A 57,671-nucleotide genomic window follows, 5' to 3' on the forward strand; every position below is an offset into this window, starting at 1 on the left:
AATTTACTGATTATCAGTAAGATGAACAACTTTTTTCTTTTAAATCATAATGCACAACGGGTATTTATATACTAAAACTTAATCTGCGATTAGTTATAGTATTGGATAATACTTATTTGTATTTTAATTCTCGTAATTAAGTACTTTGTTTCTGTTTAGAATGTCTCTTGAATCCATTGTAGTTTTAAGCAATTGCATCAATTGTATTTCTTCTTTGGAACGACAAAGTTTTAGATAAGGCTTTTTATGGGTTCCGATACCGTGCTCAGCAGAGACAGAACCACCAAGAGCTGTTAATGGGTTGTAAATAATAGAATTAATTTTATCTGTAAGTTCTATTGTATTGTTGTCCTTACTTATTAAAAAATGAATATTGCCATCGGCTACATGGCCATGGGCGAAAAAGTTGTCGACTTCAGGTATTTCATTTAAAGTCTTAAAAATAGTATCAACATAAGTTCCTATTTCTGAAACAGGAAGGCTTATGTCAAAGTTCTGTACATTATTGCATTGGGAAACTAAAATATCTACATCTTCTCGAATTCTCCAAAACAGCTCTATGTGCTGCATTGATTGCGCTAAAGCAGCATCTAAAATAACTTCATCCATTAAAGCTACTTCTAGCAATGATTCTAATCTTTGTTGGTCTTTTTCATAATCACTGCCCAAACTTTCTATAAGTACATAGTATTTATAGCCATAGGATAAAGGTTTTGAAATATTTGTAGAAGGATCGGTCATGGCTTTGTAATTGCGTTCCCATAATAATTCATAACCACTTAGGGTTCCTGCTACGCCTTCATCTATAAATTTTAAAAATGCTACTACATTTTCAAAATCGTCCATGGCTACAAATGCACTATTTCTACTTTTTGGTTTTTGATGAAGCCTTAATACCGCTTTAGTGATTACTCCTAATGTGCCTTCGGAGCCAATAAATAATTGTTTTAAATCATAACCTGAATTATCTTTTATGATTTTTTTCATAGATGAAATAATAGTTCCATCAGCCAGTACTATTTCCAGTCCTAAAACTAAATTTCTGGTCATTCCATACCGAAAAACACGAAGTCCACCAGCATTTGTTGCAATTACTCCTCCAATTTGAGCGGAACCTTGAGCACCAAAACTCATAGGAAATAATAAGTTTTCTTTTTCTACTTCATGGTGTATCGTTTCTAAGATAACTCCAGATTGTACAGTTATTGTACGGCTGGATAAATCGAATTCTTCAATGTCATTCATTTTTTCCATGCAAATGACTAATTCATCGGCACTAGTTTCTGTACTCCCTGTAAGGTTTGTTAACCCTCCATGTACTACGATGGGTTGGTGGTATTCATGACAAATCTTTAAGATATCTGATACGTCTTGAGTTGTAGATGGAAAAACAACAGCTTTAGCTCTTAAAGGTTCGTCCATTTTCCATATATGCTCATATCTTTCTTTGACACCTTCTCCCAAAAGAACTTTATCTGCTCCAAGTTTCTGTTTAATTTGTTTAATATGTTCTTCAATCATAACCTTAAACTAACTTCTGAATTATTTAGAACCTGCATTTATAGTGTTTTCACCTAAGCCTTCAGGCCCTATTGATAGGTAACCTCCATCTACAGCTAGATGGGTGCCAGTAATAAAAGAAGCGTCATTACTAAGCAAAAATAGTACTGGTCGTGCAACTTCTATGGCTTTGCCCATACGCCTTAACATATGAAAACGTCCCCAAATAGGATCCCATTTTTCTCGACCGCCTCCATCTAAATTTGCAGCTTTGTCTGTTTCGTGGGTCCATATCCAACCTGGGTCTACACTATTTACTCTTATATTATGAGGCGCTAAATCTAGAGCTTGACATTTGGTTAATTGGTTTACGGCACCTTTTGAAGCATTATAAGTCCACCTGTCTTTTTGTGCGATATGAGCAGAAATACTTGATATATTTACAATAGCACCTCCACCAGATTTTTTCATATGGGGATAAACCTCTTGTGTCATTCTTGCATAGGCTAACGGCCCTACTTCAAAACTTCGCATCCAATCTTTAGTTTCAGCATTGATCCCTGTTGCTGTAAAAGAAAAGGCATTATTGATTAAATAATCAATTTTGCCATATTTTTTTATGGTTTCTGCTATAGTAGTTTTGCAAAATGCTTCATCTCCCATATCTCCCATTAAAAACGTGGTGTCGTAGTTGTTTTCAATGTCATTCTCTTGTTTTATTTTACCTAAATCGTCTATGTCAGTAAATAAAACTTTACCGCCTTCTTTACATAATTCTTCTGTAATAGCTCTTCCTAAACCAGAAGCGCCACCAGTAACAATGGCAACTTTACCTTCAAACCTTTGCGGAACAAATTCATGATTGCTTTTATATAATGTATTGCTCATAGCTGTTTTTATTTATATGTTATAAAACTGAATTGCATTTGTTCTAAAAACTTTAGTACGTTTTTCTTCGCTTAATCCTTCTGTTAAAGACACTGCAGTTTTAAACCATTTGGACCAAGAAGATGCACGAAGTGAATGAGGCCAATCACTACCCCATATTAATTTTTCTGGACCAAAAACATCAATCACTGTATCCGCATACGGTCTTAAATCATCTATATCCCAGTGCTCTAAATCGGCATTGCAGACTAGATTTGAAAATTTACAATAGTGGGGTCCAGAATCAGCAAATGCTTTTAGATGTTTCTTCCAGGGTTGTAGTTGTTTATTAACTATACTTGGGTTGCCTATATGGTTTAAAATGAATTTTGTGTCTGGACACTTTTCTACAAGTTTTAGAACAGCAGGAAAGTGTTTTGGATCTATTGTTAACTCAAAGTGTAGATTATTTTTTCCTAAGAGCTTAACGGCTTCAACAAAATCGCGATGAATACAAAAATTTACATCTTCTTGAGGTTGAATTAATTGTCTAACGCCTTTTATTTTGGGGTTTTCTGCAAATTTTTCTAATACTTCTGCTACTGCGTTTCCTGTATGTAAAGGTGCCCAAGGTATTATTGCAGAGAGCCTCTCGTCCTTTTCTGAAAGTGCTTGAACCCATTCCACTTCTTTTAGAAATTGAGAAGGTTTACATTCAGCTTGAACAAAAATCATTTTTTCAATAGATTGTTCTGCCGTAGCCTTATTATAATCTGATAAGGAAAAAGTTCTATTTATTTTAGGAAATTGACTTAACCAAGGATAATCTAAATGCTTTATATCCCATAAATGAATATGCGCGTCAATTATTGATGAATTTTTCATAGTTCTATTTTCATATTAAACTTTTATCCATTCATCACATAAGTTGAATATCCCAGTAGGGAAAAGGCTAAACACAATACTAAAATTCCTGTTATCATAATTCGGCGAGGTGCTACTCCAGAGTTTTTCCATTCGCCACCTAAAGCGCCTGCTAAATTCCCTGCTAGAATGGATGCTAATATCATCATTGGAAAACCAGCATAAGCGCCATAAGGGCCCATAGCATTTGCACCAATGCCATAAATAATAATACCTCCAGGCCATGCTAAACCCATAAAAATTGCACCTATCCACTCTCTAGTGAAACTGCCTTTAGATAAGTTTTTTAATGTGTCGTTTTTTAGCATCATATAAAAACCATAAATAACATTGATTGAAAAATTAGCTGTAAAAACGAGACTCCAAATAGCAAAACTAGTAGCATAATCTTGTACCTGCATCTTTGAAGCTTCCTCTGTTATTGGGGTACCAATAATAAATGCAAAATTGACTGCTGAAGAAAGAATACCGGAGATTAAGCAAAAGATTAAACCCAAACGAAATGTTCCTGTTTTCTTGTTTTCTCGTTTTCCTAAAGCCTGCTCTTTCTTTTTACCAGCAATTGATATTATAATTATCCCTACAATCATTATAAGAACAGCTAATATTAAAATACCACCACCTAGAGTAAATATTTTGTTAGGCTCAAAAACAGACAGAGGTACAATTGAACCGAAAACATTAATGAGTCCCATAAGTATAGAAACACCCAGAGCCATCCCCAATGTTGCAATTACACGCCCCCAATAGATACCTCCTATTCCCCAAGCAAAACCGCATAACACAACGCTTATTAAAATTGAATTAGGTACAGATGTGTATAACTGAGACAAGTCTTCTACAAAAAAATAAGATAATGGCCATGGTAATAATAGAAGTGCTAGGAGCGATCCAACACCCCATATATTCTCAAACTCCCATGTTTTTACTTTAGTAACTGGTATTGAAAAAAGACCTTCTAAAATTCCTCCCAATGCTACGAGTAATACACCTACTAAAAATGCCATGTCCATATACTTAGTTATTTGTGGTATTTATACTGCAAAGTGGTTTTGACGGCGCGTATAAATTCATCACTATTCATTAATCATTCTATAAATCTTCCCGTCTGCTTTGGTAAACATATACATGTTTCCATCACAATCTTGACCAAGTCTGAGATCTATACGACGTTTATTGGTAAGCTGTCTAAAATCTGTTTGCTTACCTTTAAAAACTATATTCAACTTTTTAATATTTCTTTTATCAGTGTTGGTTTCTGAAGGGTCTGCTATATAAACAGTACCCTCTGGAATATCTCCAAAAATGTATTTCCCTTTAAAGGGTGCAGTATAAGAAAAGAACCCTCCGCTAATAGCTGAACCATCATCATGATCATATTGAATTACAGGATATGTAACGCCAAAATCTGTATCGTTTTCTGGTAAAGGATACGCTAAACTTTGATTTCCATAAGGGTCTACTACAAATTTACCTTCTCTAATAGGCCAGCCATAAAACTTACCTGGTTCTATAATGTTTACTTCCTCCACTATATTATGCCCTATATCACTGGCATACATTTGCCCTTCTGTATTCCAACAAATTCTATTAGGGTTTCGTAATCCATAAGCCCAAATTTCCTTGTTCTTTTTATTTGCATTTACAAACGGATTATCTTTTGGAATGCCATATTTACCATTATCACTATTACTACCACTAGGGTCTATTCTCAAAATTGTTCCCCAAACTTGAGCCCCACCATGCAACGCTATTTTTGGAAAACCATAAGCAACACTACCTCCATCTCCAACACCAATGTATAGCATCCCATAGTCTGAATCATTTTTAGAGCTATGTGGATTAAAAGTAATTTCCTGAATACCATGCATTATAGTAACAAAATCAATACGCAAAAGCTCTCGAATTGAACCTTCAAAGACTGTTCTTTTGGGGTCTTTACTTTTCCATTCTTTAATAACCCATTGTAATTTTACGGGAATACTGTCTGGAAGTGAAAAATCAGCCTTCGTTTTATGCAATTTTTCAGAATGTGCAGTATAAAATAATCCGTTTTCTGAAAAATCTGGATGAAAAGCAAAACTCCCAAACCCAGTACCTAGTCCTGGTTCAGACATAAAGCTATCGTGATATTTAGAGATTGAAACATATAACTTCGGCTTATTATCTTTCAATTCATAAAGCATTCCTCTTAAATCGTTGATAAAAACCCGCCCAGAATTAGTAGTACATGCCATCTTATTTATTCGAGCTAAGGGACCGTTTTTCGAAGAAGCAGGTACTTGGGCTGCAAACTCTATATGAGCGTTATCTTCAGAATACACAAGTGTGTCTTTAATTGGATTATCTATAACGTCTTCTAAATTTTTATTACCAGACGCTTCCTTCTTTAAATAAGAATTCATGTAACTTAGAAGTTCGTCAAATTCCTTTTCGGATAAATATGAAAACTCCGGCATAAATGTTTTATATTTTTGATGTAAGGCTTTTGCTCTGGGGTCTTTTTGAGATATCATCTTAAATGGATTCTTAATAAATTCTTTTATCCACGCTTCACTAACTTCTTTTGTAATCCCACTAAGGTTAGGCCCAATCGCGTCCTTTTTAAAATTATGGCAGTGACTGCATTTTTGCTCAAAAATTAATTTTCCATTTTGTATATCTTCGGTGTTAATACTTATTGTAGTTCCATATTCATGTTTTGGCTCCGATTTGCAGTTGCAAAACACTACTGCTAATAGCAAAAAGTAGAAGAATTTTGTTTTAAAAACTGTCTTAATACTGTTCAACCTCTTAGAAATAAAAATTATATTTCAGATTGAAACTTGTAGCTTCCTGACCCAATTTCATAAATCTTATAGTCTCCTTCTTGTTTTATGAACTTTATAAGTTTTGAATCGATTTCACTACCAGATTCAGATACAAGTCCTCCTTCTTTAAAAGGAATGTAGACTGAAGCTTTCGTATTTACAGGTATTTGTACTTCTAAATTAAAAATGGAACCGTCAATCGACCAAGAAGAAACAATATCTCCATTAATAGAAGTATATTTAGCATTAACATCAGTCAATGCCTTATTACCTAATTTTGGTTTAATTACTATATTGTTAAAACCAGCATCCTTAGTTTTAATGCCTGCTATATCACTAAATAGGAATTGAGAAAATGCGCCAAAGGCATAGTGATTAAAAGAATTCATTTTGGCATTCATTTCTCCATTAAAACCATCTTCCGGTGTGTAACTATTCCATCGTTCCCAAATTGTTGTAGCCCCGTTTTTTACTTGGAAGCCCCAACTAGGATAATCCTTTTTTAATAGAATTTCGTAAGCTAAATCAGAGCGTTCTATATCTGATAAAGCTGGCAATAACTGCCTAATACCTAAAATACCTGAAGATGGTAAATTATTGTTTTCAGCTAATAAATCTACAAGATGTTTTCCTGCTTTTTGTTTTAAATCTGGAGGTAATAAATCAAAATATATAGCTGTTGCATACGCTGATTGAGTATGACCTGTAAAGCCTCTTTCGCCTTCAAAATAGCCTTTCGCTTTTCCGTAAACAGCTTCATCTATCTGAAACTTGCCATCTTCATCTATATAGTGTTTTATAAATGCGCTAACCGATTCGTTATATAATGCCTTATAATAGTCTGCCTTTTCTTGTTTGCCAATAGCACCACTCATTTCAGACATAATCTTTAATGCATATTGATAATGCATAGATGCAAGTATATCATGTGAAAGATGCTTTTCAGTCATAGAGAGCCAATCTCCAAAACCTCCTTCAGGTTTTGCATCTGCCCAAGAATGCTCTGGGTAAAACTTATGTACTTTACTTTTTTCTATATGATAATCCATGAATCGGGTCATAGATTCATAATGGTTTTCTATAACTTTTGTGTCGTTGTAAAATTTATAAGTATTATACGGCACCATTACACCTGCTTCCATCCATCCTGGAGAATACCAAACTAATTTAGGGTATGGTCGAGGCGCAAAAACGGCATAAGGCCCGTTATCATACTGCGCATCACGAACATCTGCAAACCATTTTGCATTAAATGCACCTATGTTAGCATTATAAAGTGCAGACCTAGAGAAAATCTGTACATCTCCGAGCCATCCTAAACGCTCATCGCGTTGTGGACTATCTGTAGGTACTTCCATGAAGTTAGAATGTTGAGTCCATAGTACATTTTCATACATTTTATTTAAAACCTCATCAGAAGAAGTAAATGAACTTTCAAAAGGAATTGACGACCCAAAAGGAATACCCGTAATTGTCTTTCTATTAGGTTTTGTTTTAAGGCCTGTAACCTCAACATATTGAAAGCCATGATATGTGAATTTAGGTTCCCAAATTTCTGTGCCTTCGCCTTTTAAAATATAAGTATCTGTAGCACGTGCAAATCTTAAATTTTCGGTCATTAATCTACCATCATCATGTAGCCTTTCCCCAAAACGGATAACAATGGTGTCGTTTTTATCTCCTGTAACTTGAAGTCTTGCGTGTCCAGCAAAGTTTTGACCTAAGTTAAAAATGTACGTATCTTTTTTAGGCTCGGTAATTTCAACAGGTTCAATTTCATCATATACTTGTATACTATTCCCGGGATATGCCTGAATAACGCCTTCTGTTCCTTTATGAATAAACACAGGTTTCCAATCTGTATCATCATAATTAGTGGTGTTCCAATTTGGGAGTTCCAAATTAGCGTTATAGGCTACTCCCATAAGTAAATCAGCATAAATAAAAGGCCCTTCATTCGCCTTCCAAGTTTCATCAGAAGTTATAATATCTTTTTCGCCATTATCGTATTCAATTTCTAGTTGAGAAAGTAACCCAGGATGCAAACCATACAACTCTCTGTTTCTAGGTTTTGATAACACTTTTGGCCCAACATAACCAGCATACCAAGCATCTCCTAATATGGCACCTATTGTATTATCGCCTTCATTTAAATGAGAAGTTACGTTGTAGGTTTTATAATAAATACGCTTATTGTAGTCGCTCCAACCAGGCGCTAATAAATCTTTTCCTATTTTTTTACCATTCAAAGACATTTCAAAAGCACCAAGTGCAGTTACGTAAAGCGTTGCATTTTTTATTTTGGCTTTGGTGGTAAATGATTTTCTTAAATACGGCGGAGGCGGTAGATGTAGCGTGTCTTTTTTATTTTTATCAGTTGTTTTATAACCAATCCATTTTGCTTTCCAGTCAGGCTTTTTAAGTAAACCCATAGTCCACATGTTTACTTCGCTCCAAGCTGAAGCAACATCGTTTTCATCCCAAACTCTCACTTTAAAATAACAATGTTGTCCAGATTCCAATGCTTTACCTGCATAGCGTACTTGTGAGTTATGCGCTGATACTAATTTTCCAGAATCCCAGAGTATGTTATCATCTGTGTTAAGTGATTCTTTTAAGCTAGCTACTTTAATTTGGTAAGCAGTTTGTTTTTTGTTTCTTCCGTTTGACGACATTGTCCAACTTATACTAGGATTTACATCATCAATACCTAATGGACTCTCAAAATAATTAACAGTTGTTCTGTTTATTGATATATTATTCTCTGCTTTTTTTGAACAAGAATGAAGCAAAATTATAGACAGAAATATGAGTGCTATTTTTTTCATTTATCTTTTTTAATTTGAATACTAAAGCGTCACTAAGAAGTAATTGTAGTGCAACAAACTTATTACTAAAAATAGATTTTTGCATCCTGTCGTTTCTGTTGAGAGTTTATGCAAACAGGTGCTTTTTGACACTTAGAGAAAGAGGAAAACTGCTATAAAGCTTGAAGTAAATCAACAAATTACAAACTATGCATTAACCATGAAATGGAATGTTTCAATTGAGCAAATTCAACAGATGTTTTTTTAAAATATTTTGTGAAACATTTAAATTTTGATGTCAGGAACATTAAAGATTTGAAGCTTTCAGGATTAAATTTTTATCTAAATTGAAAAGCAAAAATCATGTTTTTCTAACAGAAGCAACAGGATGCTTTTTCATTAGATTTACATTAATATTGTTACAGTTAAATTACCTAAATCAATAAGTGGATTTAGTTTTTATTTTAAAAAAAACCATAATGAAATACTTGTTTTTTTTACTTTTCATATTGCTCTTAACTGTTAATTCTTATGCACAAAATAAACCAAATATTGTGTTTATTTTGGCCGATGATTTGGGGTGGAGCGATGTTACATTATACGGAAAAACTAAACTCTACGAAACGCCAAATTTAGAACGATTAGCGTCACGAGGTATAACATATACCAATGCCTATTCTGCAAGCCCTTTGTGCTCTCCAACAAGGTCTAGTATTTTAACAGGGCAAACACCTTTGCGCACAGGTATTACTGCGCCAACAGCACACCTAAAAAAAGTAGTACTAAAGGCATCACTTGAAGAAAACCCAAATAGCGGGAATAAAGCAGTAAATTGTGTTTCAGTATCCCGATTAGACAATAAACTACCCACTCTGGTAAAGCAATTTAAAAAAGCAGGCTATTCTACGGCACATTTTGGAAAATGGCATTTAGGAAGCGAACCATATTCTCCTTTACAACATGGCTTTGATGTAGATATCCCACATTGGCCAGGTCCCGGGCCTGCAGGAAGTTTTGTGGCGCCTTGGAAATATCCAAATTTTAAAGAAAAATATCCCAAAGAACACATAGAGGATAGAATGGCTGATGAAGCTGTTTCTTGGTTAAGACATGTAGATAAGTCTAAGCCGTTTTTTATGAATTACTGGCAATTTTCTGTACATGCGCCTTTTGATGCTAAGGAAAGTTTGAAGAAATATTACAGTTCTAAAGTAGACCTAACAGATTTGCAACATTCTTCTACATACGCCGCTATGGTACATTCTTTAGACCAAGCAGTAGGACGATTGCTGGATGAGATTGACAGATTAGGTATTGCAGATAATACCATTATTGTTTTTACAAGTGATAACGGAGGAAACATGTACAACGGCATTACAGATGTATTGCCTTCTGGAGAAAAATATATTACTCCGCCAACAAGTAATAGACCTCTGCGAGGTGGAAAAGCAACCATTTACGAAGGCGGTATTAGAGTGCCAACTATCATTTCTTGTCCAGGGGTAACAACTCCTAAAACTAAATCGGATCAAATAATCCAATCTACAGATTTTTATCCAACACTTTTAAATTTAGCAAATATCCCTCTTCCCAAAAATCATATTATTGATGGTATGGATATAACGCCTACATTAAAAGGGGAAACCATTGAAAGAGATGGGATTGTTACATTTTTCCCTCATCAACCAAAGGTGCCGGATTGGTTGCCAGCTTCAATTTCGGTTCGTTCTGGAGATTGGAAGTTAATTCGAATTTTTCATTTGGATAAAGATTTTAAACATGCGTATCGACTCTACAACTTAAAATGGGATATTGGAGAACATAATGATCTCTCAAAGGTATACCCTGAAAAAATAATAGAACTGGATAAAATAATTGAAAATAGTATAGCTGATTCTAATGCTATAATACCTATCCCGAATACGTCATTTGACTCTACTAAATTCGCTCCTGAAACTATAGGTATACAAGCTGGAGGCTATAAAGGTGTAAAAAGGATAGAAGTGAATTAACCAATTTTTTTACTTGTTCTGTTTCATAGTATATGTAGTGAATAAAAACTAATAACCTCTTAACTATTATGAATAGTTGTAATAGTTAATTTCTACTCAAAAAAGACTCCTATTCAATTTAACTTTTTGCTTATAAGGGAGTACTGTATATATACATTTACCCCCTAAATTAAAAACATTTACCCCTGTAAAAGGAGCCATTTATCCCCCTATCAAAAACATATCTCCTTAAAGAAAAAGCAAGAACATTATAATATTGTAGTATAAGGTGTTTACTGGCATCTAACACGTTTACCAACTATATATACTAATACTCTAACTTTTAAACTTTACTAAAATGGAAATAACAAATCTTATCAACATCGATGACTATTCAAGAGAGTCTAAATATGAGCAAATTGTTAAATCTATAATTCATAATATTTCCGTTGGAAATTTAGTTATGGATCAAAAAATTCCATCAATCAACAGTTTTAGCGAAAACTTATTTGTGTCTCGTGACACGGTTGAAAAAGCATATAACATTTTAAAAGAGCGCAATGTAATTTCTTCTATAAGAGGTAAAGGCTTTTATATTGCCAGAACAGAACTTATATCTAAGGTTAATATTTTGTTTTTAATTAATAAGCTAAGTGATTATAAAATGAAAATTTATAATGCCTTTGCAGATTCAATTGGAGAAAATGCTCATGCAGACCTTCAAATTTATAATGGGGATGAAACACTATTTTTAAATCTACTAGACAAGCACAAACTATCTTATGACTATTATGTAATTATGCCTCATTTTAAAACTGAGAATTTGGAACACACTAGTATGACTCCAAAAATTTCTAACGCTTTAAAAAAGATACCAGAAAACAAACTTATTTTAATGGATAATGCATTAGAATCAAATCAAAATCAAATTATAACAGTATATCAAGATTTTGAGAAGGATATTTATGGTGCGTTATCTGAAGGACTTCACATATTAAGTAAATACCAAAAAATAATATTGGTTTATCCCCAGGAATCAATTTACCCATATCCTAGAAGGATTTTTCATGGCTTTAGAAAATTTTGTGATACACATCAATTTGATTTTGAGGTCATAGATAAAGTATCTGATGACATGACCGTTAATAAAGGAGATTTATTCATTATTATCGAAGAGTCGGAGTTAGTCACTTTTGTAGAACAAGCAAGAGAAAAAGAATTTAAACTTGGAGAAGATATTGGCGTTATTTCTTATAACGACACACCTCTTAAAAATCTTTTTGGAATTTCAGTTGTAACTACAGATTATAATGTTATGGGAGACATGGCGGCCAAAATGATTTTAAATAAGGAAAGAGGGAAGTATAAAGTACCGTTCAATTTTATTCAGAGAGCGTCTGCTTAAAATAATAGTTTCAGACTTTTATTTAACTGTAAAACTTAATTATTTGGTTTAAATTAGGATTGTCTTCCACAAAATAATCTTAATTCGCCATTAGTTGAGTTTTTTGTTTTTTAACAACTGATCATTGAGTTAAAGGGATTGTTTTTAATCTTATATTATTTCAATAATTCAACTCACTAAAATCATTAGAATCTAAAAATAGTCTAATAGTATTTGCATTTTGAGGTTAATTTAGAAATGCTTTATACTTATATTTAACAAGGCTTTGTAAGTTATTTAGTAAATATGATTAAAACTATAAGAAAGTTTTATTTAGTTGGCTTTTTCTTAATAGTCTACACCTCCATGTTTTCGCAATGGCGATTACATCAAACTGGTGCAGATGAGGGTTTATCTCACAACAGGGTTACCAGTATTATTCAAGACAAGAACGGTTACTTGTGGTTTGCCACTTTAAATGGGGTTAACAAGTATGACGGCTATTCCATGAAGCATTATAATTACGGCGCAGGTAATAAAGGCTTAAGCAGTAGTGTTATATTTAAATTATTTGAAGATAAAGATGGTTTTATTTGGGTAGGCACAATATCTGGACTTAATAGGATAAACCCTGACACAGGAAAAATTGACACTTATTTTAAGTCAGGCAACACACCAGTATTTACAGGTAAAAACAGGATATACCAGTCTGAATCTGGGATTTTCCTTATTAGTTCTTTAGATGGTATAAAGTTTTTCGAAATTGATGATAAAGGAAAACTAAAATATGAGTTTTTTTTGAATAAATATGGTGGTGTTAAATTGAATATTGAAAATATTAAGCCTTCTGCAAATGGTAAATTTTGGTTATTAACACCTTCCAAAACTGTTAAGCTACATCAAATCGATGTTATACGAGACGGGACAACTCCCAAGTTGTCTATTAAAGCTACAGATTATACGGACTCGTTGTTTGATAGTGAAAGCACCGTACTTGATATATTAGAATACCCAAAAAATATGTTTTGGGCTATAAATGAAGATCTTGAGTTGCTCAATATAAAATTAAATGCCGATTTAAAAGTTGTTGAGTCTAAAAAAATTGAACTCAAAGCGAGTATGAATCCTAGTCAATTAAAAGAGCAACGCTTAATTAATATGTCTGGAGATAAAGAAGGAAGAATATGGATTGCTGGGAATAGGTTGCTTCTAAACTATAACGTCGAATCTGGGGAAATTAAAAATTTATCAAACGATAAACAATTAAAAAATGTTATTGATAATCAAGATTTTCAGAAAATTTTTATTGACAACTCCAATGTGTTGTGGTTATGTGCTTTAACTAATGGTTTGTTTAAAATGGATTTAGAAAGTCATTCTTTTTCCAATTCAACCGAATATTTGAATAGTAAATATTCATCGCAGTTGTTTAAATCACAAATAGTTACAATCTGTGAAGATAAAAAGGGGAACTTTTGGTTTGGAACTGAAGATGGGATTATTACCGCACTAGATAAGGATGTATTTAAAAACAACCAATCCAATACAACGGGGTCTCCCATAATTTATTTAGATTCAGTTAAAGGCATAAAAGCAGATAAAGCTACAATGTTTCCTGAAGTAAAACGCTTAATAAGCGATAGTGAAGGGGCTATATGGGTTGGAGCTTTAAACGGTCTGTTTAAAATTCAGTACAACGAAATATCTGAAACCTATAATATCAAAGAAATTGATGATATAAAGGATGATTTTGGGAATATTATTGATAATCGTGTTTTTGCAATTAAAGAAGATAGGCAAGGAAATATTTGGTTTGGTTCATGGGGAAAGGGTGTTATAAAAATGAGCTTTAACAAGCAAACCAACTCTTATTATGCGGTTAATTATAAGGCGTCCAGTAAAGATTCTACAAGTTTATCTAGTAACAACGTTAGGGATATTATAGAAGACGACCAAGGAGTTATGTGGGTAGCTACGGTTAATGGTTTAAACAAATTAAATCGTTCCTCAACAGGTGAAATAACTTTTGAAAAGTTTTATAATAATCCTGAAGATTCAAATTCTTTAAGTAGTAGCCATATAGTGGATATTCATCAAGCTAAAAATGGAGATCTTTATATTGGAACTTATGGAGGAGGGTTAAACCGTTTAAGTTACTCTAATAAAGATGATTATAAATTTACTCATTATACGGTTGAGGATGGTTTGCCTAGTGATGTTGTTTCTCAATTAAAAGAGGATTTCAAGGGAAATATTTGGTCTATTCACACAAGGCAAATTTCTAAATTAAACCCTAGTACGGGTAAAATAATATATTTTGAAAAAGAAGATGGCTTTAATGTCGATCAGTTTGTCGATAACGCCATGGAATTTACATCATCTGGAATGATGTTGTGTGGAGGTGTTGGTGGATTTACTTTTTTTCATCCTAATAACCTAACAGTTAATACTCAAAAGCCACAAGTTACCCTCACAGATTTTAAATTATTTAATGAATCTATTGAGGTTAATGAAAAGATAGATGGTAAAATAATATTAAATAAAGGGCTAAATGAAACTGAAAAAATCGTGTTACCATATGATTTAAATTCTTTTGAATTTGAGTTTTCAAGCATGCACTTTTCTAACCCTAAAAAAAACAGGTGTAAGTTTGTTTTAGAAGGGTTTGAAGAAAAGTCCCATAGTACGACGGGTCAAGAGCGCAAATTTGCATCTTATACAAACGTGCCTCCTGGAGATTATGTTTTCAAAGTATACGGTTCTAATAGCTCATCGATTTGGAGTGATGTGCCCAAGGAAATAATGATAACGATTACACCACCTTGGTATCTAACAACTACTGCAATTCTATTTTTTATTTTCCTTTTAGGAGTCATTGGTTTTATCGTAAATAGAGTAAGATGGAATCAGATAAAACTAAAAAATCAAATAAAACTGGAGAGTGCTTTACATGAAAAGTCCGAAGAGATGAATCAAATGAAATTAAGATTTTTTACGAATATTTCTCATGAATTAAGAACACCGCTAACACTTATAATAGGACCTCTACAGCAAATTATGGAGGGAAGTAATGATGCTAAATATTTACAGCGTTTAAATGCTATAATGTATAAAAATTCAACACGACTGTTAAAGCTAATTAATCAATTATTAGACTTTAGAAGTGCAGAATCTGGCAATGTAAATTTAATAGTGGAGGAAGGAGATTTTGTAAGTTTTCTAACTGAAATTTATAAGGCTTTTGAAGAAATTGCAATAGAAAGACAAGTGGACTTTAAGTTTAAATCTAATAAAAAATCAATTGAGGGTTGGTTTGATAATGACAAAATTGAAAAAGTGGTGTATAATTTATTATCCAATGCTTTTAAGTTTACACCTTCAGGTAAAAGCATTACAATAAATATAGATAAAAAAAATATTGGCGGTAAAGATTGTGCCATTATAAAAGTTGTTGATGAAGGCGTTGGAATATCTAGCGAAGATTTATCAAGTGTTTTTGAAAGGTTTTATCAAGTTAAAAAAGAAAGCAACAGCATACAAACAGGCTCTGGTCTGGGCTTAGCATATACAAAGCGATTGGTGGAAATCCATAAGGGTACCATTTCTATGGATAGCACTGTAAATAAAGGCACAGCCTGTACAGTTTCAATTCCCATATCAAAAGAAGAATATGAAGATGATTCCATGCTCGAAATTCAACCTAAGCAATATGATTTTAGTTTTGTAAAAAATGAAGTTAAAGATTTCAAAAGCGACTTGATAACGCCTCCAAGAGCCACTAAAAAAGTTGAGCATACAAAGGACACTCCAACATTACTAATAGTTGAGGATAATGCAGATTTAAGAGAATATTTATCTAATTACTTTGAAAACTATTACAAAGTAATAAATGCTAAAAACGGACAAGAAGGATTAGATATCGCATTAAAAATGGGGCCAGACATAATAATTTCAGATTTAATGATGCCCATAATGAATGGTGTTGAAATGTGTAAAACAATTAAGAATGATATAAACACAAGTCATATTCCAGTAATAATTCTTACGGCAAAATTAGGGTTAGAAAATGAAAAAGAAGGTTTAGAGGCAGGTGCCGATGAATTCGTATTAAAACCTTTTAATATGGAGATTTTGCGACTTAGGGTTAATAATATTTTAAAAACCAAACAGCAATGGGCTGAAAAATTCAAGACAAAATCTACGCCCTCCAGTTGGAAAGAACTGTCCAGTAAACTAGATAAAGATTTCTTAAAAAAATCCTTTAAGTTTATTGATAAAAATATAGACAATTCAGATTATTCCGTAGAAAAATTTTCGTTAGACATTGGTATGAGTCGCTCTGCACTTCACAAAAAAATAAAGTCTATTACAGGACAGTCCACTTCAGAATTCATAAGAACTATTCGAATAAAACGTGCGGCAACACTAATGCTTTCTGGTCAATATTCCATTACGGAAATTATTTTTATGGTAGGCTTTTCGGATGCTAAGTATTTTAGAACATGTTTTAAAAAGCAATTTGGACAAACACCAAGCAAGTACATTAAGGATTTTAAGGGAAAACAGAGGACAAAAAATAATTAATTCAAGTTTTATTTTATGTCTTTTTTGGGCGTTACCCTCCTTAGGTCGGGTCGGGCTTTCCGCTATATCTTTTTAAAAAATACGTTGCGAGGAGGTACGACGTGGCAATCTCAAAAATTTTAATCCCTAGCAAGTTTTATAGTTTCTAAGTTTTAAAAAGGATGCCGCTTCAATCCCTAACGCGGGCTTGCTTGCTTAGGTTTGGTAAAAATTTAAAAGTTGGGAATTTTTGTAGGGGGTTCTTAATTTTTTGGGATTCGTTTACCAAGATAAGCTCGCGTTTTAATGAAGTTTATCGGCTGTTAAACGAAGTTCGTTATTTTTTCTGACAAAGTCAAGCTTTTTAAATCAAAACCAAGCGTTAATTTTATAGAAATTTCAACATTTCAAATTACTTTTGAGGTATAAGCCAGTAACAAATTTGACCCACTTTCAAAATACATTACAAAATCCCGTTTGGCATTCCCTAAACGAGACGCATCAAAAGTTTGCCGTTTCATACGATGAGGTTGTATTTTATGCCCCGGAGATTTGTCCCTTTGGCGCATTTACAGATGCCACGAAAACCGCAGAAGCATTGACGGCCTATTCCAAACTGACGGATAGTTTTTTCCTGGTTTCTGAAAAAGACGTTCCGTCCTATGATGAAACTTTTGTGGTGTTAAACCAAAAAATGGAGGGATGCCAAATGGTTTTAAAAGATTTGATTGAGGTGGAAATGACAGAAGCCATTGTCCCATTAACCGAAGCACATATGCAGGCCATTTATGATTTAATCTGGCTGGTGATGCCGGGGTATTATCAAAGACGAACCTTCGATATGGGGGAGTACTATGGCATTTTCAAAGACGGAAAATTAGTAGCCACCAGTGGCCAACGTATGCAAACGGATGGTTTTATTGAAGTGAGCGGTGTGGTGACCCACCCTGAGTATACCCGGCGTGGTTTTGCAAAACAGCTTACGGTACATGCGACCAAGGAAATTTTAAAAACGGGCAAGCATCCTATTCTGCACACTACCAAAGGCAATCCTGCCATTGGCCTTTACGAAAGATTGGGTTTTGAATTGACCCGGGAGATGAATTGGTGGTATTTTAATAGGAAGTAAATCGATTAAGGCTATTTTCAAAGAATCTTGTCAGTTCCAGTGATTTCGAAGCATGAGAAATCGTATCGAGAACCACTTTATATAAGACATCAATGTTCTCGATACAAATTTCACTCATTCCAATCGTGAAATTCACTCGAACTGACATTGTGTTATTCATTTATAATACTTTCCAAATGTTGTTTCGCCTCCTCAAAATGCCCTTCCAATTTCGGAATTGGGTTGTCGCCATAGCCCCGTTTTAAACGTTGGGCAGAAACATTTAACAATCTCAAAAGGGTGGTCGCTGAAGCTTTGGCTACTTCAACATCCGTACTCCCAACCGAATTAAACCAAACCGGACTGCTTTCCGCAAAAGGGTAACTGTCCATCGAGGGCCAATCCACTTCGCCACCCGAAACACGGGCCGTTACCCAACCACCTTTTGGTACATCAATACTGCCTTTATACGTTTTTGACCCTGCCTTGGTATTCCCTTTTTTGGACCAAACCACTGCACCGTTCACAAAAATTTCTACCAGATCAAAAGGCGCAGGGGAATGCACATCCAGAGTCCATTTTACTGTTTTGCTTTTGGTGTTGATGACTTCGCCAACTTCTTTACCATCTGCCTCAAATAGGATTTGTGGGCCATTCGTTACAAAACTGCGTCCATTTTTTAGGGCTTCTAAATAACTAGGAATGGAGAGATCCCCATCAGGTTTTACATAAACTCGAGTGACGCCTATAGCCATCGTTCGGTATAAATCGTTCATCACATCACTTCCCCCGGAAATGGCCAAAGGTTGCCCGATATTTAAAATTTCATGCCACAGGCTGGCGGTTCCAATTTCATCACTCCATAAACAGCCCACTTCAATTAAATCGCTTTTCCCCAAAACGCAATCGGCAATCAGCTCAATTGGGATGCGCCTAGCACCACTTTCAGTAAATGGGTCGCGCACACTTACAGGGTGGACGTAGCCACCCAAAGCGTTTTGGTCTCTGGCAAATTCCAAGGGTTCGGCATTTAATCTGTCATCTCGACCGTACACATCGTAATAAGGCCCCCAGACCCATGGCCAGTAAATATCTTTTGTTCCAAGGAGACCCAAATGCCCCAGGAAATGCGAACGGACTTCCTGCCCAAATTGAATCAATGGGAGTTCGGTGCGTTTCCAATCCCAAATAGATGGTTGTAAAAAACGGTTGCCCAAATTGGCCAATAGCGGAAAAGCCACATCCATGTTTTCGGCTTTTAAGTCCAAAACAATATCGGAAGGATCCAATTGATTGGTGCCTCCATAGTTTAAATGAAAATGATTATCGCCCGAGTACCAGCCGTTGGCTTGGGCATTCCAAATGGTTTTCAAATTGATTTCTGTGGAGTGGGATCCAGTGCCCACCGTAGTTTTGACTACTGTTTTTTTAGTGGATAATCCGTGGACAGCTGCTATGGTGAGTTCGCCATGTGGTGCTTGTAATTCTATTTCTCCATCAGAATAAAAGAATACCATGCCGTTTTGCCCTTCGGAATGAATAATCCCCGTATTGGGTACAACGGGATGCCCATTAGCATCCACAACACTCATGCGGACGGGTGTGATTTTGCCATCCACCTTACTTGTAATTTTAAGTGTTCCTGTTGGGGCATTCCATTCCCAAGATTTGATTTCTAATAGCTCTGGCTTGCCACCGCCCACTCGAATACGCTTCAATTCAGAATGCTCGTTTGTATTCGTTTCGGAATAATAAATCCATTGATTGTCGCTACTAAACTTTGGATTGAGGGGCAGTGTGTTACTTTTTGTCAACAATAAATTGCTTTCTGGATATTTAATATCCAACAATCGAAGTTCATAATCATCATCCTGTGGCCAGGTGTATGCCAAAGTCCGTTGGTCGGAACTTAATGAAAATGAGGCTTGCGACATAAAATTTTCTTCAGCCAAAGCCAAGGATTCATTGTTGTCCAAACTATACACTTCGATCGAATCGTATGAAAACCCTGTTTTTTTCAGATAAATCATATATTTTGAATTCAGCGGAATGGGCAAACGCTCCAAACTTTTTGCTTTTGTGAGAGCCGTTTTGGTTTTGGTGGCCAAATCCAATTGCCAGATATCCAACGAGCCATTTTCCGCGGAAGCGAAATAAATCGAAGCGCCGTCTGGTGAAAAGATGGGGTCTAAATCCAAAGCTTTGGTGTCAACCAAGAGGGATTCTTTGTTTTGAACCATATCCAACAGCATGATTTTAGTATCCAATCCCGTATCCCGAACAAATACAATCTGCTTCCCATCTGGCGACCAATTGGGTTTAAAATCCATGGCTCCAGTGGAGGTAATTCTACGTGCCGATTGTGTGTTTAAATCCATCAGCCACAGCCATCCTTTTGCCGAAAACACTGCTTCCTTTCCAGAAGGAGACGGTGCTGGGTCGGTAGCGCCAGAGTTCATCACAGGCAATTCATAACCCTCCAAATACACGTGGTGTCCAAAGCCATCTACCTGAGGGTATCGGTTGGTCCATTGGGCGGTTATATAATGTGTGCTTAATAAAAAAAGGATGAGGAAAAAGGAGTAACACTTCATAATTAAATGCGTAAGTTGCTATAACGGTTCACTAAGATAAGACAATTTTATGTGGTCGTTGAAAAATAAAAGGATGGCTCTCAATTGTAACTTTTTAGTCCTAAAAAACGACAAAAAAAAGACCAATTTCACCAATTGATCTCTCTTCATTAAACATATTTTCCTAACCCAAAAACGGATAGCGATAGTCCGTAGGGGTTACAAATGTTTCCTTTATCAATCTAGGGGATACCCAACGCAACAAGTTTTGTGCACTTCCTGCTTTGTCATTGGTTCCTGAGGCCCTTGCGCCTCCAAAAGGTTGTTGGCCTACTACTGCCCCAGTAGGTTTATCGTTAATGTAGAAATTACCCGCACTATTCTGCAGAGCTTCGGTAGCCTCGGTAATCGCATATCTGTCCGTAGCTAAAACAGCTCCTGTTAATGCATATTCGCTAGTTTCATCAACCAACTTTAAGGTCTCCGAGTAGGCATCATCTTCATATACATATATAGTAATCACAGGCCCAAACAGTTCGGTACACATTGTCGTGTATTTTGGATTTGAAGTCACCAACACGGTAGGTTCAATAAAATAGCCTTTGCTTTTGTCGTAGCCTCCGCCTATCAAAACATCAACATCACTATCTTTTTTGGCTTGGTCAATATACTTTGCCAATTTGTCAAATGAGCCCTCGTGAATCACGGCAGTAATAAAATTGCCCATATCTTCTGGAGATCCCATTTTAAAGGATTTTACGTCGGCAATAACCAAATCTTTAACTTCATTCCAAATACCTTTTGGAATATAGGCCCGCGAGGCCGCGCTACATTTTTGTCCTTGGAATTCGAAGGCGCCTCGCGAAATGGCTGTAGCAACTTGTTTCGGGTTTGCCGATTTATGGGCGATGATAAAATCCTTCCCGCCCGTTTCCCCAACGATTCTTGGATAGGTTTTATAGTTATGAATATTATTCCCGATTTGTTTCCAAAGTTCTTTAAACACAAATGTTGAACCAGTAAAATGCAATCCTGAAAAATCAGGACTTGCCAGTACGGTATTCGTAATCATCACAGGGTCTCCAAAGATAACATTGATGACTCCGGGTGGCACTCCAGCTTCCTCAAACACATCCATAATCACTTTGGCTGAATAGACTTGACTATCGCTCGGTTTCCAAACCACCACGTTGCCCATCAGCGCCATACAAGCCGGGAGGTTTCCGGCAATGGCCGTAAAGTTGAATGGCGTAACAGCATAGGTAAAGCCTTCCAACGGCCTATATTCCACTCGATTCCACGCATCGCTGGTGCTTTCGGGTTGTTCGGCGTAGATGTCCGTCATAAATTGCACATTGAAACGTAAAAAGTCCACAAGCTCGCAAGCCGCATCAATTTCGGCTTGATGTATGGTTTTGGATTGTGCTATCATGGTTGCCGCATTAATTTTGGCACGATAGGGGCCGGCAACCAATTCTGCAGCTTTTAAAAAGATACCTGCTCGCTGTTCCCATGGCATTCGACTCCACGATTTTCTAGCTTCCAAAGCAGTGGAAATAGCCTCATCAATATGTTTTTGCTCAGCGAGGTGATACGTGCCAACACTATGCTGGTGATCGTGCGGAGGTGACATGGTTCTGGTGTTTCCAGTTGAAACGTATTTACCATTAATGTAAAGCGGTACATCAACTTTACTGTTAAACATGGTTTTGTAGGTCTCTAAAACAGCCTTGCGTTCAGGAGTTCCATGAGCGTAGGATTTAACAGGTTCGTTAACTGCAATTGGTACATTAAAAAAGCCTTTTCCCATGATTTATTCGTTTTCGTTAAAAAATTTTCAGTGAATTGGGTGCAAATTTACGAATTATTAAATTACAATTTAGCTCCATTATGCCTTAAATTGACGTTAAATTTTATTAATAGATCTGTTTTTTGGTTATGAATTTATGTCCGCTTCATGAATATAGTTTTTATTTATTTTTTTGTAAGTTGGCCTAAAGTAAATAGACTACAAATTTCATGTGTACCGTTACGATTGTCCCAAAAGGGAAAACCGATTTTATTTTAACATCCAATAGGGATGAAGCCCCAGAACGGGTATCATTTACTCCAGATTTTTATACTGAAAATGGCACCGAAATGTTGTTTCCGAAGGATGAACTTTCAGGAGGAACTTGGATTGGGATAAGCGAAAAAAAACGTGTGGTTTGTGTATTGAATGGTGCATTTGAGTTTCACCAGCGCAAATCAAAATACCGAAAGAGTAGGGGCATTGTAGCCAAGGATTTTATGGTTGCAGATTATATTGTAGACACCATGGGGAGCTATGATTATGATGATATTGAGCCTTTTACGATTGTAGTTGCAGATTGGAATCAGGGAACAGAATTTTATGAATTGGTTTGGGATGGTGCAACAAAATATATAAAGGAATTGCCTTTTGAGGCGCACATTTGGTCGTCTTCTACATTATATAATGGAGTGATGAGAACTGAACGTCAAAACTGGTTTAAAGATTTTAAATCGCATCATATTCTTGATGCTAACTCAGTGATGACATTTCATAAAACCGCAGGGAAAGGTAATTTGGATTATGGTGTCATTATGGATCGTGGTTTTGTAAAAACCACTAGTATCACCCAAATTGAAAAGACGGGCGGTTCAGTAGAAATGCGTTACGCAAATCTTATCAAAGACATTCGCACTTCCAAAACCTTTAAATTTCCTCAACCAGTCAATGGCTAATACGGGAATAATCATTACCATGGCCTATCCCGAAACCATTGTTATGGTAGCTGACGAATGGTATTCGCCTTTTTTAAGATATTTGGGAATTGGTAAAAAAAACTACCTGCGCGCGGGGCATGCCGCATTGGTCTTGATTAATAAAGCCACGGGTGAATTGGAATACCACGATTTTGGGCGTTACATAACCCCTGAACCCAACGGGCGCGTTCGAGGAAAAGATACCGATAATGAATTGGATTTTCCTTTGACGGCTAACATCGAAAATGATAAAATAACCAATCTCGATGAAATTTTAGAATTTTTAGGCACCCATCCTAAACTGACCCATGGTGATGGGAAATTGATAGCCTCGATATGCAATGCTGTGGATTATCAAAAGGCTTGGGAGCACATCACAAAAATGCAGCAAAAGCATTTTATCCGCTATGCAGCATTTATAAAAGAGGCCTGCAATTGTGCACGATTTGTTACGGATAGTTTGATAGCTTCGGTTACGGATGCTGGTATTAAAAAAGCTTTGATCCAATCGAAATGGTTTACGCCGAGTACAGTGGGGAATGTGGTTTTGGCCGATACTGAAAATTATGTTTATGAAGTATCCGAAACTGGTAAAATTTCAGAATTTCAAGGCTCACAGAAAAGTGAAAACGTTCGGAACTTTTTGGATAAACTTAAAGAACACGAAGTCAATTTTGTGGGGACTTTGGAGCCGAAGCACAATGCAATCAAGTCCGACCATGCCCAATGGCTTTCGGGCATTGCCGCCGGTGCTTGGTTCGAGCTTCACAAAAATGGAAGCGCGACAGAATATGGCTTCCGCCGTATTTCACCCTATGGAAATATTGATTGCGATGCCGTTTTTAGAGTTCAGGAAACGGGTTTTGACTGCGATGCCCCTTATGAGTTTGTACATTATTCTAATTGCCAGTTTTTTAATGTGAAGCAGGGGGAGAGGGTGTTTCGGTTTGAGCGGTTAGTCTTCTAATGGCGGCCGTCATTCTGAGGCGTTGCATGGGCTAACTTTCTGCAACTTGCTTTGCGTTAGGGATTGAACGGCCTGTTTGAGCTCCTCTCAAAGAGAGCGAGTAGTGAAAGCCCGACCCGCTAGGGTAACGCCCTAATTAATCGCAAACGGCGCGCTCAACTTAAACGTCGGTATTGTTACCTGAAATTTTTGGGTGGTGGTAAAGTTTACCATATTGTAGTAGCCCTGCATTGCTCCAAAGGGGGAGGTCAATAAACAGCCAGAAGTATAGGTGTGCGACTCGCCCGGTTTAAGGACAGGCTTTTTGCCGATAACGCCTTCGCCAGTGACGGTTTCCACGTTGTTTAGCGCATCTAGGATTTCCCAGTGGCGAGCGTACAATTGCACAGAGTCCTTACTTTGGTTCTCAATAGTTACGGTGTAGCCAAAGGCATATTGGATTTTATAGTTTTTATAAAACGTGCCTTCAAAGTTGGTTTCCACCGAAATTTTTATGCCTTTTGTAACTTGTTGAACCATGCTAGGGATTGATATACAACGGTTTTGGGTTGCTAAAATAGCAATTTTAAGGTTTCGGCCTTTAAAAAAAGCGTTAAAACGGGTTAATTGGTAATATTTGTCGATGAAACTTCGTTAAACCCAATGAGCCTGTCGTATCTGCCACCCAGGTTTCGATAATAAACAAGGACTTTGTAGTTGTTTTCGGTTTGCCAAAAATTGCCACTAATGCGCCCTTCGTCCAAAGTACCGTCGGCATTGACTACCACGTATTTGTAGTTGTAAAAGCCTTGCTTAAGCGGGAAGTTGGTTTCGTACGTGCCCCGTTCTTCATTGTAAAACATTTCGTTGTAATCGTCCAACGCATAATTGTTGTAATTGCCATACACATAAATACGCTCGCCATCCGTCAGGTAAGGGTGTTTCAGAGAAAAATGTATTTGCACATAATCGGCTTCGATGGAAACGTCATCACGGTCGATAGCCGTTATTTTAAACTGTCCGTTGATGTCGGGGTAAAACGTATAAGGTTGGTTGGCTCGAGGCAAATTGGTAAACAGGTAACTATGGTAAATGTCCTCTAAAGCTATAAACTGCACGCCCATGGAAGCGGCGCGTACGTCCTTGGTTTCAAAAAACAGATATTCGTTGCCTCCGTAAAACGCAGTTTCGTCCACATAACGGTAAATGAGTTTGTTGCCCAAGGTATATTGGGGTTTGATGTCTTTTATGGCGGTATACAAGTTCCTGTTTTGAATAATTACGGTTTTGATGGTCTGTAAAGGATTGTTGATTTGTGGCCCAGTAGAAATCTCGATGTCCACGGTCTGCATTTCGTTGATAGTCTTTACGTTTCGAGAACGTTTGATGCTGATACCCGGTGTGACCAAATCCTCATAAATCATTAATTTTCTGGAAAATACCAAATTGTCGTCCCGGTCAAAAATTGAAATCATATAATTACCAGAAACCAATAGACGTTTGGTCTGTTGGTTGGGGAGGGTTAAACGGTAGTGTGAATAAATTTGAAAGGTGTTAAAGGAATTGCGGTAATCCTGAATCCGGAAATTATCCACTCCCAAAATAAATTCTGTGCGTACTAAAATGGACTCTTTCCAATCGTAATCGTAATGTTCAATTTTATAATAAAAATCGGGCTCGTTGCTCACTAATGCATCAAACTCCAAATAAAAGGTTTCGCCCAACTTTAGAATGGGCAATTCCCCAAGCGCACTACTCGTGCTTTTGAAAGTGATGGATTTGATATAATCAGGAGGATTAACTTCTTCAACTTGGGCGTTTAAGCACAAAAAGAAAAGACAGAAAACGAAAGAAAATTTATTATGCATTCAACTCTTTTTTGTAAATATAATCAAATTTGATGCCTAAAGCTTAAGATACTTTAATACTTTAAAATTCTGTCTCATTTTTTTGTGGTAACTGCTTTTTACTTTGTATTTTTGCACAGATTTTTAGTCAACTAACTTCAATTAAAAATAAATATGTCAAACGACATCCGCATTAAAAAGGGTCTAGACATTAAGCTAAAAGGTGAAGCCGAAAAAACCTCCGAAAAGGCAATTTTGAGTAACTTTTACGCAATTAGACCTGAAGATTTCCACGGCGTTATTCCTAAGTTAATTTCTAAAGTTGGTACAAAAGTAAAAGCGGGCGAGCCTGTGTTTTATGATAAATCTAACGAAGCTATTAAGTTTGTTTCGCCAGTTTCTGGTGAGGTTTTAGAAATTGCCCGTGGTGCAAAGCGCAAGATTTTAGAGATAAAGATTCAGGCAGATAAAAAGCAGACCTTTCAGGAAAATGGTAAGGTTAATGTGGATTCCGCCAGCGCAGAAGACATAAAGTCTCATTTATTGGCAACCGGTTGTTGGCCATTCATAAAGCAGAGGCCGTACGATGTTATTGCCAATCCTGAAAAAGCTCCAAAATCGATTTTCGTTTCTGGATATGCCAGTGCGCCTTTGGCGGCCGATTTGGATTTTACACTTCAGGGAAAGGAAGCTGAATTGCAGGCTGCAGTAACTGCCTTAGGTAAATTGACCGAAGGACAAGTACACGTGTCAGTTGGAAAGAGTTCCAGTTCGCCATTAGCAGGATTGCAAGGCGTGACTTTGCATAAAGTTTCTGGTCCACACCCAGCAGGTAACGTTGGCACTTTAATCAATAAAATCGACCCCGTGAATAAGGGTGAAGTTGTTTGGACCGTAAATGCGCAGGATTTAGTGATTATTGGGGAATTGCTTTTGACAGGCCAGTTTAATGCTGAGCGTATTGTGGCTTTGGTAGGTTCTTCTGTAAAAGCACCGCGTTATTTTGTTACCAAATTGGGTTGCGAAGTGTCCACCATGATTTATGACAAGGGCATAGAAAAGAGAGCCAATGCGCGAATCATTTCGGGTAATGTGCTTTCAGGAAAAGAAATCAAGCCAGATGGGTATTTGGGTTATTACAGCAATGTAATTTCTGTGATTCCAGAGGGTGATGATTATGAGCTTTTCGGATGGAATAAGCCGATTTTTGATAAAGTTTCAACCTCAAGGGCAATGACTTTTTCATGGTTGAATCCAAAGAAACGTTACGACTTAAATACCAATACTAATGGGGAGCATCGTGCTTTTGTGGTTACTGGGAATTACGAAGAAGTATTTCCTTTGGATATCTATCCAATGCAAATCCTGAAGGCATGTATGTACCAAGATTTAGACGAAATGGAAGCTTTAGGGATGTATGAAGTAGCTCCTGAGGATTTTGCGTTAACAGAATTTGTTTGTGTGTCGAAACAACCACATCAAAAAATTATAAGAGAAGGTTTAGACTTAATGCTTAAAGAGATAGGATAATGAGTTTAAAAAAGAGATTACATGTTTTAAAGCGAAAGTACCGAAACAAGAAGATGGCGCCAGCATTTAACGCCATTCACACGTTTTTGTACTTGCCGAATGAAACCACCCATGGTGGCACGCACATCAAGGCCGCTGACGATTTAAAGCGTACTATGAACACGGTCATCATGGCCATGGTACCATGTTTGATTTTCGGGATGTTCAATGCGGGTTATCAGCACCATTTGGCATTGGGTGAAATTCAAGCGGTATCCGGTGGATTTTTAAGTGGTGAATTTTGGACATGGGATAATTTGGTAATTGGACTTTGGAAGATTTTACCATTGGTAGTAGTATCCTATGGCGTAGGTTTGGCGATCGAGTTCCTTTTCGCTGTGATTAAGAAACACGAAGTTGAGGAAGGATATTTGGTTACCGGAATGCTTGTGCCTTTAATCGTTCCTGTTGACATTCCATTGTGGATGCTGGCCGTTGCAGTTGCTTTCGGAGTCGTTATCGGAAAGGAAGTATTCGGTGGTACAGGGATGAATATCTTAAACCCAGCATTAACCATCAGAGCATTTTTATTCTTTGCATATCCTACTTGGATGTCAGGAGATAAAGTGTGGGTTCACGGTGCTGTGGCAAGAGATCAAGCTATCGCGGCTGGTGAAAATTTAGATGCCATTTCTGGTGAAACCATTTTAGGAACTTTGGCGCAAAGCAAGGAGGTGGCTTATTCGGCTTCGGATATGTTCCTTGGGTTTATTCCTGGTTCCGTTGGGGAAACATCGGCATTATTGATTCTATTAGGCGGACTATTCCTAGTGTTTGCTAAAATTGGAAGCTGGCGAATTATGCTGTCCTCAGTGATCGGAGCGATTGTAATGGGATTGATTTTCAATTCTGTTGTAGATGCAGGAATCATTTCAGATAGTAGTAAATTTTACGGATTAATGAGTACGGATTGGTGGAAACACTTAATTATCGGAGGTTTTGCCTTTGGTACAGTGTTTATGGCAACTGACCCGGTTACGGCATCACAGACTAATAAAGGGAAATGGATTTACGGTTTCTTAGTTGGATTTATTTCAATTTTAATCCGTGTGTTCAACCCGGCATATCCAGAAGGTGTGATGTTGGCCATCTTGTTGATGAATGTATTTGCCCCAACCATCGACCATTATGTGGTTCAAGGTAATGTGAAGAAAAGGATGAAACGTTTAAAAGTTAAAACAGCGTAATTATGGCAATTGATACTGATAAGAATTCATATACGATTTTATTCGCCATAGGTATGGTAATTGTCGTTGGTGCTTTATTGGCCTTTACGGCGTCTTCTTTAAAGCCGACGATTACAGAGAATGAGCGTATCGAAAAGCAACAAAACATTCTATATGCTATGGGCATCAATGAGAATGATGAAAGTAGCGCAAATTTTGTGGCCACTACTGATGCTCCTGAATTGTTTCAAAAAAATGTTGTTGAGCAATGGGTATTGGAGTCTCAGGATGGTGAATTGACAAAGCAAATGTCTCGTGAGGAGTACATGAAAGCAAACAATGGTCAAGAACCTTACCTAATTAATATTAAAAAGCAAAAGAGCAATGCCAAGGATGGTGGTGTTAGAAAATTGCCATTGTTTGTTGGAAAAGATAAAAACGGCAATAAAGTTTATGTTGCGCCTATATACGGAAAAGGTCTGTGGGATGCTATCTGGGGCTATGTGGCGATGGATGATAAAATGGTAGTGAAAGGTGCTTATTTTGACCATAAAGGTGAAACGCCTGGTTTAGGAGCAAACATTAAGCAACGTTTTTTTATGGATGATTTTATCGGCGAGCATTTGTTAAGCGAAGATGGTGCATTTAAAGGCATTACAGTTGCTAAAGGAAATGCTGATCCGAAAAATGAAAACAAAACGGATAATGAAGTGGATGCCATAGCTGGAGCCACCATTACGGGAGATGGCGTTACCGCTATGATAAAAAGTGATTTGAAGCTGTACAAGCCTTATTTCGATAACCTATTAAAGAACTAGACATGGGTATACTTTCAAAAAAAGACACAAAATTAATAACGGATCCGTTAGCGGATAATAACCCAATTACTATTCAGGTTTTAGGTATCTGTTCTGCGTTGGCGATTACGGCTGAATTAAAGGCTTCCATTGTAATGTCTGTTTCCGTACTGTTCGTTTTGGGCGTTGGTAACGTGGTGATTTCCTTAATGCGAAATATCATTCCATCAAAAATTAGAATCATAGTGCAATTGGTAGTTGTTGCTGCATTGGTAATCATTGTGGATCAGGTACTGAAAGCCTTTGCATACGAATTGAGTAAAACCCTTTCGGTATTCGTTGGTTTGATTATTACCAATTGTATTATCATGGGGCGTTTTGAGGCCTTTGCTTTGGGTAATGGCCCGTGGCGCTCGTTTTTGGACGGTATTGGAAACGCCGCTGGATACGGAGCCATTTTGATAATTGTTGGATTCTTTAGGGAACTTTTGGGCTCTGGGACTTTACTTGGATTTAAAGTTTTGGGGGATCCAATCGAAAAGACAGGATTGTACGCTATCGGTTATGAAAACAATGGATTTATGCTATTATCACCAATGGCATTGATTGTAGTTGGCGTCATCATTTGGGTACAACGTACTAAAAATAAGGCATTAATAGAAGATCATTAGAATAGTCGCTGTTGGCAGTCACAGTAAGCAGTCAACGCTGTAAACTGGGACTGAGACTGAAAACTTAAAAGCATATGGAACATATAGAATTATTTTTCAAATCGATTTTTATTGACAACATGGTATTTGCCACGTTCTTAGGAATGTGTTCTTACCTAGCGGTTTCTAAAAAAGTAAGTACCGCAGTTGGTTTAGGTGCAGCAGTAATTTTTGTTTTGGCGATTACAGTACCTTTAAACTGGTTGTTGGATCAGTATTTGTTACAACCGGGTGCATTGGTTTGGTTGGGTCCAGAGTTTGCAGATTATGATTTAAGCTTTTTATCTTTTATCATGTTTATTGCCACGATTGCCACCATGGTACAATTGGTTGAAATAGTAGTTGAGAAATTTTCGCCATCATTATACAACTCCCTTGGTATTTTCTTGCCATTGATCGCTGTAAACTGTGCAATTTTGGGAGGTTCTTTATTCATGCAGTCCCGTGAAATTGCCTCTTTAGGATTGGCCTTTAATTATGGTATTGCTTCAGGTATCGGTTGGTTCTTGGCTATTTTGGCCATTGCCGCCATTCGCGAAAAAATTAGATATTCAAATGTGCCACCGGCCTTGAGGGGGTTAGGAATTACCTTTATCATAACAGGTTTAATGGCCATTGGTTTTATGAGCTTTGGAGGTATGTTGACAGGTGGAGACGAGGAAGCAGCCAAAGAAGCAAAAACTGCTAAGGTTGAAGATAAGCTTGATGATTCGGAAGAGAACAAAGCGGTTACTGAGCCTAGTCGAAGTATAGCTAATAATACAACAATAAATGAGTAATATGATTTTGGCAATAGATTTTGGAGTTATAACAGCAACCGTGGTGGCGTTTTTGATTGTTACGCTATTGTTGGTAGCTCTTTTATTATTTGTAAAGCAAAAATTATCACCATCTGGTCCAGTAAAAATTACCATTAATGGTGAAAAGGAAATAGAAGTGGCCTCTGGAGGTAGTTTGTTGTCCACTTTGGGGGGTAAGAAGATTTTCTTGCCATCTGCGTGTGGTGGGGGTGGTACCTGTATCCAATGTGAATGCCACGTACTTGAGGGTGGAGGCGAAGCTTTGCCTACTGAAACGCCCCACTTTACAAGAAAGGAATTGCAACACGGAGCGAGATTGGCATGTCAGGTAAAAGTAAAGCAGGACATGAACATTACCATCCCAGAAGAAGTATTTGGTATTAAAAAATGGGAAGCTGAGGTTGTGCGTAATTATAACGTAGCTTCTTTTATTAAGGAGTTTGTGGTGCGTATTCCTGAAGATATGAATTACAAAGCTGGGGGATATATTCAAATTGAAATTCCGCCCTGCGAGATCAAATATTCTGATATTGATATTACGGCACATCCCGAAGAGCACGAAACGCCGGATAAGTTCCAAGCGGAGTGGGATAAGTTTGGTTTATGGCCTTTAGTCATGAAGAATGATGAAACCGTGGAAAGAGCTTATTCAATGGCTTCTTACCCTGCTGAAGGACGAGATATTATGTTAAACGTTCGTATTGCTACCCCACCATGGGATCGTGCTAAAAACGGTTGGATGGATGTAAATCCCGGAGTGGCATCTTCTTATATTTTTGCTCAAAAACCAGGAGATAAAGTTACTATTTCAGGGCCTTACGGTGAATTCTTCATCAACGAATCCGATAGCGAGATGCTGTATGTTGGTGGTGGAGCTGGAATGGCACCTATGCGTTCGCATTTATATCACTTATTTAAAACATTGCAAACAGGTCGAAAAGTAACCTATTGGTATGGTGGACGTTCTAAGCGTGAGTTGTTCTACTTGGAGCATTTCTACGATTTAGAAAAGAACTTCCCTAACTTTAAATTCTATTTGGCTCTTTCTGAGCCATTACCAGAGGATAACTGGAAGGTGAAAGAAGATATTGACGCCCCTGGTGATGGTTTTGTAGGCTTCATTCACAATTGTGTAATTGATAACTATTTAAGCAAGCACGAATCACCAGAGGATATCGAATTGTATTTCTGTGGACCTCCATTAATGAACAAAGCCGTTCAGAAAATGGGAGAGGACTTTGGAATTCCTGATGAGCACATTCGATTTGACGACTTTGGAGGATAGTTCGAAGGCTAAGCGACATTTGGTAGAAATGTCATGCTGTTCCGATAACCATCGGGATTGTTTCAGCATCTCATAATAAAAACGAAAAACCAACTCAATTGAGTTGGTTTTTCGTTTTTACATACTCTAAACTACATTTTTGGTGGCATATATGCTGGGACTACATTTTCAACCGCAGGTATTGTCTTCAAATAAGTAAAAATAGCCTTCAGGTCATCATCTGGTAAATTGCTATAAGACTGCCACGGCATAGGAGGCATTACGGGACGGCTTCCTTCCATGCCTTTGTAAAGCCCTTTTTTAATGGACCTCAAGAATTGTTCTTCGGACCAGTTTCCAATTCCAGTATCGTCAGGGGTTAAGTTGGCCGAAAATGATGTGCCCCATGGTCCCGTTGCGGCGGTTAGCCCCATATTAAAAAGGATGTATGACTTTGCAGTATTACTGTCATACGGGGGTAAGCCCTCATCCGAAGGATGCCCAGAAAGTAATCGGCTTGTGTCTAATTCCGGCCCTTTTTCACCAAATTTTTTCGGGGTGTGGCAATCATGGCAACCTACTGCATTTACTAATTGTTCACCACGCTTAACGGGGTCAACTTTTGGAGTTTCCTCAGCAGGCTCATAAGCTTTAACGGATTCTTCTTCCTTTTTACCGGAGTTGCATGACAAAAGAATGCAAAACCCCAGTCCTAAAAGCAAAGTGTTTGTTTTCATTTTGGTTGGCTTTAAATTGGTTTACCCTGCTTAAGATAGGAAATTTTGGGTTAATTTTAATGTCAAACCAAAAAGCTATAAACCGCTATACAGAGAACAAATGGAATTTGGTTGCTCTTTTTTTAAACAAATCTTGGATTGCCATTACATTTTCAACACCGTCCAATCGGCACAAAAATTCAATCACCTCGCATAAGCCTTTGAATAAATTGTCTTTGTCCATTGGGTTTTCGGGCTTGTTGTTTTTATGGTGTAACGGTACTTGATAACCACAGGCTTTTAAAAATGCATGTTCAATTCGAAGCAATTCCAACGGCGAATATCCATTAAATTTTCGGCCTAGATTTTGGTGTACTTTGCCAATGTAATTCAGTTTTAAAGTACCATGTTCATCCGATAAGTGTTTCCATCCATCGGTTTTATCTAAAATATTGCCTACTGCACATTGTTGACAACATTCAGGGTTTAGTGTGTTATTATGGAAAGCGATATACAATTTTTGTATAGCGGATTCTAATCTTTGTGAAGTTTTCATAAGACCCAATTTTCTTTGAAATTACAAAAAATTGCGATTTTAATTGTGAAACTACTCTTAAAATTTTTGTTGAGTTCATACCAAACCTTAATTCATCAGCGTTAAAAAAGTAATGAAGAAATTAGCAATATCTACGTTGATTTTAATCCTTATTGTTGCTTTGGCATATCAAATAAAGCCTATTCAACATACCGCAAACGCCATAGCTTCTGAAGTGCGACCGACAAGTTTGTTGAACAAAGACAGTCTTACCATTAGGTCAAGAGTAAATGTACCCAAAGGCTACAAACGAGCAGCATATCCCAAAGGTTCATTTGAGGAATATCTTCGGAACTATAAACTGAAACCTTTCGGGACAAGAATTATTAATTATGACGAAACCGAATATTTTTGGCAGTTTGGACATATTGGAATATTAGAAGTCCCTGTGCCTAAAAATGGTCTGCAACAATGTGCCGATGCCTTAATCCGAATCCGAAGTGAATACCTTTGGGACAATGAAAGAAAGGACGAAATCGGTTTTAATTTCACCAGTGGACATTATTGCTCATGGAAAAAGTATGCAGAGGGCTATCGCCCGAAAATTAGAGGTAACAAAGTTACATTTCATAAAACTGCTTCTAAAAATTATTCAAAAGCAAACTTCTACAAATACCTCAATTTAATTTACACGTATTCCGGGACGTTGTCACTTTACAACGAGTTACCAAAAATCAATAATCCCAAAGATTTGAAAATTGGGGATATGTTAATTAAAGGTGGTTCGCCTGGGCATATCGTCATGATTTGTGACGAGGCGGTAAATTCAAATGGGGATAAAATCTACCTGCTTTTTCAAGGGAACACCCCGGCCCAAAGTGTGCATTTAGTAAAAAATTTAGAGGATTCCCAAATATCCCCTTGGTATCATTTGGAAAAGGATGCGGTGATTCCTGTATCCAATTATACGTTTAATAGTTCAAAATTTGTAAGGTTTAAATGATATGAGGACAACATCATTTTGATGGATTTGATTTCAAATCTGACTCTTTTTTGTCCGAAGTATCCGAAATTAAATAGGCGATACAACGAAAAAAATAAACCATACAGCCAAAAGTTTACTGTTTTAGGCCAAATCCAGTGATTTCCCTGCTCACTTTCATGTTTTCATTCGATGTAGCTATATATGAATCATAAAGCTATTAATCATGAAAAAAACTTTACTTCTTGCGTTGCTCTGCTTCGCAAGCATTAGCGCATTCGGCCAAACCTGGACGGGTGGTGGAGCTAACACCAACTGGAACAATACCGACAACTGGGATAATAATACCGTCCCTACTGCGTCGGATGATGTGATTATCCCAACTGGATTTACGGTAACCTTAAATGTTACCGGAAGTGTGAAATCCATTGATGTCCAAGGGACTTCGATTTTTAACATGAACACCAGTTTTACGTTTACTGATGCATCTAGTTTTGGTGCAGATACTACTGTCAATTGGAGTGCTGGCAATTTAAATGGTAATGCGGCCATTCTTAACAATTTTGGTACGGTTAATCTAATTAGTACTGGAAGCAAAGCTATTATTGGAAATACTAGTTTCAATAATTCCGGTACTTTTAATATCTCCTCAAGTGGTGATTTATCGATATCAGATGGCACTTTAAACAATCTTGCTTCGGGCGTTATCGATATGCAATCCGATTCAGGGGACATCACATGGTTTTCGGGAAGCACACACATTTTGAACAATTCCGGAACCATCAAAAGGACTGCAACGGCTGGCGAAGCCCAAATTGTTGTGCTTCTCAATAACAATGACGGTACAATTCAAGTGGAAAGTGGTACTTTGTCGTTACAAAATGCTATTGGAAAAAACCTAACAGATGGTACTTTCAACGTATTTTCAGGGGCTACATTGGATTTTGATACGGTAGCTACGCTATCTGGTACCATTACGGGGGTAAACAATGGTACTATAGGCTGGTACAGCACCTTTAGCGTTCCATTAAGTGCAACATTAAATTTCACGGGTTCGGGGGATTTTAACTGGAACACTGGTACGCTAAATGGCGGTGGCACACTGACCAATCTAAGTGCCGTTAATCTTGAAGGGACAGGTACCAAGACGATTTCAGAGGATACTACATTGAGCAATCAAGGCACTTTGAACTTTACTGGAGTTGGTGATTTATCCATATCGGATGGGATATTGGACAATCTAGCTTCAGGTGTTGTTGATATGCAATCCGATTCAGGGAACATCACATGGTTTTCGGGAAGCACACACATTTTGAACAATTCCGGAACCATCAAAAGGACTTCTACCACAGGTGAAGCCCAAATCGTAGTACTTCTCAATAACAATGACGGTACAATTCAAGTGGAAAGTGGTACGTTGTCATTACAAAATGCTATTGGAAAAAACCTGACCGATGGTACTTACAACGTATTTTCAGGGGCTACATTGGATTTTGATACTGTAGTCACGTTATCGGGGGCCATTGCGGGTGTAAACAATGGTACTATAGGCTGGTACAGCACCTTTAGCGTTCCATTAAGTGCAACATTAGATTTCACGGGTTCGGGGGATTTTAACTGGAACACTGGTACGCTAAATGGCGGTGGCACACTGACCAATCTAAGCACCGTTAATCTTGAAGGGACAGGTACCAAGACGATTTCAGAGGATACTACATTGAGCAATCAAGGCACTTTGAACTTTACTGGAGTTGGTGATTTATCCATATCGGATGGGATATTGGACAATCTAGCTTCAGGTGTTATCGATATGCAATCCGATTCGGGGAACATCACATGGTTTTCGGGAAGTACGCACATTTTGAACAATTCTGGAATCATCAAGAGGACTGCAACGGCTGGGGAAGCCCAAATTGGAGTAATCCTCAATAATACTGATGGTACGATTCAAGTGGAAAGCGGCACATTGTCCCTTCAATCTAATATTGGTAAAAATTTTACGAATGGGATCTATAATGTGTTCGCTGGAGCTGCTTTTGATTGGGACGGCGAAGTTACCCTATTAGGAAATTTAACAGGTACCATAGATGGGGATTTGAATTTTGTAAGCACAATTTTGGTAAATTCAACAACCACCGCAACGCTGGGTTTCAGTGGTACGGAACATGTTAATTGGGCGTCTGCCACTTTGAGCGGAGGGGGAACCCTTGTAAACCAAAGCATTATTGATTTAGTAGGGGCCGCAACCAAAACTATTAACGGGGATACTGTATTGAACAATGAAGGCATAATAAACTTCGCATCAAGTGGCGACCTTAGTATCTCACAAGGTGTTGTGAATAATCAAGTTGGGGGTATAATTGATTTACAAACTGATAGCGGTAACCCAACCTGGTTTAGTGGATCCTCTCATATATTAAATAATTACGGATTGCTAAAACGATCAACATCAACGGGATTGGTGCAGTCTTTTGTAGAGTTGCATAATTTTGGCACTATTGAAGTAGAATCTGGTGAATTGGAAATTACAAGCTCTCAACCATTTACCAATGAAACTTCCGGAATTGTAAAAGGTATTGGGGTATTTGATTTGCCACCAATATCGGTCTATACTAATGATGGAACATTTGAACCTGGATTGTCCCCGGGAACCTTAACTGTTCAAGGTGATTTTGAATCGACCTCAACTTCAGTTTTGGATATAGAATTGAACGGATTAACACCTGATACGGAGCATGATGTTTTAGCCATAATTGGAAATAATAATATTTTTGAGGGTATCGTAAACGTCACTATGGGCTTTGAAGGTACCGTAGGCGATGAATTTACCATTGCAACGACGAGTGGAACTATTGCCACGGCCAATTTACAATCTCCTATTGAAAATGTAGATTTTGATGGGAAGCGATATACTTTTGAGGTAAGCTATCCTGATAACAACAAAGTAGTACTGACCATTACAGATAAGTTGGACATTTTGCCTCCCGATATTATCACCAAGGATATAACGGTGCAATTGGACAATACGGGTAACGTAAGTATTGTGCCCACCGATGTGGATGACGGGACAACTGACAATTGTACCCCAACAAACGAATTGGTTTTTGCACTGGATGTAATGGATTTCACTTGTGCAGATTTAGGCGATAATATTGTTATGCTTACAGTAACGGATAATGACGGCAATGCGGGAAGCTTAAATGCAACAGTAACCGTTGAAGACAGCATTGACCCGACAGTTGTCACTAAAAATATTACAGTTCAGTTGGATGCTTCGGGCAATGCTAGCATCGCGCCCGGTGATATTGATGATGGTTCGAGCGATAACTGTACCATCGATAATTTAAGTCTGGATATTACCGACTTCACCTGTGCAGATTTGGGAGCCAATCCGGTAAATTTGACGGCCACGGACCAAAGTGGTAATAGTGCTTCGGCTAGCGCCAATGTAAACGTTGAGGATATTATTGCTCCAACCGTAATTACTAATGATATAACAGTTCAGTTGGATGCCTCAGGAAACGCTTCTATTACTACGGCAGACGTTGATAATGGTTCGAGTGACAACTGTACGATTGATAGTTTCAGTCTGGATATCACCGACTTCACCTGTGCAGATTTGGGAGCAAATACGGTAAATCTTACCGCTACAGACCAAAGTGGCAACAGTGTTTCAGCATCAGCAACAGTAACGGTTGAGGATAGTATCGACCCCACTGTTGTTACCAAAAATATCACGGTTCAGTTGGATGCATCGGGCAATGCCAGCATTACTGCTAGTGACATCAACGATGGGTCAAGCGATAACTGTACAATAGCTGGTTTAAGTTTAGACATTACTGATTTTACCTGTGCAGATTTGGGAGCCAATCCAGTAAACCTTACTGTAACAGACCAAAGTGGAAATAGTGCCTCTGCACCAGCAACAGTGACTTTAGAGGATGTTATAGATCCAGTAGTTACTTGTCCTTCTGATATTATTCAGCCAGGTGATCCGGAAGTTTGTGGCGCAGTAGTAGTCTTTATGGCTTCCGCAACCGATAACTGTGCAGGGGTTGTCACGTCAAGTGTTCCTACATCAGGAAGCATATTCCCAATCGGAACAACTACAGTAACTGTAACAGCAACTGATGCTTCAGGAAATACGGATGTTTGCACCTTTGATGTGACTGTAAATGATACCGAAGATCCAGTAGTTAGCTGTCCATTGGATATAGTTCAACCTGCTGACCCCGGAACATGTGGAGCGGTGGTAAATTTTATGGCCTCTGCAACGGATAATTGCTCTGTCGTAACCACCTCCAGTGCGCCCGCCTCGGGAAGTGTATTTCCCGTTGGGACGACGGAAGTAACAGTGACGGCAACGGATGCTTCAGGAAATACTGATGTTTGCACATTTGATGTTACGGTAAATGATACTGAAGACCCCGATATATCTTGTCCATCAGACTTTTCTATAGAGAACGAAGGGCCTTATATACTTCCGGATTATATTGCGGACAATACTGTTGTGGCATCCGATAATTGTGGCTTTACCGTTGTGCAATCCCCGGTTGCAGGAACAGTGTTGCCCTACGGTTTGCATGCCATTTCGTTTACGGTTACGGATGATTCCGGGAATCAAAATACGTGCTCATTTAACCTTTTTGTAGACGATACCACTTTAGGTTCGGATGAAAACGTTTTAAAGGATAGTGATATCATGTTATATCCAAATCCGACAACAGATAAACTCAACATTAAGAAACTTGGCAATTTTGAATTATCGAAGGCCGAAATTATTGATGTGTCAGGCAAAATAGTGCATAAAGTTGATTTAAAACTAATGACTATTTCAAAAGAAATATCGCTTCGCAATTATGAAAGCGGTGTTTATTTCCTAAAGGTTTATGGCGCCAATAACAGCGTTGTTATTAAAAGGGTCATGAAGTATTAGTTTTATGAGTTGAGCGGAAAGCTATCAACTTAGGTTGGTAGCTTTTTTGCTCACAATTTTTATCGGATTAACCAGTAACTTTATTTTCGTTGAGGAATTTCAGGGTAACCAAACTAAGTTATCGTTTAATTCACTATAAACAAGCTTTAAATATTGAATTTAAATATCTTAAAATACTTTATGTCAGTTAAATATGCCTTTAAATTGCAAACTTTGTAAGTTCTATTTCTCAAGAGTATTATGTCAGAGGTATTTATTCTGTGATAATAAATTCTGTTAAACGAAGTGCCGGTGAAAACAGTGTAAAAAAATAAAACAAAACCAAGAACCTAACTAAAAGCCATTGATTATTATGATTGATGGCTTTTTTTCTATACACGTAGTTTATTCCTTCTTATTATTAGAATGATAGCTGCGGTAATCAAGATTAAAATTGAGATAAGGTACCAAGCAAATTTGGAGGGTCCACTTATGATAATTGGGCTTGTATCCCCAATTAACACCAAGCCCGCCCAATATTGAGGAGTAACGGTTCTACCTTCAGCTTCGGAAATATAGTCCAGTTTTGCTTGTCGCAGGGCTTTGTCTTTAGGTAATCCCCTTTTGATATATTTAAAGAAAAGTTTTAATATTTCAGCACTAGATTTTTCATCTATTTTCCAAAGGCTGGTCAAAATACTTTCGCTTCCAGCATAGTTGAAGGCATGGGCCAAGGATATCATACCTTCTCCAGCTTGATAGGCAGGTTTTCCGGTTTCACAAGCGGTTAAGATGGCCAAGTTTGAGTTGAGGTTTTCATTGTAGATTTCATAGGTGTACAGTGAATTATCCTCAGCAGATTCATTTTTAGCAAAAATTAACCGGGACAGTTCTGGGGTAAGATTATTAGATTCGGCATGTGTACCGATATGGATAATTTTATGCTCGTTAGCCTCGTTTTTGAAAATTGTCTTGGATGCATTTTCATTAATAAAATAGTCTCCGTTAAATACCTTGGAATACTCTTTGGCGAGATCAACACTAAATGGCTGTGGCAATAGACTTAAATATGTTTTGTCTAAACCAATGGAATCCGTAATAGCCAACTTATAAGAGTCTTTCATGCGGTCGTTAAACTCAGGAGCAAAGGCCACGAAGTCCTTTTCGTAATTTATGGGCTTTTTGTTTTTTCCAATCAATAAAAGGCTGTAATTATATGAAATGGAATAGTCGCTAAGTAAACTTTTGCTTTTTAGGTCCTTAAATGAGTTGATTTTGAAAGGTGTTAGGCTTTCAAAACTCAAATTGAAAAGGTTGCCGTCGGGAATGATAATGACATGCTCAGTGTCAATACTACTTTTAAAAGGTTTCCAAAGCTGTTCATAAAGTTGATACAGGTTATTGCTAGTAGATTCCATATCGGATTGGTTTTCCGCCAGATTTGAAATGGCATCACTTACTCCTTTATGATTCAACTTAAACAATTCCTTATGGCTTTTGGAAAGCACCAAGCCGTAAAGAGTAGTGTCGACATACATATAGCGCACCACGGTGGTGTTTTTTGGAATATCCTTATGGAGATTATCCAGGGGTTCTTCAATGGATGCATATCGCATTTTATGATACTTTGGAAAAGTTTGTTTCAGGGAGTCCAAAAATATGTTCCATTCATTATTTGATTCCATAAAAGATTCAAATGAAGCCTCTTTGCCATTTAAGGCCGCAAACATATTTTCTTTTAGGGCGCTTTCCCTTAATATGGTTGCCTCTGGAACATTATAGAAATTGACTCTTTTCAGGTTGAGCCTAGATCGTATTCTACTATATATACTCGATTCGTGTAATTCAATAAGATTTACCAAATGCGATTGGTCTTTATTTTTATCATATAGGTCTATAAAAAGGCGTTTTCTAAAATCAATCAATGCATTACTGTCATACAAAAGCGTTTCAAGGTCGGCATGTGTTTTAATGATGTTTTTTCTTCTTTCAACAATTTTGAGCGCCGCTTCGGTTTGCTTTAAAAGACTGTCTAAACTTGATTTGCTCTGTTCTTTTTTTAAAAAATACTCGGATTTCGATTTTATAAGAAGGGAGAGGGGTTTTCTGGTTTCATTTTGGATGGAATCCAAAAGACTATTCATATTCAAACGGCCTTTGTCAAAAAAGGAAAGGGCTTTGTTGCTATATTTTAATGCATTGTTATAATCCTTAATGTCAAAATAAACGATTGCCAAGTTTTGAGTTTGAAAAAACTTAAGCAACTCGTTTTGATAAGAATTTTTTTGAGTGAAGTTGTAACCTTCAAAAGCTAATGCAAGCGCTTTTTTATTCATGCCAAGTTTTGCATAAAACCTCGACATTTCGATTAAACCATCTAAAAATGAACTTGAATAGACACCGTTAAAACTTTCCCTGTAGAATGCTTCGCACTTTTCATACATCTTTTGTGCGTTTTTAAAATCATCAATATTTTCATAAATCGACGCTCTAACCAAATAAGCATAGGCCTTTGCAAAAGGTATGTTTTCAATATTTTTAAGACCTTTGTCCGCAAATGCACCGGCTTTGTCAAAGTTTCTGGCTATTAGGTGTAAATGTCCCAAAATAAGTTGCGAAATGGTAAGTCCGTTGTCGTTGCGGGGTAGTATTTTTTGCTTTTCTGTATAGGCAAACGTAGCCAAGTCTATGGCACGCTCGTTATCCCCGACGCCTCTATAAAAACCTGCGAGATTATCAATACAGGCTAATCGTTTTTTTGTGCTCTTTAATTTTTCAGCTTCATCAGTAATTTCACTGCTATAATCCTGCAAATGCCCTATGGCCTCATGTAATGAAGCAATGGCTTTTTCGGTTTTACCTGTATTAAATTGGTTGAGGGCAATGCTATTTTTGGTGATGCCCCTAGTGTATTTTTTTTCTAAATTGCCTTGGGGAGATTGGTTCAAGAACCTTAGGGCTTCGGCATAATAATAATTAGAACTGTCCAATTTCTGCAGGCGCGTATTTATAAGGCCTAAAAGGTTATAGGTTTTGAAGTGAAATTCCTTGGTAACGTTGGAGTCATTTGCAAAACGATGTAGCACTTGGTGCAATATACTTTCAGAAAGCGCCAGATTATTGTTGCTAAATAAACTATCGGCTATTTGTACTGTTTTTTTTAAATCTTCTATATCGGAATTCACCGAAATGTTTTGTGCTTCAAATACCATCGTATTTAGATACAAAAGCAGACAAGTTGCGTATCTAAAATATTTGAAACACCTAATCATAGTTTGATTGAAGTTTTAATCCGTCAGTTCAGAAAGAATTATCTTGGCCGAATCTGTTTCGCTCAAGGTAAGATATTTTTTAGCTAATTCCACATTTCCTTCTTTGATATATGCCAGTCCCAAGTAAAAGTAAGCGTCGTTTAAAAAGACGAAATCATCTTCGGCTTCAACGGCACGTTCCAAAAATGGAATGGCCTCGGCCTCATTTTTGTTGGCCAGATATGCCGAACCAATAAAATAGTTTAAGGTGTCGTTTTCCGGCTCCTTTTCGCTTAAAGCTCCCCATTTTTTTATAGCCAAATCATAGTCTCCGTGTTTATAGTTTACCATTGCATCCAAAAACTCAAAATCGGTTTCGCTACTGCTCATGGTTGTGGCTAGCCCTGGGTCTGGGCTGTAATATTTTGAATAAATGCTTTGATTTGGGTTGCCACTAAAGAACCAAATACTTCCAACAGCAACTACTATGGCCGCTGCGGCCGCCAATTTGCTGTAATTCAAAAACCTCACTTTTCCGGAGGTGATGTTCTTTTCGGTTTCCGTAATGCTAACATCCTTGTGGAATTCGTCCAGATCTTCCTTTAAGGATTGCGCCTCAATGCCATAAAGCATTGTTTTTACATCCTCCACTTGGGTCCTAAAATCCTCATCAAGTTCCAACAGGCGGTTAAAGTCCTTTAGCTCTTGGGTGGTCATAGTGCCGTCTAGATAACTCTCAATTATTTCGAGTAAATCTTGTGGTATGTTGCTATTATCTTTCATCAGTTATTTTGAGCCTAAAATCATAGATTTCAATTTTTTCATACACCTGTATTTTTTATTTCGGGCGGTGGTTTCTTCAATGTTCAGTTCAATAGAAATATCCCTCAACGATTTTTTCTCAAAGTAAAAGGTTCTTAAAAGTTGTTTACAAGGTTGTCCCAAATTTTTAAAGGCCTCCATGGCTAGCTTTAGTTTTTCATCGTCTTTGGGGTTGCCCTCACTAAAGTCCTCATCCTTAAAAGTATTCAGGGCTTCATCTGTTAGCGATCTTGAGCCTTTAAATGACTTTGAGCGTACCACGTCTGTCCATTTGTTTTTTGCTATTCGATACAGATACCCTTGAAGCGCAGTTTCGTTTTCGGGCTTAAACCTGTCAATTTTGACATGATTCCAAACCGTGATAAATGCCTCTTGATAGATGTCTTTGGCATGATCGACAGAACCGCTGTTTTTTAAAACCAAACTTTCCACTTTAGGATAATTTTCAATATAAAAACTTTTTAAAGCTTTTGAATTGTTGTTTTTAATAGCCTCGATAAGATGCAGTTGATGCTCAAGTTTGGTGGCTTGTCTCATAGTTATAGCAATTCCAATGAGAAATATACAACTATTTCATCCTACACCAAATACTTCGCTATTAAATGGTTATTATTTCGATTATTTACTTTTTTCTTTGTTTTTGTGTGCTATACTTTTAGTTCCCATTAGCTTATATTCGGGTTATCTGGTGCTACATCGAAAATGTCAGGAACACCGTCGTTATCTCTATCAGATAATGATTCTCTGTCCGGAAGCAATAATTCAAAGGTAATGGGGAAGAACACATTCATTACCAAATTATCGTATTCATTTATTGGTCCTGCTGAGATTGAAATTGTAGCGGAGCTTCCCAAGGGAGTAGGAACAACAGCAACCGAAATAATAGCCCTTGTATTGCCAAACCTTATGGCTCTGTTGCTTACGGCTCTTGAAATTCCTCCAAAATCTGCAACTTGGGTAGGGGGCGCACAATCAATTATTGGTGTGCCGTTAAATCCGTATTCGTTTGCCAAAAGATCATTAATAACAATGGCTCTTATTTGGTCAATATTTGTGGTGGTAAATGAAACCACGGGATAATATCGCCAAAATACTTTATTTTGAACGTCATTATTCGATCGCCTTATATCTGCACCAAATGCCGAATTGGGTATGGCGATTTCGGTAGCCGCATATCCTTGTGGCACATCAAAACTCATATTGATATTTGGAAATGAATGGGTGAATCTGACTTTGGGATCTGGCATTATTGGAATACTCGAAAAGGGGGCGGGAATTCCATTTGCAGCGTCCCAATATACGGCTGTTGGGCCAACCAAATTTGGGCACCCTTGCTGGGATGTTGCGTTTCCTAGGTTTACTGCATCATTATCATTGGTGCTGCAAGATGCCAAAAGAATGGCAATTACTAATAGACCGTAAAGTTTTATCGCTTTCATGGTTTTTGACTTTTAGTATTTGATGTACATCGATAACATGTATTAAATGTCATCAAAATTATTGTTGAATATTGTATTGTGTCCAATCTTGGTTATTCATGGAGTTGTCGATATTGGGATTGTAGTTGGCATCATTGGTGCCATAGTATTCATTATTTTGGTTCACCCAATAATAATCGTTTTGGCCTTCGGCGTAGTATTGTTGCCCAGTGCTCGGATTTGAAATTGTGGTGCGTTCCCATATACCATTGTTGATGGAGCTTGAATGTCCAGCATCGTTCATTGCATTGCGACGTTTCCAACTTTCGTGGTTGCTATCGGTGATGGAACTATATGTCCTGCCATTGTTCAAAATAGCCTGTCCTTGAGCCTTGATATTGGACATGCGTTGCTGGTGTGCGGCCGCACTTTGTCCCGAAAGTTGTGCATAATATTGGTTGTTCGCCTGCACCCATTGTGGGTTGATTTGAAAATTCACCAAGGAATTTATAAAGGCCTTTTTTGCTCCTTCGTAAGCATTGGCGGGTGCACCCATTGCATTCAATGTATAGCCCCAATCCATGCCACCGGTAGTTGGGTAGTGGTTGGTAAAATAGCGGATGATGCCTATCGATTTTTCGCCTTTTTGGTCTACCCATTCTGTGGCTACGCACTGATATTGCTTGTTCTCTGGCATTCCTTTAAATAGATAACTGTCAAATTGTTTATCGAATCGCGCCAATGCGGGCAATTGAAACTGATTTACAAGTTTAAGGCCTTGTTGCTGGGCATAGGGGATGATATCCTCCTGAAGTACCCGGTTTAAATCTTTTGGAGGTGCAACGCGACTGCCATTTTGCTGACTTATGTAGTTTAATTCTTGGTTGTTGGAAAAGAAATGGGAAATAAAACGTTCGCCATAAACCTTAACTCCATCATTGGATTCAAACAAAATCCCTTTCTGCTTATTATTGCTTACTTGCCAAGAGTTTGGAATGGGCATAACGCCCACGGGCATGCCAAATTGCTTGCTCATTACTTTGTAACCTTTTAAGGTACCATTAGGACGAGCGTTATTTTGTACAGGTTGAGCTTTATTAAATTCTTTTGCTTCATCCTCAAAATAAGTGTTAGAATCGTATCCGAATTCGGCGTAATCGTTGTTTTCTTTTTGCTGTCCGCAGGAGAAAATAATTAGGGTTAAAAAGGATAGAATGCAAATGGAAGTTTTCATAATTTCTAATAGGTTAACAGTTTATTATTTCGATTTATACTATCACATCGAAAGGATTTAAAAATGTCATCACCGCATCAACTTTTTAGTATTTTTGTGAAATGGGAAAACCGCTGACCGAGCAAGAGTTACATAATTTGGCCATGAACCACGTGGGTAAGGAACTGGAAGAACGTGGTTATGAATTTATTGCTGTAAACAGTAAGTTGAAAAAGCACCCGCAATTTGTGTGTGTGGATAAAGACAACCAATATTATTTTGTAATTGTGAAGGTGGCGATACTGCCGGATAACCCAAATAATTACGATGTGGTATGGATGGAATCCTTCAAAAAACATGCTCGGGACAATAATGCCAAGGTACTTTATGCTGGAGTGGGTATTGGCAATATTGATGGCGAAACATCCCATATTTATTTGGACGAGGAATACCTTTTGGAATATAGTGGTATCCGACTTGTTGAAACCAATTTAAATTAGGTTTATGATTTTTATTAAAAAGAAAAAGGCTCCAGCTTGGGGCTTTGTTTTTGTGTTTATTTTGATTTTAGTTTCGTGCAAAACGGAGGTGAAAAACACTAAGTTGTCAGGTTCGGTTTTCGGTACAGGATACTCCATTATTTATGATTCCGAAGTGGATTATACTTCTGAAATTGATAGTCTGTTTGCAATATTGAATAAATCGCTATCCACCTATATGCCTAATTCGGATATTTCGAAATTGAATAGAAACGAACCTTTTGAAATGGACGAGCATTTCATCAAAGTTTACGATACTTCAAAAACCATTTTTGAACTTACCGAAGGTGCTTTCGACCCTACCATCGGGAATGTGGTAAATGCCTGGAGTTTTGGCGCAGATAGAGCCATTGAAAATTTGGATAGTTTGAAGATTGACAGTCTAATGCAATACGTGGGTTTTAATAAAACTAACAGAAAGGGTTCAGAAATTGTAAAATCACATCCTAACTTATATTTGGAGTTTAATGCAATTGCTAAGGGCTATGGTGTGGATGTCATTGGCCAGTTTTTGGAATCGAAAAAGGTCCATAATTATTTAGTTGAAATAGGAGGCGAAATACGAGCCAGGGGTAAGAATGCAGAAAAACAATCACCGTGGAAAGTAGGGGTGGAGGAACCTCATTTTGATGGACAGCAATCCATTTTAAAAGCCATAACTTTAAATAATGAAGCGATGGCAACATCCGGAACCTATAGAAAATTTAAGGTAGACGAAAATGGGAATCGCTATTCTCATATTATCGACACCAAAACTGGCTATCCCAGCAAAACCAATTTGCTGAGTATTTCAGTAATTGCCAAAAATTGTATGGTGGCGGATGCCTATGCTACGGCTTTTAAAACCATGGGGATTGAAAAAATAAAGCAGTTTTTAAAGAATCACCCTGAACTAAAAGTGTTTTTGATTTTTGAAAATGAACATAAGGACTTTGAAACCTTGGCGCTGAATGGATTTGAGTAACCCAGAGGTTAATTATCGAGCCTCACTCTGGCTTCACTCTGTTTTCCTTTTACCCAAAATACATTCTTGTTATCAATGGCAGCGTATACTTTTAAATCACCAAACCGCTCTTTATTGGTGTATGCGTAGTCACAAAGTATTTTTTTAAAAAAACTGGTGGCATTGGATTTAATATCAATTTCATCTTTTGAAAATTTGATTGTGTTGGCTTCGATGATTTCAAATTTTAGTTCCTTATAGGTTTTATTCTTTCCTGTTAATCTTGAAACTGTATCGTAGTATATATTGTTGAATCCTTTGGAAATGAGATAATACGTCAGCTTTGATTTCTTTTCATGCCAAAGAAAGCATAATTGATGCAAAACATTCTTTTTCTGCGAAATATAAAATGTTTCAAAATCATAAATAAGATTGGCCCATCTGCGTTTATAAGCAAAATCACCAAAACCAATATCAAATAGCTTGATGTTATTATCGATAGACCATTCGATTTCTTTGTACAGACCTATATTGCCCAAGCTGAATTTGGAATAGTCAAGGTCATATGAAGATACCGAACCCACTAGAATATCGTCGAGATTGTAATTTAGAGATATTTGTATTGGTATGCCATTGTCGTAAATCACAAATAGGGAAGCACTCTTATTATTAATACCGTTGTATGCCAGGTTAACAAAATAATCCCAGTCTTTTAAGGCTTTGTTTCGTCCACTTCTTTGCGTAAATCGCTTACGGATCATTTCTTTAAGTAGACGCATTAATACCTCGCACTCTTCTTTTGAAATATGTCCAAAAAACGTTCTGTACGAAATATCGAAACTTAGTTCGAGTCTGCTAATGGAACGTTTGATAACCTTTCTGAAATTACTACTACATTCAGATTTTAAATAATCTTCGACAGAAGTAAGTTCTTTTTTAAGGCTAATTGCGAGGCCTGGTTTTACAGAGGTCTTTGTGGGTTGCAATTCACTATTAAAACTCAGTTCTAGATAATTTGGAATTAATTCAAGAATGTGACTTTTTACGCCAAACTGATTTTCAGGAACTATTCTGAGACTCAACGGTGAATCAAAAAGGAAAATGTTTTTTAAAACTTGAGGGACATAGTGCTTTTCAAACACAGATGTATAGAAATCTATCGTGCGTATTGAAAATAGCTTTAGTCTCATGTCAGTGGTATGTATTTTGAGTCCTAAAAGGCTCAAATTCATATTTAGGGCACTGGGATAAATATAGTAAAAATGGTAAAAATGTGCATGAACCCTTATCGTTGCCCTTAAATAGTGGGGCTCGTTTTATGACAGATTGGAATAATTTCGCCCTTTGCCAAACAGTACTTTTCTATTTGACTTTCTTTCATGGTAGTTGTATAATCAATTGCTTTTACTTGAAAGCCTATGCTTCTTAACTTGTCAAAATAATCCCGTCCATAAACACGAACATGGTCGTACTGCCCAAAGATTTTGGCACGCTCTTTTTTATCGGTAATGCTATCATCTTCAAAAGTACGCTCTCTGTTTAAATCCTGTGGAATTTGAAAGACACCCCAGCCATTTGGTTTCATTACACGATAGAGTTCCTGCATGGCCTTGGTGTCATCTGGAATATGCTCTAAGACGTGATTGCAAAGAATAACATCAAATTCATCATCTTCAAAAGGAAGATTACAGATATCTGCTTTTACATCCGCCAAAGGGGAGTTTAAATCCGTAGTAATGTAGTCCAGATTTTTCATGTTCCTAAAGCGCTTGTAAAAGGCTTGCTCTGGTGCAAAGTGTAATACTTTCAGGCTGGTAGCAAAGAAATTCGTTTCATTTTTTAAATACAGCCAAAGTAACCTATGGCGTTCTAAAGAAAGAGTGGAGGGGGATAGCACGTTATTTCTCTGTTTGCCATAACCGTAAGGCAAAAAGGTTTTAAAACTTTTGTTGTCTATTGGGTCAGTAAACTGATGACCCTTCAAAAAGAATACTAAAATAGGACGAATAACGTAGCTTAACCTAATGAGCAGAGGTCGAGGTACTATATTTAGAATGGTTTTGAAGAGTTTTTTGGACACGAATTTCACGAATTATCACAAATTAATTAAAGTACGATGCGCTTATACTTTAAGCTATCTTCACCAAAATTAATTAGTAAACCTAACTTTAATTTAGAAACCGCCAAATAGTTTAGAGTTTGCTTAGTATGAGCGGGTGTCAAACATTCAATGGCTTTGATTTCTAAAACGATCTTATTTTCAATAATAAAATCCGCTTTATATTTATGAGGCAAAACATTGCCTTTGTAGTTGATGGAATACTTGGTTTCCCTAGAATAGTTTATATCATTGTCAATAAGCTCAATTTCTAAAGCGTCGGCGTAAACAACTTCATTAAACCCCTTGCCTAATTGATTGTGAACCTCCATGCATAATCCAACAATTTTATAAGCTTCATCTTTATAAATTAAATTGGGCATGGTTTAATATTGGTGCAAATTAGTGAAATTCGTGTCTAAAGCACCAAAGCTTCCTGCCTAAATTCAGCCTCTTCATTACTTTCAATACCTAATGCCTCATAGATATATGCAAATGTTGAAAGCAGTTCAGGTTTGCCGTCTATAAGAGCCACATCATGCTCGAAATGTGCAGATGGTTTACCATCCAAAGTTGTAATCGTCCAGCCATCCCTGTGTTGTCTAATGCGGTGTGTACCCATATTAATCATAGGCTCAATGGCTACCACCATACCCTCAACGAATTTCTTGCCTCTGCCCCGTTTGCCATAATTTGGCATTTCTGGGTCTTCGTGCATTTCGCTTCCTAATCCGTGACCCACAAGTTCACGAACCACACCGTAGCCAAAGGATTCACAATATTTTTGAATGGCAAATCCAACATCGCCGACACGATTATTAGCCTTAAATTCTCGGATGCCAACATAAAGGGATTCTTTAGTGACTTTTAAAAGTTGTTCCGTTTCGGGTGCAATTTCACCTACAGGAAAGGTATAAGCATGGTCGCCATAAAAGCCATTTTTCAAAGCCCCACAATCTATAGAAATAATATCTCCATCAACTAAAGGATCGTTATTAGGAATACCGTGAACCACCTGTGAATTCGGGCTCATGCAAAGTGTGTTAGGAAAATCATATAGCCCCAAAAAACCAGGAACCGCACCATGGTCTCTAATAAACTCTTCGGCGATTTTGTCTAATTGCAATGTAGTCACACCAGGTTGAATAGCTTTTGCTACTTCCCCCAAGGTTTTTGAAACAATCAGGGCACTCTCGCGCATCAGTTCAATCTCTTCTCTGGTTTTTACCTTAATCATTATCTAAATAAATCTAAAAAACTCTTTTTCTTTTTGGGTTGGACAGGTTTTGTGTCCGAACCTATCAGCAGCTGGTATATTTCGCCCCAGCCTAAAAAACCACCAATATTTCTGTCATCAATAAAAACATCGGCGTTAATTTTTCTGCTGATATCGTTGGTATATTCCTCTTCTGGAAAACTTTGGTTTACCGCGTAAAAATGAATGCCATTGTCCTCACAAAAGGCCACGGCTTCATCTAGTTTATCTCCGCAACGATAGGTCCATAATATCAAGCGGTGGCCTTCCTCTTGCAACTTTTTCAGCGTTTGAAAGGCGAACATTTGGGGCTTTCCAATTTTTGGATATGCGTCCTCAACAATGGTGCCATCAAAATCAACCGCTATTATTAGTGTATCACTAAAATTCATTCGATTCAGGGTGTAAATTACGGCTCAAAGTTAATGCTTTTTATTCTATTGCCTTAAACCAAAGGATGTTGTGTCATGGCCTTGGGTTGCTCAACTCCTATCAACTTTAATATTGTTGGAGCTAAATCACCTAAAATACCATCCTTGATTTCCTTTAATTCATTGTCTATTAAAATGATTGGCACTGGATTCGTGGTATGTGCTGTATGAGGTGAACCATCTGGATTTATCATGGTTTCACAGTTGCCGTGGTCAGCAATAAGCAAAGTGGTATAGCCATTGTCTAAAGCAGTGGTTACCACTGCTTCTACGCATTTATCTACGGCTTCGCAGGCCTTTATGGCAGCTTCCATAACTCCGGTGTGTCCCACCATATCGCCGTTGGCGAAGTTAAGACAAACAAAGTCTGTTTCCCTTTTTTTCAATTCTGGAACAAGCGCATCCTTCAATTCGTAGGCACTCATTTCAGGTTTTAAATCGTAAGTGGCCACTTTGGGCGAATTTCTTAAAACACGCTTTTCGCCTTCAAAAGGTTCTTCCCTTCCACCAGAAAAGAAAAAGGTTACATGTGGATATTTTTCGGTTTCGGCTATCCTAATTTGAGTTTTATTGTGCTTTGCCAAAACTTCACCCAAGGTTTCCGTCAGGTTTTCTTTGTTAAAAACCACTTTTATGCCCTCGTAAGTGTCATTATAATTGGTTAGGGTGACGTAATGCAAATCAAGGGTTTTCATGTCGTAATCAGGAAAATTTTCCTGAGATAAAGCTTCCGTCAACTCGCGTCCTCTGTCAGTCCTAAAGTTGAAGAAAATAATAACATCACCATCTTTTATTTTGGTTACCAGTTTGCCATTTTCCGTGGCAATTAAAGGCTTAATAAATTCGTCGGTGACATCGTTTTGGTAATTGGTTTCGATAGAAGCAACAATATTCTCGGTAGGTTCTCCTTCACCTTTCACTAAAGCATCATAAACCAATTTTATGCGTTCCCACCGTTTGTCACGGTCCATGGCGTAATACCGTCCAGAAATTGATGCAATTTTGGTACCTGTCCCTTCAATGTGGGATTGCAACTGCTTTACAAAACCAGCTCCAGATTTAGGGTCAACATCGCGTCCGTCTGTAAAGCCATGCACATAAGAATGAGCAACGCCAAATTCGTTTGCGGCATCAATCAGTCCCAAAAGGTGATTGATGTGCGAATGCACTCCGCCATTACTCAAAAGTCCTAAAAAATGAACATCTTTTTGCTTCTCTTTCGCATAGGTAAAGGCATCAATTAAAACCTGCTCTTTTCCAAGCGTTTTGTTCTCAACCGCTTGATTTACTTTTACCAAATCCTGATATACAATTCTACCTGCACCTAAATTCATATGGCCCACTTCGCTATTGCCCATTTGGCCTTCAGGAAGCCCAACGTGCAAACCGTCCGTTCTAAGGGAAGCACTGGGGTATTTTGTGTATAAGGAGTCAATAAAAGGGGTATCTGCATTATCTATGGCCGATACTTTCGGGTCGGGCGATTTTCCCCAACCATCTAGTATCATTAGGATGACTTTTTTGTTCATTTTTTGTGGTTTATTTAAGGATGTAAATATATGAATTTCGTAGGTATTCAGTTTCAAATATGAGCTGAATTATTGGGGTTGAAAACGAAAAGTTTTAGTGTGTTTTGCGGATCGATTTAACCTTAACATTTGTTAATTAAAACGTTAAAAATATGTTATTTAAGATTTTGTAGTGTAACAAATAAATTTTTTTGTCGTCTCTTTAACATAATCAAAAAACAATTCATTAATCAAAATCTTTCATCATGAAAAAAACAATCATTCTTTCAGCAATTGCGCTATGCGTATCTTTTTTAAATGTTAATGCAACAACAACCATTGAAAATTCTGCAGATTACGGTATTCAGGCCGTTTACGAGGTAAACCCGTTTTGCGTATCCATTGCAAAAGGAGACTTCGACACCGTTAAAAAATTAATTGACAGAGGCGTTGACATCAACCAAAAATCTAATGGAATGACACCGGTGATGTACGCTGCTAAATTTAACAGAACCGAAATTCTAAAACTTTTAATAGAAAAAGGGGCGAAATTAAAAACCAAATCAGACAAAGGCATGACTGCCATGAAGTATGCTAAAATACATAAAGCGACTGATGCTGAAGCTGTTTTGAAAGAAGCCCTTACCAAGAAGAAAAAATAATTAATAGTATCAGTAATTATTTTGAATTAGTCACATGAGAAAAGCCCCGTTCGGGGCTTTTTTTAGTGGTTTCTGTATTTATCGATGGCTTCTTCGATTTTCTCAATCCTGTTTTCTGGGTCAGGGTGTGTACTTTGAAATTCCGGGACTCGATTGGGGCCGGCGGCTTCTTTTAAAATTTTCATCACACCAATCATTTCTTTGGGGTTGTAGCCAGCTTTTATCATAAATAAAACGCCCAAATCGTCACTTTCAAGCTCATCATCCCTACCATTTTTAAGCAAAGTGTTTTGTCCAATACTGTTTACAAAACTGCCCATGTCCGCTCCAACTGAGGCACCCATGGATAAGGTCTTCCAGAAGTTGGCCTCGCTTATGCGCTCATTCGAATGTTTCCCTAATACATGACCAATTTCATGCCCTAAAACTCCCGCCAATTGGTCTTCATTTTGAAGTTTGGAAAATAGGGCGTGGGTGATGAATATCTGTCCTCCAGGCAATGCAAATGCGTTAATAGTTCTTGGGTCGTTTAGCAAATGAAACTCATATTTATAAGGAGTTTTTCTTGCAATACTATTATTGACAAGTTTGTTACCCACATTATCTACCAGTGCCTGATATTGTGTGTTGGGGTGAAGTCCTCCATGCTGTTGCGCCATTTGGGGTGCACTTTGTAAACCAATTGCGATTTCCTGTTCAGGAGATAAGGTGATGGTTTGGGTCCTGCCAGTATATGGGTTTTCTTCTTGTTGGCTGCACTTTCTGAGAAAGGCAAACGCAACAATTGCTACGCCTATTAAAAGCCTTATTTTAAAATTTCTTCCTCTCATGTTTAGGTTTTTAGGGTATTAAATTTACGAAATTTTTGAGGCTTATTATTGAGACCCAATTTTTTTTGAAAATGTCACAGGAAAAGAAGCGGTTATTGAAGGTTTTTGAACATAACATAATGGGTGCCGATACCTTCAATATTAAAAGGCTTACCAATAATTTCATATCCATTTCGATTGTAGAAATTAACCGCGACCTTTCTGGCATTGCACCACACCGTTTCAATATCTTCAGCTTTTAGAGCTTTTTCACCGAAGGCCAATATTTTTTTTCCAAATCCCATGCCTTGAACTTTTTTCAGTACAGCCATGCCTCTTAACTGGTATTGATTTTTACTTTTCAGAAGGTCATTTTTGTTTTTCATAAAAGAAGCTATAGCAACAATTTCATCTTTCAGAAATAACCCAAAATGCAATGTAGATTCTAAATCATCACCATCAAACACACATGTGGCAACAGGTTTTCCCGGCCGTAAAACGGGATGTCTTACAATGTGCGTGTCTTTCGCAGTGATTTTTTTTATTTTGAAATCGATAACAATATAACTTTAATCAAATCTTTGGTTCAAACTTAATGAAATTTTAATTTTTTACTGAATTAAGTATCTTCACCTAAAAATAGATAGATGTCTCTCAAATTCGAAATTTTGGACAATGCGGATATAGGCAAAGTAGTTCCTTTGGTTGAAAAGTTAAACGACTACAAAATCCCGAAAATCATTTTAAAACAGCGTTTTTCGGAAATGGCGGAACAGAATTATGAATGTGCCGTAATTCTTGATGATAATGTTATTGTTGGAGTGTGCGGACTTTGGTATTGCACGAGGCATTATTCGGGGAAAAGTGTGGAGGTGGATCACGTTTTCATTGAGGGAAATTATAGGGGACAGGGCCTTGGAAACCGGTTTTTTAAATGGATTTATGATTATGTAAAAGTCAAAGGTTTTGAGGCTGTGGAATTAAATACCTATGTAACGAATGCCGGGTCGCATAAGTTTTATTTCAATGAAGGTTTTAAAATTTTGGGCTATCATTTTTTAAAGAAGTTCTGATTATTTTTTTGCAAAACCGATCCGGGTTTCTATATATTTGCGCTGTTAATGCGGGAGTAGCTCAGTTGGTAGAGCGTCAGCCTTCCAAGCTGAATGTCGCCGGTTCGAACCCGGTCTCCCGCTCTCGAGGCTTTATTGAGAAAATGAAGCCTTTTTTTTATTTCAAATCCTTTAGGCTTGTTTGGGCTTCAATTTCATATGGTGCCTTTGCATATTCAAAAATACGAGCTTTGAGATTACCTTTTAGAATAATATCATCATCCATAACGTACAACCAACTCCCTTCTCTAAGGCCCACGACTGGCTGGGTATTAAAATGGTGAAATTCCTTTATCCGGGTTTCTCGCGTTTCACCCATGTGGGTGCTATTTTTATCAGGGTCCCAATAATGGGGATTGATATTGAAAGGCACAAAAGCCAAAGTATTAAAACTCGGAGGGTACACAATCGGCATGTCGTTTGTCGTTTTTACCGTAAGTCCGCATATGTTACTTCCAGCACTTGTGCCTAAATAAGGTGTGCCATTGTTTACGGCAGATTTCAAAGATTCAATCAAATTATTGCGATATAATTGGTCGGTGAGAACAAAAGTATTGCCTCCGCCAACAAAAATACCTTCGGCCTCTTCTATGGCTTTTATAGGGTCTTTAAAGGTGTGGAGACCAGTTACAGTTTTTCCGATTTTTGAAAACGCTACGGATACAATTTTGGTATAATCATTATGCGAGATACCACTGGGGCGGGCATAGGGTACAAAAAGAATCTCCTTAGCTTCCTTAAAAAATACCGACAATTCATCCAAAAGATATTCGAGGTAACCGCTCCCGTGGACTGTTGAGGTACTGGCAATAATAATGTTACGCATGTTCAAATTGGATTTTAGAATAAAACTAACCAATTTTTAACATAATTTAAATAATGGTCATTTTAAAAAGTCCGTTTTAAGTCGTATTTTACATAAAAATTGTGATAAATAGCGCTTTTGCGCTCAACCAAAAATCTTATCTATGAAAAAGACGCTTTGTTTTTTAATCTTTTTTGCTGTTTCATTTCTTAATGCCCAAACCGTTTCAAGAACCGAAGTGCAGGGTAAAATAGTTGTGGAACACAACGATATTTCAGGAATAACCATTTACAACGCTTCGTCCAATAAGGGTACGATTACTAATGATGCAGGGGAATTTGTTATAGCTGTTGGTTTGAATGACAGAATCGAGGTAAGTGCGCTGCAATTTCAAAATTTAAATTTCAAGGTGAACGAGGCCATTATCCAGTCCAGACGGATGAAGATTTTCCTAATTGAAGAGATCAATAAATTGGACGAGGTTATTGTGAAGACTAGGGGTTTAATTGGGGTTTTGGATGCTGATATCGAATCCACAAAAACCTTCAATCCAAAATTGGACGCGCTTTATTTTGGCGTAAAGCACAGTAGCGAGTACGATTTTGAAAAGGACTATAAAACTGAAGTGCGCAATGTATCCATGGTGACGGAGCAAACGCGATATGTTAATGGATTAAACCTTATTAATGTTGTTGACCAACTCTTACTTCCCCTTTTTAGGTCCGAAGCTAATGATAAAAAGAAACCTGAAGTCCCAGAAGTACCTGCAAAAGCGGTGAAGTATTATTTTGCTTCTGAGTTTTTGGTGGACAATTTTAATATCCCAGAGCATCGTGTTGAGGATTTTATCGCCTATGTGGAAAGTGGTGATTTTGATTTTTCCCTGCTGAATTACGGAAGGGAATTGGAGTTTTTGGAACTACTCAATAAGAAAAGTGTGGAATTTTTAAATAATGAATAGCACTCCATTCGCTTCTTAACAAAACTTTACAATCGATTTTAATTTTATTTAAGAGTCTAAGCCCGTTATTTAAGCTCTAAATTACCGATTTTGAGGGTTTTTATTATTTTGGTTTTGCTTTTTTCCACTCAAATTGCAATGGCGCAGGCTATTGAACTTCATGGTAAAGTTCAGAGTTCAGTAAATGTTGAAAACATCCACGTAATCAATGCAACGGCCCAAAAATTTACGATTACTGACAAAAATGGTGCCTTCCGAATTCCCGTAAAATTAAATGATACGGTAAGTTTTTCATCTGTTCAGC

Annotated in this window: 46 protein-coding genes and 1 tRNA gene (1 of these 47 running past the window's edge); 21 read left to right on the top strand and 26 right to left on the bottom strand. The window is 37.4% G+C overall.

Annotated features, from left to right (window positions below; all coding sequences use genetic code 11):
• Nucleotides 1-123: 123 nt before the first annotated feature.
• The 6 genes from ACFSR8_RS04305 to ACFSR8_RS04330 all read right to left on the bottom strand — a co-directional run bounded on the left by ACFSR8_RS04305 (nucleotide 124) and on the right by ACFSR8_RS04330 (nucleotide 8,929).
• Nucleotides 124-1,521, bottom strand: a complete 1,398-nt coding sequence (locus ACFSR8_RS04305) for an FAD-binding oxidoreductase (RefSeq protein WP_380289409.1) — start codon at nucleotides 1,519-1,521, stop codon at nucleotides 124-126.
• 21 nt (nucleotides 1,522-1,542) lie between these two features.
• Nucleotides 1,543-2,388 carry an SDR family oxidoreductase gene (locus tag ACFSR8_RS04310; protein ID WP_380289411.1) on the bottom strand — a complete coding sequence of 282 codons (846 nt, stop codon included), beginning with the start codon at nucleotides 2,386-2,388 and terminating at the stop codon, nucleotides 1,543-1,545.
• A 12-nt stretch (nucleotides 2,389-2,400) separates the two neighbouring features.
• Nucleotides 2,401-3,252 carry an amidohydrolase family protein gene (locus ACFSR8_RS04315; RefSeq protein WP_380289413.1) on the bottom strand — a complete coding sequence of 284 codons (852 nt, stop codon included), beginning with the start codon at nucleotides 3,250-3,252 and terminating at the stop codon, nucleotides 2,401-2,403.
• Nucleotides 3,253-3,275: 23 nt separating this feature from the next.
• Nucleotides 3,276-4,298, bottom strand: coding sequence for an L-rhamnose/proton symporter RhaT (locus ACFSR8_RS04320; protein ID WP_380289415.1), 1,023 nt, complete (start codon nucleotides 4,296-4,298; stop codon nucleotides 3,276-3,278).
• A 69-nt stretch (nucleotides 4,299-4,367) separates the two neighbouring features.
• Nucleotides 4,368-6,035, bottom strand: coding sequence for a PQQ-dependent sugar dehydrogenase (locus tag ACFSR8_RS04325; protein WP_380289417.1), 1,668 nt, complete (start codon nucleotides 6,033-6,035; stop codon nucleotides 4,368-4,370).
• A 62-nt stretch (nucleotides 6,036-6,097) separates the two neighbouring features.
• Nucleotides 6,098-8,929 carry a family 78 glycoside hydrolase catalytic domain gene (locus ACFSR8_RS04330; protein ID WP_380289419.1) on the bottom strand — a complete coding sequence of 944 codons (2,832 nt, stop codon included), beginning with the start codon at nucleotides 8,927-8,929 and terminating at the stop codon, nucleotides 6,098-6,100.
• A gap of 458 nt (nucleotides 8,930-9,387) precedes the next feature.
• Here ACFSR8_RS04330 and ACFSR8_RS04335 point away from each other — a divergent pair, with 458 nt between their 5' ends.
• The 4 genes from ACFSR8_RS04335 (at nucleotide 9,388) to ACFSR8_RS04350 (ending at nucleotide 17,975) form a co-directional block, all read left to right on the top strand.
• On the top strand, nucleotides 9,388-10,920 hold the full coding sequence (locus ACFSR8_RS04335; protein ID WP_380289421.1) for a sulfatase: 1,533 nt from the start codon (nucleotides 9,388-9,390) through the stop codon (nucleotides 10,918-10,920).
• Nucleotides 10,921-11,257: 337 nt separating this feature from the next.
• Nucleotides 11,258-12,304 carry a GntR family transcriptional regulator gene (locus ACFSR8_RS04340; RefSeq protein WP_380289423.1) on the top strand — a complete coding sequence of 349 codons (1,047 nt, stop codon included), beginning with the start codon at nucleotides 11,258-11,260 and terminating at the stop codon, nucleotides 12,302-12,304.
• 285 nt (nucleotides 12,305-12,589) lie between these two features.
• Complete coding sequence (locus ACFSR8_RS04345) at nucleotides 12,590-16,867, top strand: hybrid sensor histidine kinase/response regulator transcription factor (RefSeq protein ID WP_380289425.1); 4,278 nt, start codon at nucleotides 12,590-12,592, stop codon at nucleotides 16,865-16,867.
• Nucleotides 16,868-17,288: 421 nt separating this feature from the next.
• The gene (locus ACFSR8_RS04350) at nucleotides 17,289-17,975 is read left to right on the top strand and encodes a GNAT family N-acetyltransferase (protein ID WP_380289427.1); all 687 of its coding nucleotides are present in this window, start codon (nucleotides 17,289-17,291) and stop codon (nucleotides 17,973-17,975) included.
• A gap of 152 nt (nucleotides 17,976-18,127) precedes the next feature.
• Here the strand turns inward: ACFSR8_RS04350 and ACFSR8_RS04355 are convergent, their stop codons facing one another.
• Both ACFSR8_RS04355 and pruA read right to left on the bottom strand, forming a co-directional pair.
• On the bottom strand, nucleotides 18,128-20,548 hold the full coding sequence (locus ACFSR8_RS04355) for a CehA/McbA family metallohydrolase (protein ID WP_380289429.1): 2,421 nt from the start codon (nucleotides 20,546-20,548) through the stop codon (nucleotides 18,128-18,130).
• 163 nt (nucleotides 20,549-20,711) lie between these two features.
• Nucleotides 20,712-22,337 (bottom strand): L-glutamate gamma-semialdehyde dehydrogenase, encoded by a 1,626-nt coding sequence (gene pruA / locus ACFSR8_RS04360; protein WP_380289431.1) that lies wholly within the window; start codon nucleotides 22,335-22,337, stop codon nucleotides 20,712-20,714.
• A gap of 209 nt (nucleotides 22,338-22,546) precedes the next feature.
• Between pruA and ACFSR8_RS04365 the strand changes: the two genes are divergently transcribed.
• Together ACFSR8_RS04365 and ACFSR8_RS04370 are read left to right on the top strand one after the other, a co-directional pair.
• On the top strand, nucleotides 22,547-23,272 hold the full coding sequence (locus tag ACFSR8_RS04365) for an NRDE family protein (RefSeq protein WP_380289433.1): 726 nt from the start codon (nucleotides 22,547-22,549) through the stop codon (nucleotides 23,270-23,272).
• Nucleotides 23,265-24,260 (top strand): DUF6695 family protein, encoded by a 996-nt coding sequence (locus ACFSR8_RS04370; RefSeq protein WP_380289435.1) that lies wholly within the window; start codon nucleotides 23,265-23,267, stop codon nucleotides 24,258-24,260. Before ACFSR8_RS04365 ends, ACFSR8_RS04370 begins: the two co-directional genes overlap by 8 nt.
• Nucleotides 24,261-24,392: 132 nt before the next feature.
• Here the strand turns inward: ACFSR8_RS04370 and apaG are convergent, their stop codons facing one another.
• The gene (gene apaG, locus ACFSR8_RS04375; protein ID WP_380289437.1) at nucleotides 24,393-24,779 is read right to left on the bottom strand and encodes a Co2+/Mg2+ efflux protein ApaG; all 387 of its coding nucleotides are present in this window, start codon (nucleotides 24,777-24,779) and stop codon (nucleotides 24,393-24,395) included.
• An 83-nt stretch (nucleotides 24,780-24,862) separates the two neighbouring features.
• Nucleotides 24,863-26,107 carry a type IX secretion system plug protein gene (locus ACFSR8_RS04380; protein ID WP_380289439.1) on the bottom strand — a complete coding sequence of 415 codons (1,245 nt, stop codon included), beginning with the start codon at nucleotides 26,105-26,107 and terminating at the stop codon, nucleotides 24,863-24,865.
• A 153-nt stretch (nucleotides 26,108-26,260) separates the two neighbouring features.
• Here ACFSR8_RS04380 and ACFSR8_RS04385 point away from each other — a divergent pair, with 153 nt between their 5' ends.
• From ACFSR8_RS04385 to nqrF, 6 genes are all read left to right on the top strand, one after another.
• Nucleotides 26,261-27,616: a Na(+)-translocating NADH-quinone reductase subunit A gene (locus ACFSR8_RS04385; protein ID WP_380289441.1), complete on the top strand. Its 1,356-nt coding sequence runs from the start codon at nucleotides 26,261-26,263 to the stop codon at nucleotides 27,614-27,616.
• Nucleotides 27,616-28,842 carry an NADH:ubiquinone reductase (Na(+)-transporting) subunit B gene (locus ACFSR8_RS04390; RefSeq protein WP_380289443.1) on the top strand — a complete coding sequence of 409 codons (1,227 nt, stop codon included), beginning with the start codon at nucleotides 27,616-27,618 and terminating at the stop codon, nucleotides 28,840-28,842. Before ACFSR8_RS04385 ends, ACFSR8_RS04390 begins: the two co-directional genes overlap by 1 nt.
• Nucleotides 28,843-28,844: 2 nt before the next feature.
• On the top strand, nucleotides 28,845-29,639 hold the full coding sequence (locus tag ACFSR8_RS04395; RefSeq protein WP_380289445.1) for a Na(+)-translocating NADH-quinone reductase subunit C: 795 nt from the start codon (nucleotides 28,845-28,847) through the stop codon (nucleotides 29,637-29,639).
• 2 nt (nucleotides 29,640-29,641) lie between these two features.
• Complete coding sequence (locus ACFSR8_RS04400) at nucleotides 29,642-30,289, top strand: NADH:ubiquinone reductase (Na(+)-transporting) subunit D (RefSeq protein WP_380289447.1); 648 nt, start codon at nucleotides 29,642-29,644, stop codon at nucleotides 30,287-30,289.
• 74 nt (nucleotides 30,290-30,363) lie between these two features.
• Complete coding sequence (nqrE, locus tag ACFSR8_RS04405) at nucleotides 30,364-31,107, top strand: NADH:ubiquinone reductase (Na(+)-transporting) subunit E (RefSeq protein WP_380289448.1); 744 nt, start codon at nucleotides 30,364-30,366, stop codon at nucleotides 31,105-31,107.
• A 1-nt stretch (nucleotide 31,108) separates the two neighbouring features.
• Nucleotides 31,109-32,413, top strand: a complete 1,305-nt coding sequence (gene nqrF / locus ACFSR8_RS04410; RefSeq protein WP_380289715.1) for an NADH:ubiquinone reductase (Na(+)-transporting) subunit F — start codon at nucleotides 31,109-31,111, stop codon at nucleotides 32,411-32,413.
• 131 nt (nucleotides 32,414-32,544) lie between these two features.
• Here nqrF and ACFSR8_RS04415 read toward each other — a convergent pair whose 3' ends face one another.
• Entirely contained in the window at nucleotides 32,545-33,129 is a 585-nt protein-coding gene (locus tag ACFSR8_RS04415; protein WP_380289450.1) for a c-type cytochrome, read from the bottom strand.
• Nucleotides 33,130-33,214: 85 nt separating this feature from the next.
• Nucleotides 33,215-33,664 carry a Na(+)-translocating NADH-quinone reductase subunit F gene (locus ACFSR8_RS04420; protein WP_380289452.1) on the bottom strand — a complete coding sequence of 150 codons (450 nt, stop codon included), beginning with the start codon at nucleotides 33,662-33,664 and terminating at the stop codon, nucleotides 33,215-33,217.
• Between the two features lie 112 nt (nucleotides 33,665-33,776).
• Here ACFSR8_RS04420 and ACFSR8_RS04425 point away from each other — a divergent pair, with 112 nt between their 5' ends.
• Together ACFSR8_RS04425 and ACFSR8_RS04430 are read left to right on the top strand one after the other, a co-directional pair.
• Entirely contained in the window at nucleotides 33,777-34,646 is an 870-nt protein-coding gene (locus ACFSR8_RS04425; protein WP_380289454.1) for a DUF4846 domain-containing protein, read from the top strand.
• Nucleotides 34,647-34,851: 205 nt separating this feature from the next.
• A complete protein-coding gene (locus ACFSR8_RS04430) occupies nucleotides 34,852-39,561 on the top strand; it encodes an HYR domain-containing protein (RefSeq protein ID WP_380289456.1) in 4,710 nt (1,569 codons plus the stop codon).
• Nucleotides 39,562-39,932: 371 nt separating this feature from the next.
• Here ACFSR8_RS04430 and ACFSR8_RS04435 read toward each other — a convergent pair whose 3' ends face one another.
• The 5 genes from ACFSR8_RS04435 to ACFSR8_RS04455 form a co-directional block, all read right to left on the bottom strand.
• Nucleotides 39,933-42,752, bottom strand: a complete 2,820-nt coding sequence (locus ACFSR8_RS04435; protein WP_380289458.1) for a CHAT domain-containing protein — start codon at nucleotides 42,750-42,752, stop codon at nucleotides 39,933-39,935.
• Between the two features lie 75 nt (nucleotides 42,753-42,827).
• A complete protein-coding gene (locus tag ACFSR8_RS04440) occupies nucleotides 42,828-43,574 on the bottom strand; it encodes a tetratricopeptide repeat protein (protein ID WP_380289459.1) in 747 nt (248 codons plus the stop codon).
• Nucleotides 43,575-43,577: 3 nt separating this feature from the next.
• Nucleotides 43,578-44,150 (bottom strand): RNA polymerase sigma factor, encoded by a 573-nt coding sequence (locus ACFSR8_RS04445; protein ID WP_380289461.1) that lies wholly within the window; start codon nucleotides 44,148-44,150, stop codon nucleotides 43,578-43,580.
• A 128-nt stretch (nucleotides 44,151-44,278) separates the two neighbouring features.
• The gene (locus ACFSR8_RS04450) at nucleotides 44,279-45,052 is read right to left on the bottom strand and encodes a hypothetical protein (protein ID WP_380289463.1); all 774 of its coding nucleotides are present in this window, start codon (nucleotides 45,050-45,052) and stop codon (nucleotides 44,279-44,281) included.
• A 58-nt stretch (nucleotides 45,053-45,110) separates the two neighbouring features.
• A complete protein-coding gene (locus ACFSR8_RS04455) occupies nucleotides 45,111-46,265 on the bottom strand; it encodes a hypothetical protein (protein WP_380289465.1) in 1,155 nt (384 codons plus the stop codon).
• A gap of 101 nt (nucleotides 46,266-46,366) precedes the next feature.
• Here ACFSR8_RS04455 and ACFSR8_RS04460 point away from each other — a divergent pair, with 101 nt between their 5' ends.
• Both ACFSR8_RS04460 and ACFSR8_RS04465 read left to right on the top strand, forming a co-directional pair.
• Nucleotides 46,367-46,744, top strand: coding sequence for a Na(+)-translocating NADH-quinone reductase subunit F (locus ACFSR8_RS04460; protein WP_186558398.1), 378 nt, complete (start codon nucleotides 46,367-46,369; stop codon nucleotides 46,742-46,744).
• A gap of 4 nt (nucleotides 46,745-46,748) precedes the next feature.
• Nucleotides 46,749-47,747, top strand: a complete 999-nt coding sequence (locus ACFSR8_RS04465) for an FAD:protein FMN transferase (RefSeq protein ID WP_380289467.1) — start codon at nucleotides 46,749-46,751, stop codon at nucleotides 47,745-47,747.
• A gap of 8 nt (nucleotides 47,748-47,755) precedes the next feature.
• Here the strand turns inward: ACFSR8_RS04465 and ACFSR8_RS04470 are convergent, their stop codons facing one another.
• The 6 genes from ACFSR8_RS04470 to gpmI form a co-directional block, all read right to left on the bottom strand.
• Nucleotides 47,756-48,916 carry a GNAT family N-acetyltransferase gene (locus tag ACFSR8_RS04470; RefSeq protein ID WP_380289469.1) on the bottom strand — a complete coding sequence of 387 codons (1,161 nt, stop codon included), beginning with the start codon at nucleotides 48,914-48,916 and terminating at the stop codon, nucleotides 47,756-47,758.
• A 107-nt stretch (nucleotides 48,917-49,023) separates the two neighbouring features.
• The gene (locus tag ACFSR8_RS04475) at nucleotides 49,024-49,806 is read right to left on the bottom strand and encodes a class I SAM-dependent methyltransferase (protein ID WP_380289471.1); all 783 of its coding nucleotides are present in this window, start codon (nucleotides 49,804-49,806) and stop codon (nucleotides 49,024-49,026) included.
• A 26-nt stretch (nucleotides 49,807-49,832) separates the two neighbouring features.
• Nucleotides 49,833-50,207 carry a GxxExxY protein gene (locus ACFSR8_RS04480; protein ID WP_380289473.1) on the bottom strand — a complete coding sequence of 125 codons (375 nt, stop codon included), beginning with the start codon at nucleotides 50,205-50,207 and terminating at the stop codon, nucleotides 49,833-49,835.
• Nucleotides 50,208-50,242: 35 nt separating this feature from the next.
• Nucleotides 50,243-51,061: a type I methionyl aminopeptidase gene (gene map, locus ACFSR8_RS04485; protein ID WP_380289475.1), complete on the bottom strand. Its 819-nt coding sequence runs from the start codon at nucleotides 51,059-51,061 to the stop codon at nucleotides 50,243-50,245.
• On the bottom strand, nucleotides 51,061-51,471 hold the full coding sequence (locus tag ACFSR8_RS04490; protein WP_380289477.1) for a BT0820 family HAD-type phosphatase: 411 nt from the start codon (nucleotides 51,469-51,471) through the stop codon (nucleotides 51,061-51,063). Before ACFSR8_RS04490 ends, map begins: the two co-directional genes overlap by 1 nt.
• Nucleotides 51,472-51,524: 53 nt before the next feature.
• Entirely contained in the window at nucleotides 51,525-53,039 is a 1,515-nt protein-coding gene (gene gpmI / locus ACFSR8_RS04495) for a 2,3-bisphosphoglycerate-independent phosphoglycerate mutase (protein ID WP_380289479.1), read from the bottom strand.
• A 245-nt stretch (nucleotides 53,040-53,284) separates the two neighbouring features.
• Between gpmI and ACFSR8_RS04500 the strand changes: the two genes are divergently transcribed.
• Nucleotides 53,285-53,680, top strand: coding sequence for an ankyrin repeat domain-containing protein (locus ACFSR8_RS04500; protein WP_186558412.1), 396 nt, complete (start codon nucleotides 53,285-53,287; stop codon nucleotides 53,678-53,680).
• Between the two features lie 62 nt (nucleotides 53,681-53,742).
• On the opposite strand, the gene ACFSR8_RS04505 is transcribed toward ACFSR8_RS04500, so the two are convergent.
• Both ACFSR8_RS04505 and ACFSR8_RS04510 read right to left on the bottom strand, forming a co-directional pair.
• Nucleotides 53,743-54,510, bottom strand: a complete 768-nt coding sequence (locus tag ACFSR8_RS04505) for a M48 family metalloprotease (protein ID WP_380289482.1) — start codon at nucleotides 54,508-54,510, stop codon at nucleotides 53,743-53,745.
• Nucleotides 54,511-54,602: 92 nt separating this feature from the next.
• Nucleotides 54,603-54,956 (bottom strand): GNAT family N-acetyltransferase, encoded by a 354-nt coding sequence (locus ACFSR8_RS04510; RefSeq protein ID WP_380289484.1) that lies wholly within the window; start codon nucleotides 54,954-54,956, stop codon nucleotides 54,603-54,605.
• A 180-nt stretch (nucleotides 54,957-55,136) separates the two neighbouring features.
• On the opposite strand from ACFSR8_RS04510, the gene ACFSR8_RS04515 reads away from it, so the two are divergent.
• Both ACFSR8_RS04515 and ACFSR8_RS04520 read left to right on the top strand, forming a co-directional pair.
• The gene (locus ACFSR8_RS04515; RefSeq protein WP_380289486.1) at nucleotides 55,137-55,562 is read left to right on the top strand and encodes a GNAT family N-acetyltransferase; all 426 of its coding nucleotides are present in this window, start codon (nucleotides 55,137-55,139) and stop codon (nucleotides 55,560-55,562) included.
• Between the two features lie 50 nt (nucleotides 55,563-55,612).
• Nucleotides 55,613-55,685: transfer RNA gene (locus ACFSR8_RS04520), tRNA-Gly, on the top strand.
• A 34-nt stretch (nucleotides 55,686-55,719) separates the two neighbouring features.
• Here ACFSR8_RS04520 and pepE read toward each other — a convergent pair.
• Nucleotides 55,720-56,427, bottom strand: a complete 708-nt coding sequence (pepE, locus tag ACFSR8_RS04525; protein WP_380289488.1) for a dipeptidase PepE — start codon at nucleotides 56,425-56,427, stop codon at nucleotides 55,720-55,722.
• A gap of 142 nt (nucleotides 56,428-56,569) precedes the next feature.
• Between pepE and ACFSR8_RS04530 the strand changes: the two genes are divergently transcribed.
• Together ACFSR8_RS04530 and ACFSR8_RS04535 are read left to right on the top strand one after the other, a co-directional pair.
• Nucleotides 56,570-57,367 (top strand): carboxypeptidase-like regulatory domain-containing protein, encoded by a 798-nt coding sequence (locus tag ACFSR8_RS04530; RefSeq protein ID WP_380289490.1) that lies wholly within the window; start codon nucleotides 56,570-56,572, stop codon nucleotides 57,365-57,367.
• Between the two features lie 138 nt (nucleotides 57,368-57,505).
• Nucleotides 57,506-57,671, top strand: partial view of a hypothetical protein gene (locus ACFSR8_RS04535; RefSeq protein WP_380289492.1) — the 5' end (the start) only. It continues 578 nt past the right edge of the window; 166 of the gene's 744 nt are visible here — the first part of the coding sequence; the start codon lies at nucleotides 57,506-57,508; its stop codon lies beyond the right edge, outside the window.

Source organism: Hyunsoonleella rubra (assembly GCF_042684665.1).
Classification (GTDB): Bacteria; Bacteroidota; Bacteroidia; order Flavobacteriales; family Flavobacteriaceae; genus Jejuia; species Jejuia rubra.

What these genes read in the sequence shown, in the direction of transcription:
- pruA (WP_380289431.1), bottom strand. Translation starts at nt 22,337, where the DNA reads ATGGGAAAAGGCTTTTTTAATGTACCAATTGCAGTTAACGAACCTGTT.
- map (WP_380289475.1), bottom strand. Translation starts at nt 51,061, where the DNA reads ATGATTAAGGTAAAAACCAGAGAAGAGATTGAACTGATGCGCGAGAGT.
- ACFSR8_RS04400 (WP_380289447.1), top strand. Translation starts at nt 29,642, where the DNA reads ATGGGTATACTTTCAAAAAAAGACACAAAATTAATAACGGATCCGTTA.
- apaG (WP_380289437.1), bottom strand. Translation starts at nt 24,779, where the DNA reads ATGGTTCAACAAGTTACAAAAGGCATAAAAATTTCGGTGGAAACCAAC.
- pepE (WP_380289488.1), bottom strand. Translation starts at nt 56,427, where the DNA reads ATGCGTAACATTATTATTGCCAGTACCTCAACAGTCCACGGGAGCGGT.
- ACFSR8_RS04315 (WP_380289413.1), bottom strand. Translation starts at nt 3,252, where the DNA reads ATGAAAAATTCATCAATAATTGACGCGCATATTCATTTATGGGATATA.
- nqrF (WP_380289715.1), top strand. Translation starts at nt 31,109, where the DNA reads ATGATTTTGGCAATAGATTTTGGAGTTATAACAGCAACCGTGGTGGCG.
- ACFSR8_RS04305 (WP_380289409.1), bottom strand. Translation starts at nt 1,521, where the DNA reads ATGATTGAAGAACATATTAAACAAATTAAACAGAAACTTGGAGCAGAT.
- gpmI (WP_380289479.1), bottom strand. Translation starts at nt 53,039, where the DNA reads ATGAACAAAAAAGTCATCCTAATGATACTAGATGGTTGGGGAAAATCG.
- ACFSR8_RS04355 (WP_380289429.1), bottom strand. Translation starts at nt 20,548, where the DNA reads ATGAAGTGTTACTCCTTTTTCCTCATCCTTTTTTTATTAAGCACACAT.
- ACFSR8_RS04425 (WP_380289454.1), top strand. Translation starts at nt 33,777, where the DNA reads ATGAAGAAATTAGCAATATCTACGTTGATTTTAATCCTTATTGTTGCT.
- ACFSR8_RS04530 (WP_380289490.1), top strand. Translation starts at nt 56,570, where the DNA reads ATGAAAAAGACGCTTTGTTTTTTAATCTTTTTTGCTGTTTCATTTCTT.
- ACFSR8_RS04450 (WP_380289463.1), bottom strand. Translation starts at nt 45,052, where the DNA reads ATGAAAGCGATAAAACTTTACGGTCTATTAGTAATTGCCATTCTTTTG.
- ACFSR8_RS04420 (WP_380289452.1), bottom strand. Translation starts at nt 33,664, where the DNA reads ATGAAAACTTCACAAAGATTAGAATCCGCTATACAAAAATTGTATATC.
- ACFSR8_RS04385 (WP_380289441.1), top strand. Translation starts at nt 26,261, where the DNA reads ATGTCAAACGACATCCGCATTAAAAAGGGTCTAGACATTAAGCTAAAA.
- ACFSR8_RS04415 (WP_380289450.1), bottom strand. Translation starts at nt 33,129, where the DNA reads ATGAAAACAAACACTTTGCTTTTAGGACTGGGGTTTTGCATTCTTTTG.
- ACFSR8_RS04335 (WP_380289421.1), top strand. Translation starts at nt 9,388, where the DNA reads ATGAAATACTTGTTTTTTTTACTTTTCATATTGCTCTTAACTGTTAAT.
- ACFSR8_RS04490 (WP_380289477.1), bottom strand. Translation starts at nt 51,471, where the DNA reads ATGAATTTTAGTGATACACTAATAATAGCGGTTGATTTTGATGGCACC.
- ACFSR8_RS04380 (WP_380289439.1), bottom strand. Translation starts at nt 26,107, where the DNA reads ATGCATAATAAATTTTCTTTCGTTTTCTGTCTTTTCTTTTTGTGCTTA.
- ACFSR8_RS04465 (WP_380289467.1), top strand. Translation starts at nt 46,749, where the DNA reads ATGATTTTTATTAAAAAGAAAAAGGCTCCAGCTTGGGGCTTTGTTTTT.
- ACFSR8_RS04390 (WP_380289443.1), top strand. Translation starts at nt 27,616, where the DNA reads ATGAGTTTAAAAAAGAGATTACATGTTTTAAAGCGAAAGTACCGAAAC.
- ACFSR8_RS04310 (WP_380289411.1), bottom strand. Translation starts at nt 2,388, where the DNA reads ATGAGCAATACATTATATAAAAGCAATCATGAATTTGTTCCGCAAAGG.
- ACFSR8_RS04365 (WP_380289433.1), top strand. Translation starts at nt 22,547, where the DNA reads ATGTGTACCGTTACGATTGTCCCAAAAGGGAAAACCGATTTTATTTTA.
- ACFSR8_RS04470 (WP_380289469.1), bottom strand. Translation starts at nt 48,916, where the DNA reads ATGAGACTAAAGCTATTTTCAATACGCACGATAGATTTCTATACATCT.
- ACFSR8_RS04500 (WP_186558412.1), top strand. Translation starts at nt 53,285, where the DNA reads ATGAAAAAAACAATCATTCTTTCAGCAATTGCGCTATGCGTATCTTTT.
- ACFSR8_RS04330 (WP_380289419.1), bottom strand. Translation starts at nt 8,929, where the DNA reads ATGAAAAAAATAGCACTCATATTTCTGTCTATAATTTTGCTTCATTCT.
- nqrE (WP_380289448.1), top strand. Translation starts at nt 30,364, where the DNA reads ATGGAACATATAGAATTATTTTTCAAATCGATTTTTATTGACAACATG.
- ACFSR8_RS04435 (WP_380289458.1), bottom strand. Translation starts at nt 42,752, where the DNA reads ATGGTATTTGAAGCACAAAACATTTCGGTGAATTCCGATATAGAAGAT.
- ACFSR8_RS04340 (WP_380289423.1), top strand. Translation starts at nt 11,258, where the DNA reads ATGGAAATAACAAATCTTATCAACATCGATGACTATTCAAGAGAGTCT.
- ACFSR8_RS04505 (WP_380289482.1), bottom strand. Translation starts at nt 54,510, where the DNA reads ATGAGAGGAAGAAATTTTAAAATAAGGCTTTTAATAGGCGTAGCAATT.
- ACFSR8_RS04345 (WP_380289425.1), top strand. Translation starts at nt 12,590, where the DNA reads ATGATTAAAACTATAAGAAAGTTTTATTTAGTTGGCTTTTTCTTAATA.
- ACFSR8_RS04455 (WP_380289465.1), bottom strand. Translation starts at nt 46,265, where the DNA reads ATGAAAACTTCCATTTGCATTCTATCCTTTTTAACCCTAATTATTTTC.
- ACFSR8_RS04430 (WP_380289456.1), top strand. Translation starts at nt 34,852, where the DNA reads ATGAAAAAAACTTTACTTCTTGCGTTGCTCTGCTTCGCAAGCATTAGC.
- ACFSR8_RS04460 (WP_186558398.1), top strand. Translation starts at nt 46,367, where the DNA reads ATGGGAAAACCGCTGACCGAGCAAGAGTTACATAATTTGGCCATGAAC.
- ACFSR8_RS04320 (WP_380289415.1), bottom strand. Translation starts at nt 4,298, where the DNA reads ATGGCATTTTTAGTAGGTGTATTACTCGTAGCATTGGGAGGAATTTTA.
- ACFSR8_RS04440 (WP_380289459.1), bottom strand. Translation starts at nt 43,574, where the DNA reads ATGAAAGATAATAGCAACATACCACAAGATTTACTCGAAATAATTGAG.
- ACFSR8_RS04480 (WP_380289473.1), bottom strand. Translation starts at nt 50,207, where the DNA reads ATGCCCAATTTAATTTATAAAGATGAAGCTTATAAAATTGTTGGATTA.
- ACFSR8_RS04370 (WP_380289435.1), top strand. Translation starts at nt 23,265, where the DNA reads ATGGCTAATACGGGAATAATCATTACCATGGCCTATCCCGAAACCATT.
- ACFSR8_RS04445 (WP_380289461.1), bottom strand. Translation starts at nt 44,150, where the DNA reads ATGAGACAAGCCACCAAACTTGAGCATCAACTGCATCTTATCGAGGCT.
- ACFSR8_RS04395 (WP_380289445.1), top strand. Translation starts at nt 28,845, where the DNA reads ATGGCAATTGATACTGATAAGAATTCATATACGATTTTATTCGCCATA.
- ACFSR8_RS04515 (WP_380289486.1), top strand. Translation starts at nt 55,137, where the DNA reads ATGTCTCTCAAATTCGAAATTTTGGACAATGCGGATATAGGCAAAGTA.